This window comes from Streptomyces smyrnaeus (genome assembly GCF_017676345.1).
GTDB classification, from domain to species: Bacteria; Actinomycetota; Actinomycetes; order Streptomycetales; family Streptomycetaceae; genus Streptomyces; species Streptomyces smyrnaeus.
Genome location: NZ_JAFFZM010000014.1, coordinates 171,080 through 226,838, shown reverse-complemented (window position 1 = coordinate 226,838; position 55,759 = coordinate 171,080). Strand labels below are relative to the sequence as shown.

The window sequence follows — 55,759 nt, the reverse complement described above, 5'->3', positions numbered from 1 at the left end:
GGCGGCGACGTGCTCGGCGGCGGCGTGCTCGGCCCGTGCAGCCTCCTCCGCGCGCTCCACCCCGTGCTCGGCGCGCTCCGCATACCCGGCGGGCTCCCCGTGCTCGGCGCGCGGGGCGAGCGGGGCCGCCCGTTCGGCACGCTCGGCGCGGGCTCTACGGGCGATGACGCCGTCGTCCCAGGCGGGCTCGGGGCCGATCGCGTACGCGTGAACGTCCGGCGGCTCGGTGCCCCGGTGGGAGCGGTCCCCGTCGGTGTGGCTGCGGCTGTTCTCCGGGCGCTCCGCCGCCCCCGTGCCGCCGCTCCGCTCGGCCCGCTGCTCGGAGTCCTCCGGCTCGTCACAAGCGCGCCGCTCGCCCGTTCCGTCCGGCTGCTCTTCCGAACCGCTCGTCCCGTCCGGTTGCCACGGGACGCGTCCGGCCTCCGACGGGCCGGCTGCTGCGGCCTCCGACTGCTGGCGCGGCAGGTCGGCGGCGGCACGGTGGCCCAGCGATCCGTCGGGTCCGCTGTGCGAGGGGGCCTGCCGGGGCGGGGCCTCCTCGTCCAAGCTGAGCTCCAGCTGCCCCTCGACGGGCTCGCTGTGCGGGCTGACCCAGCCGTCGGGCCAGCAGCTGCGCCAGCGCTCGGACCGCTCAGACCGCACTGCCCGATCAGTTGGTTCGGGCCGATCAGTTGGTTCGGGCCGAACAGGTCGTCCGGACCGCTCGGGCGGCTCACCCGCTCCGGGGTTGGTGGCATCGGTGGACGTCACTGCTGTCACCTCTCCATGTGCGCGCTCTGCAGACCGCGCGTGCCGTCCGGGCCGAGCGGGCTACGCGTCGGCGGGAATTCACGGGCGGTCACGTCCGCCTTGCTCAGCTCCTGCGGCCGGTGGAGCTCGCGGAGCTGGTGCGGCTCGTGCAGCCCGTGCGTCCTGTTGAGCTTGTCCAGTACGGAGAACGCGGCGATCAGTTCCATCTGGGGTTCCGGCCCGGCGTTGAGCTCCTCCAGCGGGGCGAGTCTCAGGTCGCACTCGCCGTACAGCACGCGCTGCACACAGTCCTCCAGCAGCTGAGCGCACTGCTCGCGCAGCTCGAGGGCGTTTGCTTCGCCGAGCAGTTCCTCCAGGGCGTCGTCGGCGCCCGCTGCCCGGCGTCCGCCGAGGAGGGCGGCGGCCAGCAGCCCGGCGACGCGCTCGGTCTCCTCCTCGCCGCAGGCGGCGCGGCCTGCGGCGTGTGTCTCCTCCTCGGCCAGTTCCTCGACGCAGCGGCGCCATCGGCGCACCATCACGCCGATCCGGCCCACCGCCTCGTCACGCTCGCTCTGGCCGCCCGGGAGAAGCCGGGCGCACTCCTCCAGGCCCGGCACGCCACGGCGCAGTTCGGCGATGCGTTCGTCGGCGGCCGCGACCGCGCCGGACAGCAGCGCGGTCAGGCCGTCGGCGAAGGCGTCGAAGAGTTCGTCGCCGTCGCTGTCGGTGGGGAAGCAGCGCCAGTGCTCGGCCGCGTCCCCGGCCAGCAGTTCGCCGTCGGCGATACGGGTGCGCAGGCGCTTCCCGGCGTTCTCGTAGGTGGTTTCGATGAGCCGGGTGAGCCGATCGGCTGCCGCGTGCTGTGCGGCGGAGGCGCCGGCGAGGGCGGTGATACGGGGGCGCAGCGAGGCCAGCGTGCCGTCCGCTGTACGGCTGGCCGCCGCGTACCGGGCGTCGGCGTCCCTCGCGCGCTCTTCCAGCCAGTCGCGCAGCCCGCAGACGGCCGAGACGGGCAGCAGTCCGGAGCCGCCCGCCGATTCGGGCAGCTCTGGGATGGTGAAGCGGGGCACCTGTCCGAGGCCTTCGCGTTCCAGCAGCAGGCCGTACTGCGCGGTGACCTCGGCGGCCATCTGGTGCGGCACCCGGTCGAGGACGGTGGCGAGGGTGACGTCGTACTCCTTGGCCGTGCGCAGCAGATGCCAGGGGATGGCATCGCCGTAGCGCGCGGCAGTGGTGACGAGCACCCAGATGTCGGCGGCGCAGATCAGTTCGGCGGCCAGATCGCGGTTGTGTGCGACGAGGGAGTCGATGTCGGGCGCATCGAGCAGCGCGAGGCCGGGGGGCAGACCGCTGTCGGTCTCCAGGCGGAGGAGTCGCCGGGGCTCGTCCCGCTCGGCGTCCCACTCGGTCTCCCAGTCCGCCTCGGGCCCGGCGCCCCAGCCGCCGTCCCAGGCCGCCTCCCGCCCGGAATCGCGGACGGCGTCCCGTCCGGCACCCCGCCCCGGGTCCCAGTCCGCTGCCCAGCCGCTCTCCCAGTCGGTGGAGCGGTCGGCCGCCGTCCGGCCGCCGAAGCGGTCGGTGCCTCCGCCCGCGCCGTCCCGCCCGCCGTGCCCGCCGTTGGTGCCGTGCATGCCGTGACTGCCGTCGGGGCCGTGCGAGTCGTGAGCGCCGTGCGAGTCGTGAGGGCTGTGCGGGCCGGTACCGCCGGAGGCACCGCCGCCGGACATGCCGGGTACGCCGAGCATGCCTGGCGTACCGGCCGCCGCGTCCTGCCGGGGCATCCAGACCCGCTCCAGCCGGGGCAGCACACGCTGTCCTACGAACCACCCCCGGTCGTCCGGATGGCAGACCAGCACAGGCGTGCGCGTCGTGGGCCGCAGCACCCCGGCCTCGCTGACCTTGCGCCCCACGAGCGAGTTGACCAGCGTCGACTTGCCCGCGCCCGTGGAACCCCCGATCACCGCGAGCAGCGGCGCCTCGGGGGTGCGCACGCGCGGGACGAGGTAGTCGTCGAGCTGGGAGAGCAGCTCGTCCCTGGAGCGGCGGGCGCGTTCGGCGCCCGGCAAGGGGAGGGGGAAGCGCGCGGCAGCGACGCGCTCCCGCAGTGCGGTGAGCGCGTCGAGCAGTTCGAGCCGTACGTCCAAGATCGCCACATGGGCAGAATGCCCAATTTTGCGGCAGTTTTGAAGCTTATTCGCGGTTGCGGACGATGAAATTGAGTGGTTTCACCATCGAATGACCCCTTTCGTACCATTCACCCCGCATGACCCACCTGCCACCCCGCCGCCCCCATAACGACTGCGCAACACCCGCACCCCACGCCGCCAAAACCGCTGCATGAATCGCACCCGCCTGCGATTATCGGGACCGCTTCACGGAACCTCCACAAAGCGTCGCGGCCGTGAAGCGAACAGGACGAGCCGCACGGCCCCCTATCCTTGACCCCGCCGTGGTCACGGGGGACGGCGAGCCCGCCCACCCCGCGACGGAGGCCGGCCCCCGTAGCTCAGTGGATAGAGCAGGCGCCTTCTAAGCGCTTGGCCGCAGGTTCGAGTCCTGCCGGGGGCGCACAAAACACGGCCGGTCGGGGTCACATCGTCCGCCCGGGGGCCAGCGCCCGGGGGGTCGGCCGCGCCAGGTCAGAGGCCGTGGCGGCGGATACGGTCACCTGGAGGTGGATCTCGCGGCGGGGCCGGTGGTAGCGGACTTCCGGCGTCCGGCACGCCGTCCTGCGCCGGCCCGAAGCCGACGGGTGCCGCGCGGCGAGTTGGGCCCGGAGGTACTGGTGGGTGCTGGGCTGCCCAGTCCGCAGTACTACGGCGGGTGTCGTCCTTGTAGCAGACGTAGTAGAAGAGGCCCTTGCCGGGCTTGCCGAGCATCCGTCGGTCACGCAGCATTCGGTCACGCAGCATGCAGTACGCGTAGGAGCGCAGCAGTTGACTACGGAGTGTCTCGGGACGGCGGTTGGGCTCTGCCCCGCTGCGGGAGCCCCGGCGTGTCGCGGCGGTGGACCGGTGGGGCGGCGGTGTCCCACCACACCGAGAGCGGCTTGGGCTGACGGTGCGGGCCGTGAGAGCGGTGCATGGTGACGACTCCGGTCCGTTCAGGCAGACGCGTGGAGGGAGTGCTGCCCCGGCCTGCTGCTTTCGTCGTCGCATAACCTGCGGCCATGACTGAGACACTGACGCCGACTCCCGACGACGCCTTCGAGATGCTGCTGGCCGGCAACCAGCGGTTCGTCACCGGTTCGCCCGAGCACCCCAACCAGGACGCCGCGCGCCGTGCCGCGACCGCACCGGGGCAGAGCCCCTTTGCGGTGCTGTTCGGGTGCTCCGATTCCCGGCTGGCCGCCGAGATCATCTTCGACCGGGGACTGGGCGACCTGTTCGTGGTCCGCACAGCCGGGCACGTGGTCGGTGCGGAGGTGCTGGGCAGCATCGAGTACGGGGCGAGCGTGCTGGACTGCCCGCTGGTCGTGGTCCTGGGCCACGACTCGTGCGGCGCGATCGCGGCAGCCAAGGAGGCCGCCGACGGCGGCAGGGCGCCCGCCGGCTTCGTCCGTGACGTCGTCGAGCGGGTGACCCCGAGCGTGCTGGCGGCCCGCGCCGCCGGACGCGGCCAGGACGAGGAGATCCTTCACGAGCACATCCGGCACACCGTGGACCTGCTGCTGGACCGCTCCCGCGTCCTGGCCGAGAAGGTGGCGGCCGGCCGCCTGGCCGTGGTGGGTGTGTCCTACCGGCTGGCCGACGGCAGCGCGCAGCTGGTCGCCTCCCACGGCCTGAGCAAGCCTGCCGCCTCTCCACGGTAGGACCCGGCGGGCCCGCCCCGGTCCCACGGGCCTGTCCCGCGGGCGGACCGCGCGGTGTTGCCGGCCCCGGCTCATCGAATGCGCCAAGAGCATCCCGGCCCACCGGATGCGGCAAGCGGAACGGTGCAAGAATCGGGAGGGTGACCGCACGAACCAGTGACATCGACATCGGCAAGGCGGCCGATGTGCTGCGCGCCGGGGGCCTGGTGGCCCTCCCGACCGAAACCGTCTACGGGCTGGGCGCCAACGCCGAGGACCCCACCGCCCTCGCGCGCATCTTCCAGGTCAAGGGGCGCCCGCCCACCCATCCGCTGATCGTCCACATCAGCGGCGCGGACCACCTCGACGACTGGGCCGAGGACGTGCCCGCGGCGGCCCGCCTGCTGGCCGAGCACTTTTGGCCGGGCCCCCTCACACTGGTCCTGCGACGCGGGCACCGGGTGCCTCTCGAAGCAACCGGCGGCCTGCGGACGGTGGCCGTGCGCGTGCCCGGCCATCCCGTCGCGCTCACCCTGCTCAAGACCTTCGGCGGCGGTGTGGCGGCACCCTCTGCCAACCGCTTCGGCTCGGTCAGCCCCACCACGGCCGACCACGTTCGCGCCGAGCTCGGGGACGGGGTCGACTTCGTGCTGGACGGCGGCCCCTGCGGGGTCGGCGTCGAGTCGACCATCGTCGACGTCACGGGCGATGTCCCGAGCATCCTGCGGCCGGGCGGAGCCACGCGCGAGGACCTCGAAGCGGTCCTGGGGCACCCGCTCGCGGTCCCCTCCACCAGCCGCGTCCGCGTGCCGGGCCAGCATCCCTCCCACTACGCGCCGCGCGCCCGGGTCGTCCTCGTCGAACCCGAGAACCTCGTCGCCGAAGCGGAGCGCGAACAGGAGCTCGGGCACCAGGTGGGCGTCTTCCTGCCTCCCTCCCTCGCCGACTCCCCGGTCAAGGCACACGCCCAGGTGACGATCCCCACCTCGATGGGCGCCTACGCGCACGGGCTGTACGGGTTCTTGCGCGAGCTCGACCAGCAAGGGTGCGACCTCATCGTCGCGCCGCTGCCGGCGGAGGAGGGGCTGGGACTCGCGATCGCCAACCGGCTCCGCCGCGCCGCAGGACCCCGGCCCTCCGAGACCAGGAGCAGGTGAACGCACGCCGGATCGGCGACGATCCGACTGCGTTGATCACCGTTGGCGGAGTCGAAGGACCTGCCGCATCACCGAACGCACCGCCCAGCGCGCCGTCGGCGATCTCGAACAGGCCGGACACTTCAGCCGTATGAGCGAGACGGACGCCGCACGCGCTGTACCCGTCCGCTTAAACGGAAAGCTGCGTCATCCGGCAAAGGCCCAGCTACCCGTCCTGGCTCTGCCGGATTCTGTGCACTGGCCGTGAGGTCTTCTCCACGCGTCCCACGGGCCCACAAGGTCACGTAGAGGGAGAGCCGATGTCGTCATACGGGCTGGATATCGTTTCCGCCATGACAGACGAGGACCCGATCGCCGACCACGTCGCCGCCTGCCCCGTCACACCCCTCCTGGTGCAGCAGATCGTCGGCCTGGCGGAACTGCCGTGGGACGACCGGGCGGTCTTCGAAGCAGCAGTGGGGCGTCTGGGCTGGCGGGAAAGCGACGACTTGCCCCTGGAGGACACTCTCATCACCGCCGAAGGCCATCTCGCCTACGTCGGGGATCACTTGTCCCTGTCGTTCGCCCACTTCTACTGGGTTGGTGGCGAGGAATGGGCTGAGGACTTCTGGGGCACGTTGCCCGGCTGGTCCAGCCACGAGAACGCCGGACGGGAGGTGTTCGACGCGCAGATCGACGACGCCATCACCGGTTTCACCCAACGCCTCGGCCCCCCAGAGCGCGATCTCACCACCGAAGGCGGCACCCTGGCCATGGGGCCCGGCGACTGGCGGCACGCCGCTTGGCGCCGCGGGAGCAACCTTCTCGTCATCGGCCCGCGCCACGAAGGGCTCTCCTACTTCCAGTTCGAGGAAGCCGTGGTCCACATAGCACCAATCGGAACGACCGCGGCACTGCCCGCCCTCCACGACTTCATCTCCTGACCCACCCGGCGCCACCACCACGCCGACCTGCCGGCCACGCCAAGGCTCGGCTCGCGTGACCCAGTCTCAGGCGGACTCGTCCATCCCCGCAGTCCCCGAGAGCCTTTCAAGACCGTGTCGCCCATGGCCGTTGTCTCAGGCAGCAGGGAGGGCTCCGGCACGGGCGGCCAGACCTCGGCGGCCGGGCACAACTCGTTGGCCGCTCATGACGAGTATGAAGACTTCCCTGAGCCAGTCACGATTCCGACCTCGCACGCCAGGAAGACCTGCTTCTCGGCTGCCCTCGACGTCGCCCTCGATACGGTGACCGCCCTGCCGGCCGCCCACGCTCCCTCTGCCGCAACCGCCCTCGCAGTCCCGGTGGGGACCTGGGCTGACCGCTCCCCTGGGCAAGACGAACGAGACCAACGAGACCAACGAGGCCGACAGGACCGACAGGACCGACACGCACCTCCGCCACCCGCCCGCTGACTCTCAGGGTTCCCCTCGGCAGATAGTAGCCATGGCTATAGTAGCCATGTAATGTATTCGCCATGAGCAAGGGTTCACCGGGTCCCACGCCCGGCTTCCTGGTATGGCGACTCGCCAACAAATGGCGCGTCGCGGTCGATCGCGCTGTGGCTCCGCTGGGTCTCACCCACGCGAAGTACTCGCTGGTCGCGTCGCTGCACGGCATGCAGCGCACCGGCGAGCGGCCCAGTCAGCGCCGACTCGCCGACCACACCGGCCTGGAGGCGCTGTACGTCTCGAAGCTGGCGCGCGCACTGGAGTCGTCCGGTCTGATCGAGCGCACCCGCGACCCCCGCGACCCCCGCGCCGTACAGCTCGCGCTCACCGAGCAGGGCCGGGCCGTCACACGGCAGGCCATCACAGTGGTCCAGGAGCTGCTTGATCAGTTGCTGGAGCCGCTCGGCGGTCTCGACGCCCCGCGGACGCACGCGTTCACCGACGAGCTGACGACCCTGCTCGACGCGCCTCTCATCCCATCCGTACCGAACGACGAGATCACTCAGGGGGCAACACCATGACCACCAGCGCATCCACCACCGGCGCATCCACCACCGCACCCGTCGCCAACGCCCGCAACCTCGCCCTGGCCCACTACGCCGCCCGCGGCGTCCTGGAGCACGTCCTGGCCCGGCACGGCAGCACGTTCCAGCAGCAGGTCGCCCTGCGTGCCGCCATCACCGCCGACGCCCCGCTGACACCGGACGATCTCGTCACCCGTGTCCAGGACTCCCTCAAGGCCGACCCGGCCGACATCCGCGCCACTGTCGACGCGCTGCTGGCCAAGCAGTTGCTCGTCACGGACGGCGAGCACCTTCGCCCCACGGATGCGGGGCGCGAGCTGTTGGCCGCCGTCGGCGACGAGACCGCCCCCGTCAGCGCCCGCATCTGGGGCGGGATACCCGACGAGGACCTGGCCGCCACCGGCCGCGTCCTCGCCCTTGTCACCGAGCGCGCCAACGCGGAGCTCGCAGCGCTGTCCGCCTGACCGCCCAGCCGACCGACCGCTCAGCCGACCGACCAACGCAAGGTCAACCGACCCGACGGCACCCGGGCCCGGGCACGATCGTCGACTCCCACGGCGTCTGCCCGGGCACTGCCGGTGGCCCCACGATCCGCCCTCCCATCGGGAGGGCTTTTTCGCTGCTCGGAAGGCGAAATCCCAGGCCTGCAAGTGGCCGCATGGAACAGCTGTCGCTCCCGGCTGGCGCCGACGGGCTGTTACAGGGTGCGGACAAAATGCCGTGAACAAATCCGGGCCGGTCGCCATCGAAGTGCATGTACCGACAACTGAACCCGGCCGGGGCGCCCCGCGGAAGTGGGCAGCCGTGCCGCGTCCGACATTCGTGGGGGACCTCGTGATGACCGCTCGTACTCGCCGTACCGTCCGTTCCGCCGGCCTCGTCGCCGTCGCCGCCACCGCCGCGTTCTCGCTGACCGCCTGCCAGGACGGCGGCGGCAAGGAGGACGACGCCGGCTCCTCGTCCTCCTCGGCGGTGTCGAAGGACTCGCAGACGAAGGACTCGCCGTCGAAGGCTTCGCAGACGAACGGCTCCGGCTCCACGGGCAGCGGCAGCGGCAGCAGCGGCGCGAAGAGCGGCAACGGGGGCAGCAGCACCGCGGGCGGGACGACCCAGGCCGAGGCCGCGGGCGTGAAGCGGACCGCCTGCACCGTCGGCAAGGTCTCCGTCGGGCTCAAGGAGACCGGCGGCAGCGCGCCGGTCATCCTACTCAAGGCCACCAACAACGGCAGCACCCGCTGCGACCTGTACGGCTACCCGTTCGTGGGCTACCCGGACGCCCAGGCCCCGATCGCGGTCGGCGGCGGCAAGCCCCAGGCCGTGGTCTCCCTGGAGCCGGGCGAGTCGGCCTACGCCTCACTCGGCCTGGAGAAGGGCGACGGCGGCAACATGCACCGCGAGAAGCACCTCACCGTCCAGCTGGCCAACCGCGACCAGCACGGCACCGGCGCCACCGCCACCCTCACCGCTCCCGGAGCGGGTCTCGCGATCAGCGACAACTCCACCGTCTCCTACTGGAACACCACCCCCGAGTCGGCGATGCAGTAAGGCGGCACCGTCTCCGCGCGGAAACGGCCGGCTTGTCCCGGCGAGGCACGGGTACCGCTTCGGCGCTGCGGTGAAAGCCGTTCAGCGAGCGGTCAGACGTCGTCGGCACCTCGGTCAGGCATCGTCGACATCCAGGGATTCGAGGAACAATGCACATCTCCTTCTTGATCTTCAGCGCGTACGGGATGGGCGGAACGGTCCGCACCACCTTCAATCTGGCGCAGGCGCTCGCCGAACAGCACGACGTGGAGGTCGTCTCGGCCTTCCGGTTCCGGGACCGGCCGTTCTTCGAGCCGGGCGACGGCGTACGGCTGACCTCGCTGGTCGACATGCGACGGCACAGACCGACGTATGACGGCGCCGACCCCGAACACGCCCGCCCCGCCCGGGTCTTCCCCGCTGCCGACGGCCAGTACGCCCAGCACAGCGCGTTGACGGACCGCCGGATCGGGGAGTACCTGAGCAGCACCGAGGCGGACGTCGTGATAGGCACACGGCCCGGACTCAACGTGCACGTGGCACGGCAGACACGCCGCGGACCCGTCCGTGTGGGGCAGGAGCACCTCACGCTTGCCACGCATTCCGCGAGACTCAAGCGCCTGCTGCGCCGTACCTATCCCCGGCTGGACGCGGTGACCACGGTGACCGAAGCCGATGCCCGCGACTACCGCAGCTCCCTGCGGCTGCCCGGTGTGCACGTCGAATCGCTGCCCAACAGCGTGCCCGCCCCGGAGGTCACGCCCGCGGACGGCAGCGGCAAGTGGGTGGTGGCCGCGGGCCGGCTCGCCCCCGCCAAGCGCTACGACGTGCTCGTACGCGCCTTCGCGGAGGTCGTCCGCGAGCGTCCCGACTGGGGCCTGCGGATCTACGGGCACGGCCGCGAGGAGAACAAGCTGAGGAAGCTCATCGACGAACTCGGCCTCTACAACCACGTACTACTGATGGGCTCGGCGAATCCCATCGAGACCGAATGGGTGAAGGGATCGATCTGCGCGGTCACTTCGAGCCTCGAATCCTTCGGTATGACCATTGTCGAGGCCATGCGGTGCGGCCTCCCCGTCGTGGCCACCGACTGCCCGCACGGGCCGGGGGAGATCATCCGCGACGGCGAGGACGGGCTGCTGGTTCCCACAGGCGATGTGAACGCGATCTCCGGCGCGCTGCTCCGCCTCATCAACGACGAGGGGCTGCGGACGCGGATGGGGCAAGCCGCGCTCAGCGCATCGGCGCGGTTCGATCCGGCGCGGGTGGCCGCCCGGTACGAGGACCTGCTGACCTCGCTGGTGAACCGCCGGGCCGGCACCCTCCACCGGGCGCGCGGCACCCTGCTCGGCGGAGCGTACGCGGCCAGGGAGACGGTCCGGCTCGGAGTGAAGCACGCCTTGGAAGGAGCACGGACATGACGCGGCACTCCTGCGCCACGCCACCGGACGACGCCGTGGTCGCGGCCCCGCCGGATGCCGGTTCCCCAGCCGTTCGCAGGGTCCACCGCCCGCGCGCCGACTGCACGACCGACAGCGCCGGGGGGCTCACCTTCCGGGTGCGGCTCTGCGAGGGGGCGGACGAGGAAGCCGGGGCCCCCGAGGTGCCCGAGTCCGCGGCCGTGCTGCTGCGCCTGCGCCATCAACACGGCCCGGACGCCTCCCTCAGACTGCCGCTCGCCCGCGCAGCGGCAGACGGCAGGCTGCAGGCCTCGCTGCCCAGCACGACGCGGCTTCGCGAGGGGCGCTGGGACGCCTACCTCACCCTCGGCGACGAAGAGCCGCAGCGACTGCTGCCCGGGGTGCACGATCTGCGTTCCCTTGTCGGCAGTGCGTCTGTCGACACACAGGCTTGGCTCGGCGTCCGGATCCCCTACACGACCAAGTACGGCAATCTCGCCGTCCGTACGTGGCTACGTCGACCGCACGCGGAGGCAGGGGCGCTGCGCGTGGCCGACGACGCCATCACCCTGCAGGGCAGGCTCTACGGTGCGCGCCTCTCGGCAACCGCGTGCCTGGAGGCGCACCCCCGCGACGCTGCCGCGTCGTCCGTGCGCGTACCGGTGCGCCCGGACAGCGAGGAGCGCTCCGAACCGCAGGCCGCCGCACCCGAGCACGGCACCGACACAGGCCACTCGGTACGCGACTTCGCTGCCGAACTGCCCCTCGGCTCCCTGCTGCCCGGCCACCGGGTGTGGGACCTGTGGCTGCGCCCGGCCGAGGACGAGGAGCCTGTCCGCCTCGGACGGATACTCGATGACATCCCGGACAAGAAGCGCGTCTTCAAGTACCCGTCGCAGCGAGTGACCAGCCGGGACGGTGCCGCCCACTCGGCGAGGCCGTACTACACGATCAACAACAACCTCTCGGTGCAGGTGAGTGTCGAAACCCTGGCGGAGGCGGAGGCGGAGTGAGGGGCCCGACAGCTCGTTTCAGACCCGCCCATGCGCCAGCAGGGCCGCATGAGGCAGCACCAACGCGCCGCCCGAGCGGACGAACTCGGCACACAACGCGACGAAGTGGCCCCTGATCTCCTCGACGACCCCGGGTGGCCGGCTCTTCAGTATCTGCCCGATCGTCGCCACTCCGGCGGCCGGGCCGCTCCACCACTCCTGTGGAGTCGTCCAGTGATCCCATTCGAGGATGTCGCAAACGACATGACGCAAACCCGCGTCACCGAGCAACGTGGCGAAGCCCTGTTCAGTACGAGGAAAGTCCTCCTCAGGAGCAAGAGCAGGCAGGTGAGCCGGTCGACCGACCCCCGCCTCCTGGACGGCTCGTCCGAGCAGAGCCTGTCCAGGGGCCGGGGGGACTGCCCAGATGGTGACAGCCACCCTCCCACCCGGCCGAGTCACTCTGCGAAGCTCCGCCAGGGCCGCCCGAGGGCGTCCGACATGGTTGAGGACGAAGTTGCCGACCACGGCGTCGAACGCACCGTCGTCGAAAGGAAGGTCCGGCAGGGCGGCGAGGCGTACCTCGGCCGCCGGCGCTTCCTGAGCCGCAGTGGCGATCATGGCGGGTTCGGCGTCGACCGCCACCACCTTCGCGCCCCGCTCGCACGCGGTCGCGGCGGCGGTGCCCGTGCCCGTCCCCACGTCGAGGACGTGCGTTCCTGCCTCGACCCCGGCTGCGTCGAGCAACCCGGGCACCGGATACGCGCAGAGCTTGGCGAAGCTGCCCGCATAGGCATCGGCCTTGCCCGCCCATGCCCGACGCTCGGACTCGTCGAACGCCGTCACGGTCATACGTCCTCTCTCCCCCCGAGCCGCAACCGAGGAGCTCGGCTGCGGCGATGCTGATACACCGGTCACAGCGCCCACGGAGCCGCCCGCTACGGCGTGGAGGTCATCGGTTGATCGGGTGGGCGGCGCAGGTCGTTGTAGACGGTGGCTCGGGAGACGCCCAACAGGCCTGTGAGGGTCTGTACGGCGCCTTTGAGTTCGAGGAAGCCCTGGTCCTTGAGGGTGTGGACCAGGGTGGCGCGGTCCGTGGTGGCCAGGGCGCGGGGTGTGGTGCCGCGGGCGGCGGCGAACGACTCGGTGACGGTGCGCAGTTCCTCCACCGTGCGGGCGCGCAGGGTCTCGTGGACCGGCGGCTGGTGCTCTTCCGTGCGCAGCAGCTCGTTGAGGCCGCGGGTGAGGGTGGACAGTACGGAGACGTCCAGGTTGAGGCAGACGGCGGCGATGTAGACGCCCTCGCTGTTCTTGATGCCGATCGAGGTGCTCTTGGCGGGCCGGCCGTCGGGGAAGCGGTTGGGGTAGTTCTGGAGGACCTCGGGGTGGGTGGGGTCCGCGATGCGGGCCAGGCCCAGTTCGGTCGCCGGATCGCCGATCCGGCGGCCCGAGAGGTTGTTCTCCACCGTGCGCACCGCGTGCTCGGGGCTGCGCAGGTCGTGCAGTACGGCCTCGCACAGGCCGGGGAACATCCGGCCGACCGCGGTGACGATCTTCTCCGCCTCCCGCAGCAACACCTCGTCCTCCCGGCTGCTCACGGCGCCCCCTCCACCAGGGTGGCCATCGCGGTCGGCGCTTTGAGGGCCGAGCCGGTGAGGATCACCACCGTGGTCCCGCCCGGCCGCAGTTGGCCCCGGGCAGCGAAGACCTCGACGGCCGCCGCCGCGGTGGCGCTGGTGGGCTCCGCGTACAGCCCGGTGGCCGCGAGCCGGCGGACGGCCGAGGCGATGTCCGCCTCCGGGATCGCGGCCGTGCTGCCGCCCGAGCGGCGTACGGCGGCCAGCACTTCGGGGAGGCGGATCGGCTCCTTGATGGCCGTGCCCTCGGCCAGCGTCGGCTGCCACCCGCCGGGGACGGGGGTGTCCCGCCCGGCGTGGAACGCGGCGTGCAGCGGGGCGCAGTTGGCGGGCTGGGCGACCAGGAGGCGGGGCCGGGCCGCGATCTGCCCGGCGTCGAGGAGTTCGCCGAAGCCCAGGTCGCAGCCGAGCACCGTGCTGCCCGCCCCGGCGACCGTGACCACCGCGTCCGGGGCCCGGAATCCGAGGTCCTCCCAGATCTCGTACGCCAGTGTCTTGGTGCCCTCCAGGAAGTACGGGTGCCAGTTGTGGCTCGCGTACACCGTGTGCTCCGCCCGGCGCAGTGCCGCCGCGGCCGTGGCGTCCCGGTCGCCGGGTATCGGGGTGACCCGTGCTCCGTAGGCCGTGGCCTGCAACGTCTTCGCCGGTGAGGTGTGTTCGGGGACGAGGATGGTGGCGTCCACACCGGCGGCGGCGCAGTACGCGGCGACGGAGGAGCCGCCGTTGCCGGAGCTGTCCTCCAGGACCTCGCCGACGCCCTGTGCGGCCAGCGCGGAGATCATCACGCTGCTGCCGCGGTCCTTGAAGCTTCCGCTCGGGTTGAACCACTCCAGCTTGAAGCCGACCTCCACCCCGCCCCACGTCCACCGCAGCAGCGGGGTGCACCCCTCCCCCAGGCTGACGGGCCGCACCGCCGGCTGTGCCGCCCGCGCCGGCGGTCCCGACGTTCCCGGGCCGGTCTGCGCGGTGTGCAGGGCGGGCAGGGCGGCGCGGTAGCGCCACAGCGAGCGGTCCGCCGTCTCGATGTCGGCGGGCGCCAGACCGCGCGCCGGTGAGACCAGCAGCGGCGTCCCGTCGTCGCCCCGCCAGCGCAGCGGGTCCAGTGGATAGCGCCGCCCCGAGCGCGGGTCGCTCAGATGGCGCGGGTCGCGCTGCTGGGGCGCTTCCATGGCGGGGGTGACCACGGCTGGTTCTCCGTTCACGGTCGGCCGACTTTACAGAGGGTCCAAATATAGACGCTACGTAAAGCCACCAGTCGGGCCGGGCCCCAAGCCGGGCCGGGACGGGTACCGGCTGCCGACCGAGGCCGAGTGGGAGTACGCCTGCCGCGCCGGTACGGCAGGTCCGCGCTACGGGCCGCCGGACGAGATCGCCTGGTACCGCGGCAACTCGCACGAGCGCCTCCACGAGGTGGGCGGCAAGCGCCCCAACGCGTGGGGATTCCACGACATGCTCGGCAACGTCTGGGACTGGTGCTGGGACCTTTACGACCCCGAGGTGTACGGCGGCTACCGGGTGCTGCGCGGCGGCGGCTGGTTCGACGAGCACTGGAGCTGCCGGGCTTCCGCGCGGCGCCGCAGCCACCCCGCCTTCACGGTGGACGACGTCGGTTTCCGCGTCGCCCGCGGACGGGCACGCGAACAGGCGCCGTAGGTCGGCGCCGTCGGTCGGGCGGACGACGCCTCCCGGATGCCACCGCCCCGGCCGCCGTCGAGCGGCCGTCAGCCCACGTACTGGCGTGCCGTCGAGCGGCGTTGCTCCCTCTCCAAAGCAGCCAGCCGCGCCTCGACCCGGGCGGGGACCGGGCGGCGGTTGGCCAGCACCCACGGGAGGGCCGCGGCGGCCCGGGCGAAGGCGCGGGCGCTGGCCGCGTCGCGGGGCACCGTGCGGGCCAGGTACCAGGTGCGGCGCAGCGCTGCGGGGAGGGGGCGGCGCAGCCAGGTGTACCAGAGGGTGTTGCGCAGCCCGTCGACGCGCCTGCCCGTGGCGTCCCGTACCCGGGAGGGCGCGTGGTGGATGGTGAGGTCCTCGGCGAAGGCCAGCCACCAGCCGTGCACGGCCAGGTCGGTGGCGAGCAGTTCCTCCTCGCCACCGAGCCACAGCCGGGGCTCGAAGCCGCCCGCCGCGCGGAACGCGGACACCCGCAGGCAGGTCGCGGCGGCCAGGAAGGAGCCCAGCGCAGGGCCGGGCAGCCAGTCGGGGCCGGGCACCGGGGAGTGGCGCAGTTCGGCCACCACCGGGTCCTCCGTGCCCTCGGGCTCCACGACGATCCGCGCGACCACGCCCGCCAGCCCCGGGTGCGCGTCCAACCGGTCGGCGGCGCCCCGCAGCGAGCCGGGGGCCCACCAGGAGTCGTCGTCGCAGAAGGCCACATACGGGGTGGTGACCTGGCGCACGGCGAGGTTGCGGCCCACCGCGCCGGTGTTGCGGCCCGGCGACAGCAGTGTCGTGTGCGGATGCGCGGCCCGTACGGCGGCGGCGGTGCCGTCGGTCGAGGCGTTGTCGACGACGATGACCGGGGGCTGCTCGGGCAGCTGGGCCAGCAGGTCGAGAGTGCGCAGCAGTTCGTCCTTGCGGTCGCGGGTGATCACGACGACCGTCACGCGGTGGTCCGGTCCGCCGGCGCGGGGCGCCTCGGTCGGCGCTTCTGTCCGAGCGGCGGCGGGGCGCCCGTCGGTGTCCGTCACGCCGCTGCCCCCTCCACCAGGCGGGCTGCCTCCTCGACCGCGTCCGGGAGGGGGCGGCGGAGACGGAGGGCTGCCGGGAGGCGGGGCAGCAGGCCGCGGGCGGCCCGGCGGGCCTGGTCGTCCCGTACGGAGGCCGCGCACAGGGCCGCCGTACGCGAGAGCGCGACCGGCAGCGGACGGCGCAGCCAGTCGATCAGCAGTTCGTTGCGGCGGATCAGTGCTTGCCGCCCGGGCCGGGGGGCGTCCGCCGGGAGGCCGGTCTGGGTGTCGGCCGGGCTGTGCCGGGCGACCACCTCCGGGCAGTGCAGGACCTCCCAGCCGGCCGCTGTCAGGTCGTAGGCGAGAAGTTTCTCCTCCGCGCCGAAGAACAGCAGCGGATGGTAGCCGCCCACGTCCAGATAGGCCTGCCTGCGCGCCACGGCGGCGCATCCGAGGAAGCCGAGGACCTTGCGGCTGCGCGGAACGGCGCCCTCGCCCAGCGGGGAGGCCGCCAGCACGCTGTTGAGCGGGTCCGGGCGCCCTTCCGGGCCCACGGTGATGCCCGCGGCCAGCAGCCCGGTGGTTGGGCGGGCCGCCAGGATGTCCACCGCCTTGCGCAGGGCGCCCGGCTCCCACCAGGAGTCGTCGTCGCTGAAGGCGATGTAGGGCGTGTGCAGGGCACGGACTCCGTCGTTGCGGGCCAGGGCGCCGCGGTTGACGGGCAGCCGCAGCAACTGCACCTCGGGGAAGGAGCGGGGCATCATCTCCGGCGTCCCATCCGTCGAGGCGTTGTCGACCACCAGGATGCGCGGTCGCTCGGGGAGGGCAAGCAGCCTCTCCAGCGTGCGGGTGAGGGTGTGGCGCCGGTCCCGCGTGGCGATCACCACGCCGAGCCGGTCGTAGAGGCTGCGGCCGTCCTGGGACCGGTCCCGGTCCTCCGTGACGGCCTCTGCCCGGCTCCGCCGGCCCCCGGACGGGCTCGGGTGTGCGCTGCCGCCGGGGGTACCCGGGTCCATGGCGCCTCCTGTCAGCGGAGCGCACGGCCCGGTGTGGCGGCCGGGCCGGCGAGGGGTCGGTGGATCAGCCGCGGAACATCTCCTTCTCGACCTGGTCGGGACCTTCGATGCGGTCGCTCTTGAGGTGGGCGATCTTGTCCACGACCTTCTCGCTCGCGTGGTTCTTCTTGGCGAGGTCGGTGAGGGTCTTCCGGTCGGTCGGGTAAGAGGCTCCCTTGAGGGCCTGCTGGACCTCGATGGGGTTGGTGTCGCTCATCGTGTCCTCCGTTGTCCGCGTCGTTCCCTGCCGTGTTTGTGCCGTGTTCCCTGTTTTTCGGCTTTCTCACTCATGGTGTGAGGCACCCGCATGGCCCGCAACACGGGCCCGGCCGCGCAGCAGCCGGGGCCCGTACCCGCCGGTGCGGCGGGTACGGGCCCCGGAAGGCGCGGGACGGAGCGCGCAGCCTCAGACAGTCGCCGGTTCCGGCTCCGGCACGGGGGCCGCGGCCCTCGTGCGCGGCGCGGGCACCGCGACCGACACGGCGGAGGCCGCCACCGGATCCGGTACGGGCGCGGGGGCAGGTGCCGCTGCCGGGGCGGCACCGCCGGCGGCGGCAGGCCGCAGCCGCGGCTTCGGCAGCCGGACGGGGCGCTGCTGCAGCAGCTGCGCGGCACCGGTGACGGCGACGATGGCCAGCCCGCCGACGATCAGCCCGCCCCGGGCACCGGCGAACTCCATGAGCACGCCCAGCAGCGGCGGCCCGACCAGGCCCCAGCCGGTGCTGGCGCTGCGCCAGACGCCGAGCACACGGCCCCGCAGATGGCTGGGCGGCTCGGTCTGGAGCACGGTGGTGCCCGCGGTGTCGGAGACCGACTCCACGACGGCCATGGGCGCCACCAGCAGGATCAGGAAGACCAGCGACGGCGAGAGACCGGCGACGGCCTGCAGCAGCGCACCGGCGGCGGCCAGCAGCGCGACGTGCCGCACCGACGGCTTGCGCAGGCAGCCCGCGAGCACGGCGCCCGCCATACCGCCGACCGCGAGCACGGTGGAGACGGTGCTGAACGCGCCGGCGCCGGCCGCGAGCGGGCCCGTGACCAGGACGGCCAGCGTCAGCTGGTAGTTGCGGCCGAAGATCGCGGAGATGCCGGTGATCGCGGCGAGGGAGACCAGGCGGGGGTTGCGCAGGAAGTAGACCAGCCCCTCACGGGCGCCACCGGTCAGGGCGCCGCGCTTGCCGCGCCGGTCCTCTACGGCTGCCGGAGCGGTGCGTTCGTGGACCGTCTGCGGTTCCCGCTCCTCCTTCGGCACCAGCTTCAGGAAGGGGATGACGGCGGCGACGGCCAGGAACGACAGCCCGTTGACCAGATAGGCGGACGCCATGCCGAACCAGGCGACGGTGGCACCGGCGGCGGCGGTGCCCAGCAGCCGTCCGGCGCTGTGCACCACCGAGCCCAGCGCGATGGCCGACGGCACGTCCTTGCGCTTGACCAGGTCGTTGCCGAGCAGCGAGCAGGCGGGGTTGTCGACCGTGGCGATGGAGCCGGTGACGGCGGCCAGCACCATCAGCAGCGGGACGGTGAGCATGTCGAAGGCGACGAACGTGGCGGTGCTGAAAGCGACCACACCGAGCAGCGCCTGACTGACCGAGGCGGTCATCTTGCGCGGCCAGGAGTCGACGAGGCTGCCGCCGACCAGGCTGAGCAGCAGGCCCGGAGCCGCCTGTACGGCCAGCGAGAGGCCGGTGGTTGCGGCGGAGCCGGTGAGCTGGAGCACCAGCAGGTTCTGCACCGTCAGCTGCATCCAGGTGCCGACGTTGGAGACGAGGTTGGCCGCTGACCACCAGCGCATGCTGGGGTAGCGCAGGGAGCGCCAGGGGCTGCGCTCGGAGCGCTCGGAGCCGGCGGATCCCGCCGGGGCGGCGGGGCGGCGTCGGAAGCGCTCGGCGCAGCGGGCGGCAATCGGGTGAAGAAAAGGCATGGGGAATTCACGCGGGAGGGCAGGCGACAGGAGGGCGGGAGAAGAAGGAGAAGTCGGAGGTGGAGAAACAGGCGGAAATGGCTCGCGCCTGTTGCCCTCAGCCATGTTCACAGACGGTTCACGTCGGTCGGTCCCCGAATGCCGCCGAGAACCGCCCAGCAGTCCGCCTTTCCTCGGGCTGACCTGCGAGGAAATGGCTCGGCGTTGTCTTGCTCACAGCCCGCAGCGCGCTTGGACGCCAGTTACACAGCGTCCACAATTGACCCCCCTATACAGCGCTCAATGACAGCCGGTGACGGCGTTGTGTTTGGAGTCGACCGGTCGGGTACTCGACCACGGTGAGCAGCGCTCGACAGCTTCTCGGTTGCGACCCGACTTACCGAGCCGCACGCTGAGAGAGCGAACAGACCGGCCCTCCATCGCTTCGGAATTCCGCGCTCCAGGGCCCGGGAGAACGAGGAAAGACAGCACATCGCTCCCCTCTCAAGAGGGCCCTCCACCTCAGGAATCGGCTGTGCCCGAAGGCACGGTGACCGTGACCGTAGGAGTGTTCATGGACGTCCCCACCGATGCCATATCCCGTTTCCGGCACGCCGTCGTCACGGGCGGGGCGGGCTTTCTCGGCTCGCATCTGTGCACCGCGCTGCTGGAAAGCGGATGCGACGTCACCTGCGTGGACGACTTCTGCACCGGCCGCCCGGAAAATGTGGCGCATCTGACCGGGCGGCCGGGATTCACCTTGCTGGAAGCCGACATCTGCCGCCCGTTCGAGGTGGCGGACAGTTCCGGCTCCTCGGCTCCGCCCGACCTCGTACTGAATTTCGCCTCCCCGGCCTCGCCCGCCGATTATCTTCGAATGCCGCTGCACACCCTGGAGACGGGGAGCGCGGGCACCCGCAACGCCTTGGCGCTGGCCCGGCGGCACGGGGCGCGGTTCGTGCAGGCCTCCACCTCGGAGGCGTACGGCGACCCGCAGGAGCACCCGCAGAGCGAGCGGTACTGGGGGCATGTGAACCCGGTCGGGCCGCGCAGCGTGTACGACGAGGCCAAGCGGTTCGGCGAGGCGCTGACGGCGGCGGAGGCGCGCGTCCACGGCAGCAATGTGGGCATCGTCCGGCTCTTCAACACCTACGGGCCGCGGATGCGCGGCTACGACGGGCGGGCCGTCCCCACCTTCGTGCGGCAGGCGCTGGCCGGCGAGGAGCTCACCGTGACCGGTGACGGGCGGCAGACCCGCTCGCTCGCGTATGTCGAGGACACGGTGCGCGGCGTCCTGGCCATGGCCGGCTCCGAGCTGCTGGGTCCGGTCAACGTCGGCAACCCGGACGAGATCACCATGCAGGAACTGGCCGAGCTGGTCATCGAGCTGACCGGCTCCCGCTCCGGCCTGCGCTTCGTGGAGCGGCCCAGCGACGATCCGGCGGTGCGCTGCCCCGACATCACCCTGGCCCGCGGAAAGCTCCAGTGGGAGCCCCGCGTCACGGCCCGCGACGGACTGGAGCGGACGATCGGCTGGTTCCGCGCCCACACGCACCCCGGCGGCTGACCCCACCCCCTCCCGCCCTCTCCCGGCGAAAGGCAGACCATGCGCGTTCTCGGTATCAACGCCCTCTTCCACGACCCGGCAGCCGCGCTCGTCATCGACGGACACACGGTCGCCGCCGCGGAGGAGGAGCGGTTCTCCCGCCGCAAGCACGGCAAGCGGCCGGTGCCGTTCGCCGCCTGGGAGCTGCCCTGCAAGTCCGCGGCGTGGTGCCTGGCCGAAGCGGGGCTGCGCCCGCAGGACATCGACGCGGTGGCCTACTCCTTCGACCCGGACCTGGCCAAGCCCGCCGCCGACATGGAACTCGACGACCCGTGGGACCCGCTGCGGCTGACGTACGCGCGGGAGGCGCCGTCCTTCCTGTGCGACGCGCTGCCCGGCCTCGACCGCGAGAAGGTGCACTTCGTCCCGCACCACATGGCGCACGCGGCCTCCAGCGCGTTCGCCGCGCCGCACGCGGAGCGGTCCTCGGTGCTGGTGGTGGACGGGCGCGGCGAGTCGACGTCCCATCTGGCGGCGCGGCGCCGCGGCGCGGCCGTCGAGCCGCTGCACAGTCAGCAGCTGCCGCACTCGCTCGGCCTCGTCTACGAGGAACTGACCGAGCACCTGGGCTTCCTGCGTTCCAGCGACGAGTACAAGGTGATGGCGCTGGCCTCCTACGGCAGGCCGCGGATGGCCGCCGAGCTGGCCAGGTACGTGCACTCCACCGGGGACGGCGGGTTCGTCGCCAAGGACGTGCCCTGGGAGAGCTTCGCGCCCCGGGCCCGCCCGGGGCAGGACTGGACGCAGGAGCAGGCGGATCTGGCGGCCGGCGCCCAGCGGGTACTGGAGGACACGCTGCTGGACATGGTGCGCTGGCTGCACGGCCGCACCCACGACGAACTGCTCACCATGGCGGGCGGTGTGGCGCTCAACTGCGTGGCCAACTCGCGGCTGGCCGCAGAGGGTCCCTTCTCGCGGGTGTGGGTGCAGCCGGCGGCCGGGGACGCCGGTACGGCGCTGGGCGGTGCGCTGGCGCTGGCCTCCAGGGGCGGGGACGCGACCGAGCCGATGGGCGGGGCCGACCTGGGGCGGCAGTGGGACGAGGCGCAGCTGCGCGAGTGGCTCACCACCGCCGGGGTGCCGTTCGAGCGGCCCGACGACGTGGCCGAGACGGTGGCGCAGGCCCTCGCCGAGGACGCGATCGTCGCCTGGTTCCAGGGGCGCTCCGAGTACGGGCCGCGCGCGTTGGGCCACCGCTCGCTGCTGGCGCACCCCGGACGGGCCGAGAACCTGGAACGCCTCAACGATGTGAAGGGCCGCGAGCAGTTCCGTCCGGTGGCGCCGATGGTGCTGAAGGAGCGGGCACCGGAGATCTTCGAAGGCCCGCTGCCGAGCCCCTACATGCTGTTCGTCCACGACGTTCGGCCCGCCTGGCTGGACCGCATCCCCGCCGTGGTGCACACCGACGGCACCGCGCGCATCCAGACCGTCGACCGCGAGCAGGAACCCTTGGTCGCCCGGATGCTGGCGGCGTTCGAGCGGCGCACCGGGCTGCCGGTGGTGGTCAACACCAGCCTGAACACGGCGGGGCGGCCCATGGTGGACGACCCGCGTGACGCGCTGGAGTGCTTCGGCTCGTCACCCGTGGACCTGCTCGCCATCGGCCCGTACGTGGTGCGACGCGCGAGCTTCTTCCACCGGCCCGAGGAGACCGCGCAGCCCGCCGGGGCCCCGCGCCCCGAAGGGCTCGACGCCGTACGAGGGGAGCCCACGTGAGCACCGGACAGCCGGACGCCGAGCCCGAGTTCGCCGTCGTCATCCCCACTCTGGGCCGGCCCTCGCTGGCCGGGACGCTCAGAGCACTGGCCGACGCCGGTCCGCCGCGCCCGCGCCGGATCGTGCTGGTGGACGACCGGCCGGCCCGCGAGTGCGGTCCGCTGCCGGTCGAGGTGCCGGACGAACTGGCCCCGCTGGTCGAGGTGGTGCCGGGCACGGCCGCCGGGCCCGCCGCGGCGCGGAACGTGGGCTGGCAGGCGGTCGGCGAGGAGTGGATCGCCTTCCTGGACGACGACGTCCTCCCCGGCGAGCGGTGGACGCGGCGGCTCGCCGCCGACCTGGCCGCTGCCGGTCCCGACACGGCCGGCAGCCAGGGCCGCATCACCGTCCCGCTGCCCGCGCACCGGCGGCCCACCGACTGGGAGCGCAACACGGCCGGACTGGCCGACGCGCGCTGGATCACCGCCGACATGGCCTTCCGGCGGGTGGCGCTGGAAGCCGTCGGCGGCTTCGACGAACGCTTCCGCCGCGCCTTCCGCGAGGACGCCGACCTGGCGCTGCGGCTGATGGCCGCCGGGTGGCGGCTGACGGAGGGCGAACGGCACACGGTGCACCCGGTGCGGCCCGCCGACCGCTGGGTCTCGGTGCGCGCCCAACGCGGCAACGCCGACGACGCGTTGATGAACCGCATCCACGGCCCCGACTGGTGGCGGCGCGCCGGAGCCGCCCGCGGCCGGCTGCCGCGCCATGTGGCCGTCACGGCGGCGGCGGGTGCCGCACTCGGCGGGCTGGCCGCCGGACGCCGCCGCGCCGCGGCGGTGCTGGGCGGGCTGTGGCTGCTGGGCACCGGCGAGTTCCTGTACGCGCGCCTGCGCCCGGGACCGCGCACCCGCGACGAGAGCCTCACCATGCTGCTGAGCAGCCTGCTGATCCCGGCCGTCGCCACCTACCACTGGGCGAGCGGTCGGCTGCGGGCGCTGCCCGCGCGCGACAGCCGCGACAGCGGAGGGCAGCGCCCGGTCGTCCGTGCCGGGGGGCCGAGCGCCGGCGGCGGGGAGCGGCGCGTCCACGGCACCGAGGAGCGGGAGGTGCGGGCATGAACAGCCAGGCACCCGTGGAGTCGGCGCCCGTAGCCCGCAGCGCGCGCCCGGCGGCGGTGGTGCTGCGTACGGCGACCGCCACCTGGTACCAGGACGGCCCCGCAGAGCCGCTGGTACGTATCCCCCACACGAGTTCGGCGCCCTGCGCGGCGGTACCGGCGTGCGGGCGGCCCCGCGCCGTCCTCTTCGACCGGGACGGCACCCTCGTGGAGGACGTACCGCACAACACCGACCCGGGGCGGATCCGGCCGCGCCCCTCCGCGCGGGAGGCACTGGCGGCACTGCGTGCTGCCGGGGTGCCGGCGGGTGTGGTGAGCAACCAGCCCGACGTCGGACGCGGCCTGCTGCGGCTGACGCAACTGGACGCGCTGCACGCGCGGATGGAGGCACTGGTGGGACCGCTCGCGGTGACCGCCGTGTGTCCGCACCGGCCGCAGGACGGCTGCGGCTGCCGCAAGCCGGAGCCCGGCCTGGTGTTCGCCGCCTGCCGGGTACTGGGGGTGCGCCCCCCGGAGACCGCCGTCGTGGGGGACATCGCCGCCGACCTCGGGGCCGCGCACCGGGCCGGAGCCACCGGTGTGCTCGTACCCAACACCGCCACCCGCGCGGCCGAGACCCGCGCGGCTCCCCGCACCGCCGCACATCTGGCGGCGGCCGTCCGCGCGCTGGTCGGTGCCCCCGCCCGGCCTGGAGGCCCGACATGACCCACCCGCACACCGGCCCGCACACCGATCCGCGCACGGAATCCGGGGCCGCTGACCCCCACACCCTCGTGGTACGGCTCGACAGCGTCGGTGACGTACTGCTGGCCGGGCCCGCCGTGCGGATGGCGGCCGCCGGTTCACGGCGGGTGACGCTGCTGGCGGGCCCGCTCGGTGAGGGCGCGGCGCGGCTGCTGCCGGGAGTGGACGAGGTGCTCACGTTCGACGCGCCCTGGGTGGGCCGCCGGCCCGCCGCCGTGGACCGCGCCGAGACCGCCGCGCTGGTCGAAGCCCTCGCCCGGCGGCGCTTCGACCGTGCTCTGGTCCTCACCTCCTACCACCAGAGCCCGCTGCCCATCGCACTGCTGCTGAAGCTGGCCGGGGTGGAGTGGGTCGGCGCGGACAGCGAGGACTACCCCGGCTCGCTGCTCGAACTGCGGCACCGCAGGGCGGCCGGACGGCACGAGGCGGAGGCGGCCATGGACCTGGCGGCCGCCGCCGGGTTCGCGCTGCCGGAGGGCGACCACGGGGGTCTGACGATCCACCCCCCGCCGGACACCGGCCCGTTGACCGGGACCGACCCTTACGTCGTCGTCCACCCCGGCGCCTCGGCACCGGCCCGGGCCTGGAGCCGGGAGCGGGCGAGGCGCGCGGTGGCGGCGCTCGCCGACGCCGGGCACCGGGTGGTGGTCACCGGCGGCACCTCGGAGAAGGAGCTGACGGCCGCCGTCGCCGGGGAACACGCGCTCGACCTGGGCGGCCGCACCGGGCTGCACGAGCTGGCGGGCGTGCTGGCCGGTGCCCGCGCGGCAGTCGTCGGCAACACCGGCCCCTCCCATCTGGCGGCTGCCGTGGGCACCCCGGTGGTCTGTCTGTTCTCCCCCGTCGTACCGGCCGACCGCTGGGCGCCGTTCGGGGTGCCGCACGTGCTGCTGGGCGACCAGAGCGCGCCGTGTGCCGGCACCCGCGAGGTGACCTGCCCGGTGCCGGGCCACCCGTGTCTGGACGCGGTGGACGACGCCCAGGTGCTGGCGGCGCTCGACCGGCTGCCGCCCGCCTCGCCCACGCGGGCCCCGCACCCGGCCCGCAACACACACCCCACGGACCGGACGGCCGAGGAGGCCTGCGCATGAGGATTCTGCTGTGGCACGTGCACGGCTCCTGGACGACGGCGTTCGTCCAGGGACCGCACACCTATCTGGTGCCCGTGCTGCCCGACCGGGGCCCCGACGGGCTGGGCCGGGCCGAGACCTTCGCCTGGCCGGAGTCCGTGCGCGAGGTCGGCCCGCAGGAGCTGGCCGAACTGGACGTGAACGTCGTCGTGCTGCAGCGCCCGCACGAGGAGGAGCTGGCCGAGCGCTGGCTGGGCGGACGCCGTCCCGGCCGCGACGTCCCGGCCGTCTATCTGGAGCACAACGCACCCGACGGTGCGGTGCCCGACACCCGCCACCCGTACGCCGACCGGGACGACCTCACGCTGGTGCACGTCACCCACTTCAACCGGCTCTTCTGGGACAACGGCACGACGCGCACCACCGTCATCGAGCACGGCATCGTCGACCCCGGCCACCGGTGGACCGGTGAGCTGGGCCGCGCGGCAGTCGTCGTCAACGACCCCGTACGGCGCGGCCGGTACGTCGGCACCGATCTGCTGCCCGCGCTGAGCGAGGCGGCGCCGCTGGACGTCTTCGGCATGCGGACCGCCGGGCTCGACGCACACCTGGGGCTGCCGCCCGAGCGCTGCCGCGCCCAGGACCTCCCCCAGGAGCAGTTGCACTCCGCGATGGCGCGGCGGCGCTTCTATCTGCACCCGGTGCGGTGGACGTCGCTGGGCCTGTCACTGCTGGAGGCCATGCACCTGGGCATGCCCGTGGTCGCGCTGGCCACCACCGAGGCGGTCGAGGCGGTGCCGGAGGGCACCGGCACGCTCTCCACCCGCCCCGAGGTGCTGGCAGAGGCGGCACGCCGGTACCTCAACGAGCCGCAGGCCGCGGCCGAGGACGGCGAACGCGCCCGGCGCGCCGCGCTGAACCGGTACGGGCTCAAACAGTTCCTGCACCGCTGGGAGCAGCTTCTCGAGGAGGTGACCCGCTGATGACGGACCGGACAGCCCAGGCGGCCCGGACGGCCCGGAGGAAGGAGCCGCTGCGCATCGCGCTCGTCTCGGAGCACGCCAGTCCGCTGGCGGCACTGGGCGGCGCCGACGCGGGCGGCCAGAACGTCCATGTGGCGCGGCTCGCCGAGACCCTGGCCGAACAGGGGCACCGGGTGACCGTCTACACCCGCCGGGACTCCCCCGACCTGCCCGAGCGGCTGCCGATGCGGCACGGCGTGGACGTCCACCATGTGCCCGCGGGTCCGCCCCGCCCCGTACCGAAGGACGAACTGCTGCCCTACATGGGGCTGTTCGGCGCCTTCCTGTCGTCCCGTTGGGCCGCCGAGCGGCCCGACCTGGTGCACTCCCACTTCTGGATGTCGGGGCTCGCCACCCTGCAGGCCACCCAGGACGGACTGGTGGGCGGCCTGCCGTTCCTGCACACCTACCACGCGCTGGGCACCGTCAAGAAGCGGCACCAGGGCGACGCCGACACCAGCCCCGGCGAACGCATCCCCTGCGAGACGGCGGTCGGCACCTCCTGCGACCGGATCATCGCCACCTGCCGGGACGAGGTGGCGGAGCTGACCGCGATGCGGGTGGGCGCCGGCCACGTCTCCATCGTCCCCTGCGGTGTCGACCCGGACGTGTTCACCCCCACCGGCCCGCAGTGGCGACGCCCCACCCACCGCCCGCTGCTGGCGCACATCGGCCGGCTGGTGCCGCGCAAGGGCGCCGCGCTCTCCATCGCGGCGCTCAGCCGGATACCCGAGGCCGAACTGGTCGTCGCGGGCGGCCCGAAGGGCGCGGAGCTGGACCGCGACCCGGAGGCGGTGCGGCTGCGCGAGCTGGCCCGCGAGCTGGGCGTCGCCGACCGGGTGCATCTGACCGGCGGGCTGGACCGGGAGGAGGTGCCGAAGCTGATGCGCGCGGCGGACGCCGTGCTGTGCCCGGCCGACTACGAGCCGTTCGGCATCGTCCCGCTGGAGGCCATGAGTTGCGGGACGCCCGTGGTGGCCACCGCGGTCGGGGGCCAGTGCGACACCGTCGCGCACCGCGGCACCGGGCTGCTGGTGCCGCCCCGCGACCCGGAGGCGCTGGCGCACGCGGTGCGGACGCTGCTGGCGATGCCCGCCAGGGGCCGGGCGTACGGCGCCGCCGGGCGACGGCGGGTGCTGTCCCGGTACAGCTGGGCGCGGGTGGTGGCGCAGACGGAGGAGGTCTACCGGCGGGTGCTGGACGCACGCGCGACACGGGCCGCCGCGCAGCCGGCAGCCGTACCCATGACCCCGGCCGCCCACTGAGGCAGCTCGGCCCGCCCCGGACGGCCCCGGGCCGCCCGTTCTCGTCTTCCGTCTCTTCCCCGCCCGCTCCCCACAGCAGTGGCCCCCGTAGCACCGACCCGTAGCGCGAAGGAGGGAGGCCGCCGGCCGGTCCCGGCCGTCAGGCCGCCGACATGCTTCCTGCCGACCCCGCACACGCACACTGCCAGGCACTCGAACAGGCCGTGGCCGCCTTCCGTCGACAGCACACGGCCCAGGTGACCGCCTGGGGGGAGCGGCTGGCCGAGGCGCTGCGCGCCGGTGGCCGGCTGCTGGCCGCGGGCAACGGCGGCAGCGCGGCACAGGCCCAGCATCTGACCGCCGAGCTCGTCGGCCGCTACCAGGGCGAGCGCCGGCCGTACTCCGCCATCGCCCTGCACGCCGACACCTCCGCCGTGACGGCCATCGGCAACGACTACGGCTTCGCCGACCTGTACGCCCGTCAGGTCGCGGCACACGGCCGCCGCGGAGACGTCCTGCTGCTGCTGTCCACCTCGGGGCGCAGCGAGAACCTGGTCAACGCCGCGCTGGCGGGCCGCGAGGCAGGAGTGCGGGTGTGGGCGCTGACCGGGCCCGCGCCCAACCCGCTGGCGGCGGCGGCCGACGCGGCACTGTGCGTGGCGGCGGACACCACCGCGACCGTCCAGGAGGTGCACCTGGTGGCCGTGCACCTGCTGTGCGAGGCGTTCGACGCGGCGCAGGAACCGGCCGAGGACCTGCTGTCGGCCACCGCGCCGCTGCCCGCGGTCGAAGCGCCGCTGGGGGCGGCGGAAGGCGGTGGGCCGCCCCGACTGTGAACCGTGCCCCAAGCCCCTTCCCGTAGGACGAAGGAAGCCGTCATGCCACGCAACCGCCCGCTCGTCGTCGTCGGCGACACGCTGCTGGACACCGACGTCGAGGGCCAGGCCCACCGGCTGGCACCGGACGCTCCCGCGCCGGTGCTGGACGTGGCCGAGGAACACAACCGGCCCGGCGGGGCCGGGCTCGCCGCGACGCTGGCCGGGGCCTTCCCGCCGGACGCGGCGGCCGGGGGATCGGAGGCGGGCCCGGAGATCGTGCTCGTCACGGCGCTCGGCCAGAGCCGGTCCGACCAGACGGTACGCGATCTGCTCACCCCCCGGGTGCGGCTGCTGGAGCTGCCGCTGCGCGGCAGTGTGCCCGTCAAGACCCGGCTGTGCGCCGACGGGCGACCGCTGCTGCGGGTGGACCGCGGCGGCGGCACCGTGGGGCCGGTGACCGACGAGGTGCGGGCGGCGCTCGCGGGGGCGCACACGGTGCTGGTCTCCGACTACGGGCGCGGGGTCGCCGCCCGGCTGCGCGCCGAACTCGCCGTACTGGCCGGACACACCCAGGTGGTGTGGGACCCCCACCCGCGCGGTGAGCCGCCCGTGCCGGGTGCCCGGCTGGTGACGCCGAACGCGGGCGAGGCCATGGCGCTGTGCTCCGGGGACCATCCGGACGCGAACGGCGACGGGCTGCACGGGCACGGGTGGCGCGGCGCGGTCCTCGCCTCGGAGTGGCGCAGCGCGGCCGTCGCGGTGACGCTGGGCAGGCGCGGCGCTGTGCTGGCCCGGCCCGGGGACGAGGCGCCGCTGTACTTCCCCCCGCTCCAGGAGGTCGACGGCGACCCCTGCGGCGCGGGTGACTGCTTCGCGGCGACGGCCGCCCGGGCGCTGGCCGACGGCGCCCTGCCGGAGGAGGCCACCCATGAGGCGGTGCGCCAGTCCGGCGCGTTCGTGGCCGCGGGCGGGGTGCGCAATCCGGCGCTGTGGGGCGGTGTGCCCGCCGCCCCGTCGGCCCCTCCGGTGACCAAGACGGACGACGCGCGCGCCCTGGCCGCCTCCGTACGGGCCCGCGGCGGCACCGTGGTGGCCACCGGCGGCTGCTTCGACCTGCTGCACGCCGGGCACGTGGGGATGCTGCAGAACGCGCGCCGCACCGGCGACTGCCTCATCGTCTGCCTCAACTCCGATGTGTCCGTGCGCAGGCTCAAGGGCGAGGGCCGGCCGATCACCCCGGAGGCCGACCGGATCTCGGTGCTGGCCGGGCTCGACTGTGTCGACGCCATCGCCGTCTTCGACGAGAACACCCCCGAACGCCTGCTGCGGGAACTGCGCCCCCATGTGTGGGTCAAGGGCGGCGACTACGGCACGGAACGGCTGCCGGAGGCCTCCACGCTGGAGGAGTGGGGCGGTCGCGTACTGCTCCTCCCCTACCTGGACGGCCGCTCGACCACCGCACTGGCCCGCCGCGCCGCCGGGCACCACGGCGCGGCCCGGCCCTCCGGCCTGGAGCAGTCGTCGTGACGCGGCCCACGGCGCCGGTCGGCACCGCGCACACCCAGCCGGAGCGGCCGGCACCGCTCGCCCTCCGGGAGGGTGCGGGCCTGAATCCGGACCGGCCGCGCATCCTGGTGCTGCGCGCGCTGGGGCTCGGGGACCTGCTGACCACCGTGCCCGCGCTGCGTGCGCTGCGCCGTGCGCTCCCGGACCACGAGTTGGTGCTGGCGGCCCCCGGATGGCTGGCCGACGCGGTACGGGCGGTCGATGCCGTCGACGTCCTGGTGCCCGCCGGTGCGGCCGACCGCGAGGTTCCGGCGCGGGTGCCGTGGCCGTGGGCCCCGCCCCGGCTCGCCGTCGACCTGCACGGCAACGGCCCGGCCAGCCGCGCGGTGCTCGCCCGGCCGGCTCCCGGGCGGCTGCTGGCGTACGCGGACGGCTCGGCGCCCCGCTGGCGGCCCGACGAGCACGAACGCGCGCGCTGGTGCCGCCTGCTGACCTGGTACGGCATCCGGGCCGAGGCGGACGATCTGCTGCTGCGGCGTCCTGCCACCGCCTCCCCGGCCCCCGGGGCCGTGGTGCTGCATCCGGGCGCCGACGCCGGGGCGCGGCGGTGGCCGCCCGAGCGGTTCGCCGCCGTCGCACGCCGGTTGCGGGCGGACGGGCAGCAGGTGGTGGTCACCTGTGGGCCCGGCGAACAGGAGCTGGCGTACGGCATCGCCGAGCGCGCCGGGCTGTCCGCCGCCGCTGTGGCGGGCGCGCCGGCGGGGCTGCCGTTCGACACGTTGGCCGCGCTGGTGGCCCAGGCGCGTGCGGTGGTCGTCGGCGACACGGGAGTGGCCCACCTCGCCTCGGCCCTCGCCACCCCGTCGGTCGTCCTGTTCGGCCCCGTCTCCCCCGCCCTGTGGGGGCCGCCCGCGCTCCCCCGGCACCGCCCGCTGTGGCGGCCGCTGCCCGGCGACGGGGTACGGCCCGGGGACCCGCACGGCGTGGAGCCGGACCCCCGGCTGCTGCGTCTGGCCCCGGGGGAGGTCCTGGACGCCTGCGCGGCCCTGCCCGTGTGCGGTGCGCCGGATGGAGCCCGCCCGGCGGCCCCGCTGGCGGCCGGCGCCTCGGGGGCGGGTCCGTGAGGTATCGGAGGGCCTTGCTGACGGGGTGGTTCAGTTTTGTCGAGGGGGAGGCCACGGCGGGGGACGTGCTGGCGCTGCGGCGGGCCGAGGAGGTCGTACGGGAGGCGGGGGTGGGGTACGACGTGGCGTGGAGCCCCGGGTTCCGGCCCGGGGAGCTGTCGTTGGAGACGGTGCGGCCCGACGAGTACGACCTGCTGCTGTTCGTCTGCGGACCGTGCAGCGGCCCGCAGACCGCCGCGCTGCACGAGCGTTTCGCGCACTGTCACCGCGTCGCCGTGGGCGTCTCCGTCGTCGACCCCGCGGAACCGGCGGTGACGGGATTCCACGAGGTGATCGCCCGGGACGGGCATTCCCGCGAGCCCGCGCCGGACCTGTCGGTGGGCACCCGCCCGGTGGCCGACGGGCTGCCGCCCGTGGTCGCGACGCTGCTCACCACGGGGCAGCACGAGTACGCGGGACAGCGGCGGCACGAGGAGACGGTGCGCCGCGTCACCTCCTGGCTGGGGGCGCGGGACTGTGCGCTGCTGGAGCTGGAGACGCGGCTGGACACCCGCGACTGGCGGCTGTGCGGCACCCCGGAGCAGTTGGACGCCGTGCTGGCCCGCGTCGATCTGGTGGTCACCAACCGGCTGCACGGTCTGGTGCTGGCGCTGCGGGCGGGGGTGCCGGCCATCGCCGTCGATCCGGTGGCGGGCGGCGCGAAGGTGAGCGCGCAGGCGCGGGCGCTGGACTGGCCGGCGGTGGTCCCCGCCGAGCGGCTGGACGACCAGGTGCTGGCGTACTGGTGGGAGTGGGCGCGCCGGGAGGGCCGCAGCCGTGCGGCCGCACACGCCGCCGCGCCGCCGCCCGAACCCCTCGCCCGTGCGCTGCGCGCCTGTCTCGGGGACGCCTCTCGGCGCGCGGGGCGCTGACGGCCCGGCCGACGACCTCCGTACCATTTGACACGATTTGTAGGAGTGGGACCCTGTTCGGAGGAGGTGTGGTCGGGCCGTGCCAGGCCTCGCCCGCCATGCGCCGAGCGCGGAGGCCCGGCCGAAGGGAGCCGCATCATGACCGACGAACTGCACGGCAAAACGGTGGCTCTACTGGCCACCGACGGCGTGGAACGCGTCGAACTGGAGCAGCCGCGCGGCGCGTTGCACGGGGCGGGGGCGCGGACGGAGGTGATCTCGCTGCACACCGGGGAGATCAACGCCCGCCAGATGGACATCGATCCGGCAGGCACGTTCACCGTGGACAGGACGGTCGCCGACGCGTCCGCCGACGACTACGACGCGCTGATGCTGCCGGGCGGCGTCATGAACCCCGACCAGTTGCGGACCGATCCCGACGCGATCGCCTTCGCCCGGGAGTTCATGCGCGCGCGCAAACCCGTCGCGGCGATCTGCCACGGCCCCTGGACCCTGGTGGAGGCGGACGTGCTGCGCGGCCGGCGTCTCACCTCGTGGCCCAGTATCCGCAGCGACCTGCGCAACGCGGGCGCGGAGGTCGTCGAGGAGGAGGTCGTCATCGACGGGAACCTCATCACCAGCCGCGGCCCCGACGACCTTCCGGCCTTCTGTGCCACCCTCGTGCGGCAGGTGGCCGGGATGCCGGCCCCCCAACCCGTCTGACCGGCGCCCGGCCGCTCAGGCGGGCGCCTGGCCCGGCCCCTTGGGAAGCCCCATCCCCTCGGGGAGGAAGTCCGCCGTGCTCGCGTGGCGGAGCCGGGTGCGCATGAGCGCCGGGAAGCGGGGAGCCGGGACGGTGAGGACCGGGCACCGGGCACGCGCCAGGACCCGGCGCGTGGTACCGCCGTGCCCGAAAAGTCCCCGGCGGGTGGCGCGCACCCCGATCACCAGGCGGTCGTCGGGGCGGTCCGCCGTCGCGACGAGGGCCCGCCAGGTCCGGTCGCGGACCAGCCGCCGCTCGACCTCGGCGACTCCGGGCGGGTCACCGCCGAACGCCTCGTCGAAGGCGCGGTCCAGCCGCGCACGGGCCTCCCGGCGCCAGTTCTCGGCCCATACCCGGTCGGGCCGCAGCATGTATCCGGCCTCGCCGTCCGGCGGCTGCCAGGCCAGCACCGCCAGCAGCGGCCGGCCGCAGTTGCGCGCCTCGCGCGCCGCGGTCTGCAGGGCCGCCAGACTGGCGAGCGACCCGCTCACGCCGACGACCAGCCGGCCGGGCCGCGCCCCGTGTTCGCCCTCCCCGCCCGGCGTCGTCCGCCTCCGCCCCTCGGCACCGTCCGTTCCTTCCACCGCTCGCCCCTCCTGCCTGCCCGTCGATCCCGTCCATTGGCCTGTTCACCGGCGGCGCGGCCCACCCGAGGAGCCGCTGCGCAAGAGAGTCTGGCGCCGATTGGACTGGCACGACAGAGCCAATGAAAAGGAATTGGCTCGAACTGGCTTGCCAGGACCGGTCGGTGCGGAGCCATGACACGGACACGGCGCCGAGAAGACAGGCCACCGGACGGTGCCGGGGACCGGGCCAGGGCACTGAGCAGACCACCGCGCGGACGGCAGGTGCCGTCCGCGCGGTGGTCGGGGAAGACGGGATCAGGCCGCCGACACCTGCCGTACGGGATCCCCGGCCGCCGGTCCACCGGACCGCTCCAGCAGGGAGTCGTCCTCCGGGCGGGCACCCGGCAGACGGTGCCGAGCGGCGACGAGAGCGGTGTCGATGTCGCGGGTACCGGTGGACACGCACAGCGTGTAGGCGAGGTCGTTCATCCGCTGCCGCACCTGGGGCGACCCGTTCTCGGCGTGCAGAACGGCGAGTGCCTCGTACTCACCGACCAGGTTCCGGAGGACAGCGGGGTGTGCGAGCAGCATGCTTGTGCTCCTTTCGAGAAGCGCGAACGCGATCGAGCCTGCAGCCGGACCGGGCCGTGCCTCGGCAGCACGTGGTGCCCGGACAGCGCGGGCTCAGGCAGCGGTGGCGTGGGAGCGCACCGGGCGCCGACGGCCCCGTTCGGCTGCGCGGTCCCGTTCGACGTGGTGGCTGCGCTCGGCGCGGCGGACGCGCTGGGTACGGCGGTCGTGTTCGACCTGTTGACGGACCCGCTCACAGCTCTTGGACAGCAGCCGGGAGACGTGCATCTGGGAGATGCCCAGTTCCTGGCCGATCCGCGACTGGGTCATGTCCCGGAAGTAGCGCATGTACAGCACGCGGCGCTGCCGCTCGGGCAGCTCGCGCAGGCACGGCTTGACCGCCTCCCGCGCGACCACCGTCTCGTACTCCGGCTCCGACTCGCCGAAAGTGTCGGCCAGTGAGAATCCGTCGTCGGCGTTGGGGCCCGTGGCGTCGAGGGACAGCGAACGGAAGCTGTCCATGGCCTCCAGCCCGGCGGCCACGTCCTCCTCGGACATGCCGGCGTGCTCGGCGATCCGCTCCACGGACGGAAGGCCGTCGTCCAGACCGGTACTCAGTTCCCGGACGGCGGTCCGCACCCGGTTGCGGAGCTCCTGGATGCGGCGCGGTACGTGCACGTCCCAGGTGCGGTCGCGGAAGTGGCGGCGGATCTCACCGGTGATGGTGGGTATCGCAAACGGCACGAAGGGCGTTCCCTGTGCCGGGTCGTAGCGGTTGACGGCCTTGACGAGGCCGAGCGCCGCGACCTGCTCCAGGTCTTCGAGGGATTCCCCGCGGTTGCGGTACTTGGCGGCCAGCCGGTGGGCCATCGGCAGCCATGCCTCCACGAGGCGGCTGCTCAGCTCCTCCCGCTCGGGTCCTTCCGGCAGCGCGGCCAGTCGTTCGAAGTCCTCGGCGGTGTCGGGGGCGTCGTCGTGGCTGTGGCGGGCGTTCTGCGGGCGGTAGCGGACTGCGCACATGTCGGGCTACTCCTCCCGTCTCGCTGATGTGGTCACAGTCGCGGGAAGAGGGCGGCTCAGGAGACACACCTCGGGGGCCCTGAGCGCTCGTCTCCCGCGATGTGCCTGTTCTCCCAAGCACTTGGAGGTTCGTCTAACCGGCAGCCGCGGGGTCAAACCCGTTGATCGGATTTTTTCCGTGTCCCCACCCGCCGGAGACCTTCGCGGCGCGGCCTTCCGGCCCCGTCGGCGGGCCGGGGCTCAGGACGGAAGAACACGCCCTGAGCCTTTGCCTCCTGCACGCTTCACGCCGGCGTTTTCGTATGTGCTCAGGCGTCGGCGCCGCGCGTCTCACCGGCGCCCCGGCGCAGCCGCCCGGTGTGGCAGGCGAGCGTGTCGACGCGCTCGGCGAGCTCCGGATGGCTGCCGGACAGATGCTGCTGTGCTCCTATCAGCGGGGCGACGAGCCGGGCGGCGTCGTCGTCGGCGAGCGCACCGGCGAGCACGGCCCGGGGCTCGGCGGGAAGGTCGGGCAGCGCGGTGATCTGACCGGCGAGCTGGCGCAGGTCGGAGGCGTTGCGCCGGGCCCAGGCCGCCACGGTCCGGTCGGCCGCGCGGCGGTCGCGGGTGGCCCGCACCCGCTGCTCGCCCGTGGCACCAGGGGTGCCGGGCCGGCCGCGCAGATAGCGGCGTTCGGCCGCCTGCCGGGAGGCGACGCCGAGCGGGGCGGCCAGGTCCGCCCAGCTGGCGCCTGCCGTGCGGGCGGTCTCGATCAAGGACGTTTCCCAGCCGGCGAGTTGGTCGCGCACCTGGCGCAGCGCCAGCAGCGCGGTCAGCGCCTGGTCGCAGCTGGGGGCCGAGGCGTCCGGTGGCGAGGTGTCACCGGGCGGGGCCTGCGCGCTGCGGACCGCCTCCTGGATCCGGTGCAGTGCCGCCGCGGCGGCGAGGAAGGAGGCGGGAGCCGGATGGCTCCGGGCGGGCGGCAGCGGCTGTTCTTCAGGTGTGGGCACGGGGATCCTCCCCTCGCAATGTCGTCCATAGGGCGACAACCACGCTTGTCATCGTTCGGATGACATGGTACAAGGAATGACAGGTGCAGCGCATTGGCAGACACAGATACTGCCCAAGCTCATCGGAGGTGTTTCGTAATGTTGATGCGCACCGACCCCTTCCGCGAGCTCGACCGCATCGCCCAGCAGTTCCTGGGCACGGGCGGCACCTGGTCCCGGCCGTCCGCCATGCCGATGGACGCCTACCGGGACGGCGACGACTACGTGCTCGCCCTCGACCTGCCGGGTGTCTCCCCGGACGCCATCGACATCGACGTCGAACGCAACATGCTCACCGTCAAGGCGGAGCGCCGCCCCGTCGCCGGGAGCGACGAGGTGCACATGGAGCTCGCCGAGCGGCCGCTGGGCGTCTTCTCCCGCCAGGTCGTGCTGGCCGACACGCTGGACACCGACAACATCAGGGCCGACTACGAGGCGGGCGTACTGACCGTCCGCATTCCCGTCAGCGAACGCGCCAAGGCCCGCAAGATCACCGTCGGCAACGGGGCCGACCGCAAGCAGATCAGCAGCTGAGCCCGCGCGGCGGCACACCCGCGGCAGCACGGCGCAGGGCGGCACAGGAGGGGCGGAGGACGGGAGCCGCCCGGTCCCGCCCTCCGTCACGCACGCCTCCGCCGTACGGGAGAAAGCCCACGGGGCGGGCGCCCCCAGGACCGCAGCGGTCCTCGCAAGGAGCGCCCGTCCCTCGACCACAACCGGAGATCGAAACGTGTCACTGACGCATATGAAGCCCCAGGCCGGCCCCGTCACGGAAGGCATGACGTACGACCAACTGGTCGAACGCGTGCGGTACGACGGCGCCTACCCCACCCGTGAACGAGCCGAGGCCGTCATACACGCCGTCCTCTCCGCCCTCGGACGGCGCCTGACCGGCGAGGAACGCGTCGACCTCGCCGCCGTCCTCCCGACGGAGGCAGCGCGCGTCCTGACCGCACAGATCCCCGAGTCCGCTCAGCTGACCGGCTGGGAGTTCGTGAAGGACCTCGCCTCCCGGACCGGCGGTACCGCTGCCACCACCCGCTGGGACACCGGCACCGTCCTCGCGCTGGTCGCCAGGCTCGCGGGTGAGGATCTGATCAGCCGCATCATCGACCGACTCCCGCCCGGGTACGCGCTGTTGTTCGGGCGCGCCGAGCTCACCCGGCCCACCGTCTCCCCCACCGCCCGGACGCCGCAGCCCGCACAGGCCGCCTGAAGACCGCGGCCCGCACGCCCGGCCCCGGCCCCGGCCCCGGCCGAAGGGTGCCGGACCGGGCGGCGCCGGGGCCCGGTCACTCCCGCGCCGTCAGCGCGCGGGCGGCCAGCACCAGCGCCGCCTCCTCCGCCGGTGGGAAGCCCAGCCGGTTGAAGGTCATATGGAGGTGGTGCAGCAGCAGTTCGGCGCGGGGGACGGGGACGTGCGAGGCCGCACAGCGGTCCAGGGCCCCCGCCACCACCGCGACATGTGCCGCCAGCCTGCCGCGTACCGGCTCGCGCGGCCACGGCGCCTGCCGTACCTCCCACGCCAGGGTGCGCAGCCGGTCCCGTGCCTCGTCGGCCGGGAGGACCATCCGCAGCCGGGCCAGCCAGCGGCGCCGGTGCGCCGTCCAGAAGGCGTCCCGCTCGCCCGGTGCCAGGCAGGAGTCCACCAGCATGCCGGTGAGATCGACGGCGGCCGCGGCACGTTCGTAGCCGGCGGGGAGGGCCACCAGTTCCGTCTCGGCCAGCATCGCGCAGCAGTCGGTGAAGACCTCCTCGGCCGACCGGATGCCCGCCGCGCCGCCGTATTTGGCCTGTTCGGGCGCGTAGGGGGCCGGGCTCACCCCGGTGGGCTGGTGCCGGGGGGCCATGGTGGGCTCGGCGGGCAGCAGGCCGCCGCCGTCCGGCTCCGGGGACTGCTCGGGCAGGGCGGCCATCAGCGCCCGCAGCTCCGGCGTACGGGCGTGCAGCGTGTCGGCCTGCTCGGGTGTGCAGCGGATGCGCAGCCGCAGATGGTGGCCGGTCGCGTCCCAGTAGCGCAGGAAGTGCCAGGCGGGAGCCGCCAGTTCGGCCGCGCGCGCGGCCAGCCACGGCAGCGCCGCGACCACGGCCGCGTCCATCCGGGCGGGGCCGCCCGGATAGGCCCGTACGTACCACCAGTCCCACGGCTCCTCGGTGTCCTGCTGACGAGCCGCTGCGCTGCGGGCAGGCGTCGCGGTCACCGCTCCCCCTCTCGGTCCGTGCCGGACGGGCCGGCCTCGGTACCGGCCCAGTGCAGCAGTACGGCGTGCTCGGTGGCGCGCCGTTCGCCGTCGCGGTCGCGCTGCGGGTGCTGATCGTGCGCGGGCAGCGCCTCGACGAGGCGTACATGGCCGGTGCTCGGGGTGATCCAGTGGGCCAGGACGTCCAGCGAGACGGCCGAGTCCAGCCGGATCCACAGCGGCTTGCGGTCGTGGTCCGGGCTCATCCCGCCCCCGGCCGCGGGCAGCAGATAGGCGAACACCTCACGCGGCATGCCGTGTGCACGGCGGAACGCGTCGGCTGCCGCCACGGCCTCCGCATCGCTGCCGGACCCGGCCACGGGAAGCGGGAGCCGGTGCACGGGCACGATCCATGAGGCCCGCCGGGTCACCACCCGGCCCTCGCCGCCCAGCGTCCGCCTGCCCAGCGCGACCACCCGCTCGGGCTCGCGGGGCAGTTGGAAGGGCATGCGGTAGTCCGACAGCGGCGAACCGTTGACCCACGGGTCGGCCAGCACCGCGAGGAACCGGGCGAACTTGGGGAACAGATGCGTGGGCACCAGCCCGGTGTAGGCGGCGGCCAGCGGCTGCCCGTCCGGGGCCAGCAGGGTGAGGGTGTCCTGGCGCGGGTCGTGGACCAGCCGGGTGGCGCTCAGCGGGAGGGCGCCGGGTGCGTCGAGCTCCCCGGGGACGGTCAGCGGGGGCAGCAGCCCGGAGGACTGGGCCTGCGCGGTGCTGCACTCGGTCCACAGCACCATTTCGTGGTGGTGCACGGCGTGCGGCCAGCAGCGGCGCACATGGGTACGGAGCGCGTCCGCGAAACCGCCGCCCAGCAGCCCCTTGAAGCGGGTGAGCAGACCGCCGGTGCCGGGGTTGAACTGGTTGACGACCATCCGGGGGCCGCCCTCCCCCCGCTCGTCCCGGCCGCCTTCGATCCGCTGGAAGAGCACCGCCGCCGCCGGAGGCGCACTGCTCGGGCCCACCGGGAGCCAGGCCCGCTCCCCTGGGTCCTCCCGTGCGGCGAGGTCGAGCTGCGCGGCGCGCTCCAGTTCCGGGTCGCGGTCGGTCTCGGCCCCGCAGCGCATGGCGAACCCGAGCACGTCCGTGCAGCTGCCGCCCTTGCCGTAGGTGGCAACGAACCGGCGCACCAGTTCGTCGTACAGGTGCGAACGGAACAGCCGGGGGCGGATCTCGGCCCCCAGGCGGCGCAGGTCGGCCGCGGTGTCCTCGTCCTCCAGCACGGGCGGCAGCCGCAGATCGGTGACCGCGTCCTCGTACCAGACCTCGGTCGGCTCGAACCGGTCCCAGCCGGCCTCCCGCGCCCAGTCCCGCGCCAGCTCGCGCACGCGCGTGACGGCTTCGGCCCGCCGCCGCGGCCCGTCGTCCCCGGCCCGCGCGGGCCGGGCCATGCGCGCCTGTTCGGCGGCCAGTTCGCGCAGCTGCCCCACGACGGCCGGGCCGTCGCTCCCCGCGCCGGCCGTCAGCCCCAGCAGGACCGACACCGGGTCCTCGCCGCGCCGCCAGGGAGCCACCGGGGCCAGTACACCGCTGTCGAGCATCCGCAGGAAGCGGCGGAAGGGGTCCGTGCCGCCGAGCGCGCGCAGCGCCGCCTCGTGACGGAGCGTGCCGTCGTCCTCGTCGCAGCAGTCGGCCAGCCGACGGGCCCAGTGCGCCGCCAGTCCCGCCTCCCCCACGTGGTCGATGCGCCAGGTGACGCCGCCGGTGGCGACGTACTCGGGGTGGAGCATCAGCTCGCGCACGTCCTCTTCCGCCGCCTCCTCGCCGGATCCGGCCGGGCGGACGGCTGCCGGGCGGACGGCTGCCGGGCGGACGGCTGCCGGGCGGTAGCGGAGCAGGGGCGCCGTGTACGGGGAGCGTGCCAGGGCGTGGAGGGCGGTGAAGGCGACGGTGGCCGACACCTGCTGCACCGCCTCCCCGCAGTGGTCCCGGCCCGGTGCGCCGACCGTCGTCAACCGGGCGAAGGGGCTGGTCTTGGCGGCGGCGCGGACGGTGTAGGAGTACAGCGTCCGCATCGCGCGCTGCCGCTTGCGGGTCCTGCGGGCGCTGCCGTAGCGCACCCAGTCGGGGGTGGCCAGCGCCAGGGAGTGGGCGAAGCCGGGGTCTTCCAGCGCGGCGGTCAGGGTCTCCTCGGCAGCCGCGCGGTCCCGTGCGACCTCCTTGTCCAACTCAGCGGCCACTGCCTGCGCGGCGGCGGTCAGCTCCTGCCAGCGGCGCAGGGTGGCGCGCGCCTCCTGGTCGGCGTACTCCCCCACCCGCGCCCCGGTCTGCTCGTCCCAGCCCGGCGGGGCGGCGCGGTGTGCGGCGCGGCGCGCGGCCAGGACGGCGCGGCGCAGCTCGCGCGCGTCGTCCAGCAGCGGCACCAAGGCGTAGAGAACGTCCTCCACCTGGGGCCGAAGCTCCTCAAGGGCACCGCTCAGCTCGGCGTGCCGGTCCAGGAGTTCGGCGGTACGGGCACCGGGAAGCGGGCAGCAAGCGGCGGGCAGCCCGGCGACACGGGTCAGCTCGGGGACGCCCGACCGCGCCCGGAGGCGATCGGCGGAAGGGGTGGTCACCGGCCCCACATCCCCTGGACGCTGCCGTAGGAGAAGACCGTGCCCACCACCGCCACATACGCCAGCACCAGCACATACAGCGTGCACAGTGCTCCGTAGGCCAGGTGCAGTCTGCGCGCGGCGGGTGTCAGGGCCGCCAGGTGGGAGGGCAGCGGGCGGCGCAGCAGTGTGTGTTTGAGCAGGCCGAAGGCGCGGCCGCGGGCGTCGACGGTGCCCATGCCGGCCTCCAGCGCGGCGTAACCGTCGCTGGGCAGCAGCGGGTTGAGGTTGGTGATGACGCTCAGGAGCTGGAAGACCAGCATCGTCGCGGCCACGGTCGCCACGGTGCCGTCCACCGTGGTGGCGACCAGCGCGGTGAGTCCGGCTATCCAGCCGTCGTTGACCGGCCCGGCCAGCGCCAGGACGACTCTGCTGGCCCGGGAGCGCAGTCGGTAGGCGTCGGTGCGGTCGACGTAGGCCAGCGGCATGAAGTAGAAGAGCAGTGCGAACCCGAAGCCCCGCACGGGCACCTTCAGGAACTGGGCGACCATCGCGTGCGCCGCCTCGTGCAGCACGATCTGGCCGAGGAAGAGCACCAGCGCCAGCAGCGTCGTCCAGTGTGCGAGCTTCGGGTCGGCGGAGGGCCCGGCCAGCAGCGCCCATACGGCGAGGACGGTACCCGCCACGCCGCCCGCGATATGGCCGCCCGCCAGCGCGCCGCCGGGCATCTTGCGCAGCACTGCCGCGAGCGGTTCCAGCAGCCGGGGCAGCAGTGTGCGGCTGACGACGAAGCGCGGCATCATCTGGTTGCGTTTGCCGCGCCGCCCCGCGTCCCGGGCCCGTTGCGGGGTGGGCGAGCCGTCCAGCAGGCCGCTGTCGTACAGGTTCTTCACGAAGCGGTCCAGCTCGGTGCGGGCCGCCTCGGGGGTCTTGGTGCCGCGCGCCGCCATCAGTCCGGCGATGTCGTCGAGCGACCGGGAGCCGTCGAGCCGCTGGACGAGGCCGGCGGCCGACCGGCTGAGCCGGTGGTAGATACCGGAGGACGCGTCGTACAGCAGCGGGTGGTCGTCCATCCCGCGGATGACTTCCAGGCCCTCGCGGAGCTTCGGTCGGGTGAGGGTCTCCATGCACAACTCCCTGGTGCACCTGGTGGCGGTTCGGCGCGCGGGCCGCGTCGTAGCCTGAGCGTGCTCGCGGGTCGCGTCCGCGAGCACCCGGTTCCGGGGCGCTTCGCCCGCTCCGGAACCGGGGTCTCACCTCACGGCGCGGTCCGGTGTTCGCGTGTCACCAGGCCGCTGTCGAGCTGTGTGGAACGGTGCGTTCCGTCGCTCAGTTGCCGTTGGAGGAGAAGCAGCCCGCCGTGCCCAGGCAGGCGGCGGGGCAGCTGCCGCAGCCCGCGGTGGCGGCGCAGCCGAAGGTGGTGAAGGGGCTGTCCGACTCGGGCAGTGCCTCCATCTCCAGGTCCTCGGCCCACAGTTCGAGGTCGACGCTGTTGGTGTCCATGCGTGTCACCTCCCTCCTTGTTCATCGGTAGGGGTGGATGTCCTCGCGCCGGTCAGCCGAAGCTGGAGGCGGACGACGAGGACGAGGCCGTGCTCCACGGGCAGGAGGCGGAACCGGCCGTGGTGGCGCTGCCCCAGGTGCTCAGCGCGGTGCCCTCGCTCAGCTCCTCGACCGCCAGGTCGTCGTCGAACGCTTCGACGAACAGATCGAGGTCGTCGCTGTTGTGCATGTCTCATCTCCCTTCTGCGAGTCGGGGCCGAAGTGGTGGCCGTGCCGGGTGCCGGCTGTCAGCCGATGCAGGAGGCGCTGCCGACGGTCGCCGCCGACGAGCCGGGGCAGGACGCCGTGGAGGCCGAACCCGCGCAGGCGAAGCAGCCGCCCGGTGCGTTGCCGTCCGGCAGCTCCTCCACGGCGAGGTCCTGATCCTCGATGTAGAGGTCGAGTTCCAGGTGGTCCATGGGCTCCATGGAGGTACCTCTTCCTGTCAGTTTTCCTGTCGGTTCCTGTGCTGGGCGCCGCTCAGCCGTAGCTGGAGACGCTGGAGGCGCTGGACGCGCTGGTCGCCGGGCAGGAGGCGGTGCTGGCGCTGGTGGAGGTGGAGAAGCTCGCCAGGGCGTTGCCCTCGGGCAGCTCCTCCAGTGCCAGCTCGTCCTCGGCCACGGCGTACAGGTCGATGACGTCTTCCACGGGATCACTTCCTTTCGTCGCTCGATATGGATGGGGCGCATCCGACGGCGCGCGCCGGGGGTCGTGGCCGGCCCGGGGCGCGCCGTCGGACGATCAGGGGGCGGCGGGTCCGCCGCCCGGCGGGGCCGCGGGCGGGTGGCCGAGTGCGAGGGCGAACACCTGCTGCCTGCTGGTGCCGTCGGAGCGCAGCGGCGTACGGACGGAGGCGGGGATGAACCCGGCGAAGGCCGAACCGGTCAGCCCGTGGGAGACCCCGGCCAGCCACATGGTGTGGACGGCCGCGCCGGCACGGGTCAGCAGCGTCCGGTAGCCGTGGCCCCCGTCGCGTGCCTCGGCCGTCCGCAGGTCCACGGCGACGGAGACGATCACCGGCGCGTCCGCGAACTCGGCCTGCAGGGTGAGGGTGTGGCGCCGCTCGGGCGGCGGCAGCTCCATCACCGGGCGCGCGGTGCGGGCGAGCCGGTCGAAGCGGTGCACGGCGGGCGCCAGGCCGGCCACCCGGAAGGCGACGACGGTGATCTCCAGCGGGGTGTACGGCTGTTCGTCCGGCCACTCCTCCGCGTCCGCCTCGACTCCCTCGGCGATGATGTCGGCGAGCAGCGGCGCTGCCAGCGGTTCGGGCGACCAGACGCGGTTGGCGCGGCGGGCCCGCAGGGTGGCGAGCAGGTCCAGCCGGCCGGCGCCGGTGTCCTGGTCCCGGCCGGTGCCCACCGGTGTTTCGGGGCCCAGCGGTGCGGGCGGGGCCGCGCGCAACGGCGCGGCCTCGGTGCGCGGCTGCGCGGGCGCGTCCGCGAAGGAGTCGACGAGCTGGAGGGCGAGGTCGTCCGGGGCGATCACAGCGGCCTCCCGAGGTCGATGACGGCGGTGACGGGCTCGACGCGCGGGTCGACACCGAGCGCCCCGGTGACCGCCCGCTCGTCCCAGCGCCGCACCGGGGTTCTGGGCAGACCGAGGGTGCGGCAGACGCGGCGCAAGGTGGCCTGCGCGCAGCCGGCGTCCAGCAGCGTCACCCGCAGGGCGAAGGAGTGGTACTTCTTGGCGACCTTGCCGAGGTTGCCGGTCAGCACCAGCGTGGCCGGGCCGCTCCCGGGCACTCCGGCGAGCGCGGCGGTGCCGGGCGCCAGCAGGGCCAGCCGGTGCTCGCCGGGTACGTAGCCGTACAGGCCGGGCTCCAGCCCCGCCGCGTCGCGCACGGCCAGATGCGCGAGGACGGAGCCGATGTTGCCGCCGCTGGGTGTCCAGCGGCGCAGGAAGTCGGGGTCGCCCACGCGGATGCCCGCGGTGGTGGCCAGGACCAGCGAGAGGGTCTGCGCGTCGACGTGGGCGTCGACGGCCGCCTCCGGGCCGGCTTCCTCGTGTCCGTACGGCCGGCCGGCCAGGCGTGCGGTGTCCGGGTCCGGCAGCTCGACCCGGGGGCAGACCGGCCAGGTCTTCTCCTGGCGCTGGAGGGCCAGGTTGGAGGGCTTGTAGTGCTGCTGGTGGCCCTTGGGGTCCATGTACTCGTGCGGCGGGAAGCCGATGAACGCCTCGTAGCGCGCGGCCAGCGGGGCGGGCCGGGGGTCTTCGGTGACCGCGGTCGCCTCCGGCGCCGGGCCCGCGGGCCGGGCAGCGGAACAGCTGGGGCAGCCGGGGCGGGTGGCGCCGCTGTGCCGCCGCTGTTTGAGATCGTCCAGCGCGACGGTGCGCCACTGGTTGGGGTACGGCGAGGGGACGGAGCGCGAGAGGAAACCGAACAGATCGTGCGCGGCCAGGGCCGCGGTGAGCGCGGCGGCCTCCTCGTCGGCCTCCGGCGTTCCGGGGGCCTCCTCGGTGTCCGCCTCCTCGGCCAGCAGGCAGTCCAGGCACGGGGTGCAGTCCGGGTGGACGAACGGCCCCAGCCGGGCCCGGCCGGCGAAGACGGCCACCCGCACCAGGGGAAGGTTCCGTTCCCGGCAGGCGGCGGCGACGGCGGACAGCTCGGCCGCCGGCAGCGCGGCGGCAACGGCCAGCGTGGTGCCCTCGGGCGGTACGCCGTCGGTACCGGTCACCCGGACCACCGGCGCGGACGGCCCCAGCTCCTCGGCCAGCGCGGTGGCCGTCGGCCCGGTGCCGAAGAGGGCCACCCGCGCCGTGGTGAGCCGCAGCGCGCCCTGCTCCCAGCAGCTGTTGGCCCCGGTGGAGTCGCCCATCCGGGAGAGGTGGTCGGCGAGTTCGGCGGCGAGCGCGTCCCCGGCGGCGGACTGCTCGCTCCCGGGCGACGGGGTGTCCTCGATGACGCCGCACATCCACAGCAGTGAGAGGGCTTTGAAGACGGCGCGCGGCGCGATGCCCAGCTCCTCGGCGAGCGCCGCGCAGTCCTTGGTGCCGTCCAGCAGCGGCAGCAGCCGGGGCAGCAGCGCGGTGGCGGCCTTGCCGCGGAAGACCTGCGGCGCGGGCAGCCCTTCGACGACCAGGCCCTCGCTGACCGGCTGGACCGCCAGGCCGCGGCGCAGCCGGGGCAGCGCCGGTACGGACAACTGGGGGTCGCGCAGCGCGGCCGCTCCGGTCTGCTCGGCAGTCAGTACGTCCCCGTTCGGCATATGTTTCAGCTCCCCACCGGTGCGGCGGCCGTCAGCCGCTCGAAGGTCCGCCACGAGGTGTCCTCGCCGCCACGTGCGGGACGGCAGCGGGGGCACTGGTCGACGGCGACGACGTGGTTGCGGGCCGTCCTGCCGTCGGCGAGATTGACCGAACGCACCCGTGCGGGGCGCTCCGCCTCGTCGCGCTCCTGCTCCCGGTCGCGCTGCCCGTCGAAGAGGTCGTGCACGGCGGCGCGGGCCAGCGCGACGGCCATGCCGACGTGGTGCGGTGCGTAGCCGGTGACCCGCTTCGGGTCGGTGCCGGCCGCGCGCGGGACGGGCGAGCGGTCGTGCTGGGCGCGGCGCCGGGTGAAGCAGCGGTGGCAGGCGCCGTCGCCGGGCCGTACCGCCGGGCCGCAGCGCAGCTCGGTGGGCTCCAGCTCGATCGGGAACCAGGGCACGCCCCAGGCGTAGGCCGAGGACTCCACCGCCTCGGCCAGCGTCTGCCTGGGGTGGTCGGTGACCAGCACCAGCAGGTCGCCGACCGGCCAGAAGCTGGGGTGGCTGCCCTCGTCGACGCCCATGACGACGGCGCCGGCGTACGCCTTGGCCAGTCGCTCGGTGACGGCGTGCCCGAAGGACCCCGCCGCGAGAAACAGCGGTCTGCGGGGACCGGTCGTTCCGGTGTGCATCGCTTCTCCTGCCCGGTGGTGTGGTGGCGGTGCGCCGGTGGCGCGTACGGCGCGTGCGCGCCGGTGAGGGGGACGGCGGGGTCAGGCGAACGGCTGCGGGAGCTGGGTGATCTCGTCCTCGTCCAGCACCGGGTGGCCCATGGCGCGCGGTGCTTCGTACAGCCGCGGGTGGCCCAGATAGCGGGCCCGGTGCACGAAGGAGAGGGGCATCAGCTGAGGCACCGCCACCCGGACGACGGTGGCGCCCACCTGGCGGGCCTCGTCGGTGGTCAGGTCGACCGCGACGACCTCGCAGCCCCGGGCGTGCAGTCGCTCCAGCAGCCAGTCCAGGACGGTGCGCGGGTCGGTGGCGGCGGGGCGGGGCAGCGCGGACAGCGGCCGTTCCTCCCGCTCGCCCTCCAGCAGGAACGAGAAGCGGTCGCGGGCCGCCAGGGGCCCGGCCTGCGCCGCACCGCCGACGACATCGACCAGCTGCTCCCCGCCCTCGCCCGGCGCGGCGGCCGACCGCTCCCGGCCTGCCGAGTTGGTGATGTGGTGCCGCAGTGCGATCCGCAGGGACGCGGCTTCGCGGTGGAGCTTGGCGATCGCGTCGCCGGGGTCGGGCTCGCAGGTGGCGGCGACGACCTGGGCCAGCTGGGGATCGTGGTCCGCGAGCTGCACACCGTAGATCACCGGGATGCCCAGATCGGTGGTGGCGTCGTAGAAGCGGGTGCGTACATACGGGTTGGCGGCACGTTCCACGAACCGGCGCTGGGTGGGCGTCAGCGCGTCGATCTCGACGGTCAGCCGGGGCAGCCGTAGCCGCTGCAGCCAGGTCAGGGCGATGGAGTCGCGTTCGACGACCTCCAGCAGGCCGTTGACGACCGCGGAGGTCACATCGGTGTGGACGGCGCAGCCGGTGGAGACGGGGTGGCTGATCCGCTCGCCCACCGCCTCGGGCGGGTTCTTCAGCCACACATGGACCGCGGGCACCCACACCGGCCGCCGCCGGGTGAACGACCAGCCGCGCACCCACCGCATGGGCGCTTCCGGGTCGGGGCCCACCAGCCCGTGTCCGCCCGCCGCGAGTTCGGCGGCCGACAGTTTGGGCCAGGCGTCCAGCGGCACCGCCTCGTCGCCCAGTTCGGCGGCCGTCGCCCAGCGGGTGCGGCCCGCGTCCCGGGCGCAGGAGGAGTAGCGCTCCAGCGATTCGGCGACCGCCAGCAGCGCGGCCCGCTCGGGGGACAGATCGCCGCCGGCGCCGTCGAAGTTGCCGTGCTCGGCCCCCAGGTCCCAGTCCTCGTGCCCGGTCAGCACATGTCCCGGATCGCCGAGCGAGGCGGTGAAGATGGGGAAGTCGGGGTCGCCGGGGCTGCCGGGAAGCCGCGCGGCGCCACTGACGAGGCCGTACGGCGAGACGAGGTCGCCCATCCGGCGCAACGAGGCGGGCGGCGTCGCGTCGGATACCGCCGCGTCGGATGCGGCAGTGGCGGCGGCGCCGGCCGCTTCCCGGGGCCCGGGAAGCGTGGTGGTCACATTCGGATTCATCAGCTCTTCTTCTCCGTGTCCCAGCGGAAGGCGCGGACGGCCACGACGGTCAACAGCGCGGCGGTGGCGGCGATCAGCAGCCAGTCGAGCCACTGCGCGTGCCGGGTGACGCCACCGGTGACGTCGTGCCTGAGCGCGTCACCCAGCAGCGCGACGGGGTTCCAGGACAGGACGTCCGCGAGCCCGTCCGGCATCAGCTCCAGCGGGAAGAGCACTCCGGAGCCCATCAGCAGCAGGGGGGTGAGCAGTCCGGAGATGGCGTTGGTCAGCTCGGGCGAGCGCAGGGTGCCGCCGAGCAGGAAGCCCACGGACATCAGCAGCCACATTCCGAGCACCGTCGTCAGCAGCATGGTCAGCCCGGACAGCGGCGTCAGCAGCCCCAGCACCGTGGCGATCGCCCCGGCGACGGCCAGCAGCGCCAGACCGAGCGCGCCACGCGCGGGCAGCAGCGAGGTGAGGATGGCCTGCGGCCTGGCCGGTGTGGTGCGCAGCAGCCGCAGGGTGCCGTTGGCGCGCAGCGACACCAGGGTGCCCGCGGTGGCGCTCAGGGCGAGCGACATCAGGGCGAAGACGAGCACACCGGGCAGTACGAACGGCATCGGTTCGAACGGTGGACTGCCGTCGGTGCCCACGGCGTCGAGATTCCGGCCCTCCCAGCCGGTCTGCGGCAGCGCGTCGCGCACCGCGGAGACGACCGAGGGGCTCTCGGGGTCGGTGACCACCCGCAGGCTGTCGCCGTCGGCGGACGGCGCGATCACCGCGTCCACACCCTCCCTGGCGTCGCGCGGGGAGTCGACGGCGGCGACCTTCGAGCCGTCACCGAGCGCGTCGCGCAACTGGGCGGCCTGGGTTCCGCTGCCCACCACCGCGATCTTGTACGGGCCGCCGGCCCAGGTGAGCTGCATGATGGCGACGAAGAGCCCGGCGAGCAGCACCGGGAAGACGACGCTGAAGAACAGCGCCATCGGATCGCGCACCAGCTCCTTGGTCATGCCCTTGGCCAGCGCCTTGAACTGCCCCGGCGGCGGCGCGGCGGCGGGCAGGGCCGGGGAGGCGGGGACGGGGGTGCGGGCGGTGGTGTCGGGGCGGCTGCGGCTCGTCGGGACGGTGCTCACTGCTCGCTCCCCTCGTCCGGGCCGGTCGCCCCGGTGCCGGTCGCGGCCAGGAACGCGTCCTCCAGCGTCGGGCGGTGAATCCGTACGTCGGCTGCGGGCGCGCGTTCCTCGAACCAGGCGACGGCGCGCTCGGGCTGCTCGGTCGCCACGGAGAACCGCGGAACGCCGCCGCCGGTGCCCGGCCGGGTGGTGCCCCGGGTCTGCGCCGTCACCGCGTCGGCGCCGAACTCCTCGCGGGCGGCGGCGAGCAGGTCCTCCTGGGCCGAGCGGACGGTGACCGTGCTGCCGTGGGTGAGGCTCCGCACGATCTGTGCCGGTGTCCCCGAGGTGCGCAGCCGGCCGTTGTGGAGGATGGCCAGCCGGTCGCACATCTCCTCGGCCTCCTCCATGGCGTGGGTGCTCAGCAGGAAGGTGGTGCCGCCCGCGCGGGCCCGGTTGATGACGGCCCAGGCGTCGCGGCGGGCGTGCGGGTCGAGCCCCGTGGTCGGCTCGTCGAGGACGACGAGCGGGGTGTTGCCGACCAACGCGGTGGCGAGCAGAAGCCGTTGCTGCTGGCCGCCGGAGAGCTTGGCGGCCCTGGTGCGGGCCTTGTCGGCCAGGCCCAGCTCCTCGATGAGCTCGGGCACCGGGCGGGGATCCGGGTAGAGCGACGCCCACATGTGGAGCGTCTCGTCGACCTGGAGACGGGGGAAGAGACTGGTCTTCTGCGGCTGCAGGGCCAGCGCGCCGCCCAGCCGTGCGGCGCTGTGGCGGCCGGGCTCGACCGGCCTGCCGAGGACGTCGATCCGGCCGGCGGCGGGCCGCAGCAATCCGGTGACCGCCGCGATGGTGCTCGTCTTGCCCGCGCCGTTGCGGCCCAGCAGACCGTAGATCTCGCCGCGCCCGACGGTGAACTCCACATCGTTCACTGCGGTGAAGTCCCCATAGCGGACGGTGAGTTCCCGGACCGCGAGGGCAGGCGGGGCGCCATCTTCGGCGGCCTCGTGATCGGGCTCGGAATCCGGTTGTTCGCGGCGTTCTTGAATCGTGAACATTTGACGCTGCATCCCCACGTCCCGCGCATTACGTCGTGGCGTTGTGCGCTATGCGGCAGGTCGACTGGTCGGCGGTGATCGCGAGCAATGCTGGCCGCTGGGCGGAACGCACGGCAAGGGGTGTTCGGAGAGACCGAATACGGGAACCCGGCGACATACGGGGGGAGTTCGACGGTAGCGGGAACCGGCTACCCGTCAGTGCGCTTGTGTCTCCTGGGACTTACGGGGAATAGTAAGCCGTCCGACCAGGCGGATACCGCGGGATGACCTCCCGCGCCCGGACACCACCACAGGTGGACGCCCTTGTGTCCGCTACACACCGAGTTTGCATGATTTGCTACACGGGGAGACTCAGTGAACGATCGGATGCTTCGCGCGTTCGTGACCTGCGCGCGGACGGGCAGTGTGACCAGGACCGCCACCGAATTGGGCTACTCGGCCGCCAGCATCAGCGACCAGATCCGCCAGCTCGAAGTCCACACCCGCCAGCCTCTGTTCCGGCGCACACCCGGGGGCATGAACCTGACCGAGGCGGGTAGGCGCATGGTTCCGGTGGCGCACGACATTCTCTCGCGGATGGATCTGCTCTGCCACTGCGAAGCAATACCCTCACGTCCCAGGCGACGACGGGATAACCGGTCGGCGCCGCTGCGCGAAGTACATACGGTGCGCCGCACCGCGTAATTCACCGTGCATTGACGGGGATATTCGCGCAAGAAAACGCAAAAGACGCGCGAGCAATACGAAGGCGGGGAGCGATGGGCGAAGCATCGCTCCCCGCCTTCCGTTCTTCTACCCCCCGTGCCCGGCAGCGGCACCTGACAGCGGCTCAGCCCTCCGGGCCCGTCGGCCGGTCGAGGACCTCCGCCGGCGGGTCGACCGCCAGTCCCCGGGCGATCGCCTGCAGACCGGCGCAGTGCTCCTGGAAGACCTCACGGCCCTTCGGGGTGGCCTTCAGCCAGGTGCGGGGCCGCTTGCCGAGATAGCCCTTCTCGACCTCGACCAGTCCCGCCTCCTCCAGTGCCGCCGACTGCTTGGAGAGGGCCGAGTCGTTGATCTCGACCGCGTCCCGGACGAACCGGAACTCCAGCCGCTCGGCCGAAGCCAGCGCCGCCATCACCGAGAACCGCACCGGGGACTGGAGCAGCGGCTCCAATCGGTGCCGGGGGTGCCGTGCGCCTTTCACCGCGCTCCCGCCCTGCGCACCAGCAACGCCGCGCCCAGGGTCCACCCGGCGAGCACGGCCAGCGAAGCCGGCCACCACAGCAGCGGCGCGCCCCCGCTCCAGACCGAGCCGATGACGACGGCCGCCACGTACAGCCCCGTCCAGCCCAGGCTGAAGACGAGGTGGAAGCGGCGGAAGTCGCGGGTGACGACGGGGCGGGTGCCCGCGTATCCCATCGCCGCCACACCGACCACCGCGCCGGCGGCGTTGAGCGCGACGGCCACCGCGGGTTCGCTGCCGGCCACCGCGGCGGCGCCGAGCAGCAGCAGGGTGTAGCCGAGGAACCCCAGCAGATACCGCGCGTACCAGTCGGCGTGCGCCCGGCGTCCGGTCCGCTGCACCGCGTCCCGCCGCGCGAGCGCGGAGCGTGCCTCCGCAGCCTCCATGATCTGCCTCCCGTGCAGTCGGTCGCTCACGTGCTTTCACACTAGGCATCAACTTTCCAGATTTGCAAGTAGATGCCTGGCAACCATGTACCTCCCTTACGGCAAGCCGAAACATCCCGCCCGGCCATCACCGCCCCGCGTCGCCGTCCGTGTACTTGACAAGCTTTGCATAATGCAAAAGTAAGAAAGGAGCAGGAATGGTCGGTGCACGGACAGGTGGCAACAGGGGTACGAGGGCACGGATGCGCTCCGCGCCATGGGGACTGCTGCTGCTGGCCGTCCTCACCGGCGCGGGAGCCGGTGTCGGTTCGATCGTGTTCCGCTGGTGCATCCAGCAGTTCACCCGGCTCCTGTCCGGCCACGACGACTACGCCGCCGCCCCCGGCTCGGCCCATCCCCATCTGACCTGGCTGGGCCCCTTCTTCGTGGTACTGGCCCCGGTCGTGGGCGGGCTGCTGTACGGGCCGCTGGTGCAGCGCTTCGCCAGGGAGGCACGCGGGCACGGCGTACCGGAGGTGATGCTCGCGGTGGCACAGCGCGGCGGGCGCATCAGCCCGAAGGTCGCCGTCGTCAAGACGCTCGCCTCCGCGCTGACCATCGGCTCCGGCGGCTCGGTGGGCCGGGAGGGGCCGATCGTGCAGGTCGGCTCGGCCCTCGGCGCGACGCTGGGCCGGCTGGTGCGGGCCGGCGAGGGGCGGATGCGGCTGCTGGTGGCGTGCGGCGCGGCAGGCGGCATCGCGGCGACGTTCAACGCCCCGCTGGCCGGGGTGTTCTTCGCCATGGAGCTGATCTTGATGACGTTCAGCGCCGAGGCGTTCGGCGCCGCGGTGCTCTCCAGCGTCACCGCGAGCGTGATCGGCCGGGCCGCGTTCGGGGACGTGGCCTTCTTGGAACTGCCGCCCTTCCACGTCGACCATCTGGGCCAGTACGGACTCTTCGCCCTGCTCGGGGTGTTGGCCGGGGCCGTGGGAGTGGGATTCTCACGCATCCTGTACGCGATCGAGGACGCCTGCGACTGGGCCTGGCGCGGGCCCGAGTGGCTGCGGCCCGCGGCGGGCGGGCTGGTGCTGGGCCTGCTGCTGCTCGCCCTGCCGCAGATGTACGGGGTGGGCTACCCGGTGCTGGAGAACGCCACCGAGGGCGAGTACGCGGTCGGCTTCCTGCTGGTGCTGCTGGTGGGCAAGATCCTGGCGACCAGCGTGACCATCGGCATCGGCGGCTCCGGAGGTGTGTTCGCACCGAGCCTGTTCATGGGCGCGATGCTGGGCGCCGCCTACGGCGCGGTGCTGCACCAACTGCTGCCGGGCACGGCGGGCGCCGTCGGCGCCTACGCGCTGGTGGGCATGGGCGCCGTCTTCGCCGGAGCCTCCCGGGCGCCGATCACGGCCGTGGTCATCCTCTTCGAGCTGACCGGCGAGTACTCGATCATCCTGTCCATGATGCTGGCGATCGCGCTGGCCACCGCGACCGGGCGGCTGCTGTCCCGGGACACCATCTACACCCTCAAGCTGCGGCGTCGCGGTATCGATCTGGACGGCCCGGCACAGGGGGCGCCGCTGGGCGGCCAGTCGGTCGGCGCCGTGATGGAGCCGCTGCCCGAGCCGCTGACCACCACGACCCCGCTCACCGAGGCCGCCGACGTGCTGAGCCTGTCCGGGAACGGAGCGCTCCCGGTACTGGACCCCGCCGGCCGGTACGCGGGGGTCGTCACCACGCGGGCGGTGGCCGAGGCACTGACCGAACAGCCGGAGGGCGCCCCCGCCACGGTCGGCGACCTGGCCCGGCGGCCCCCCGCCGTCAGGCCCGACGAGCCACTGGCCACGGCGCTGCACACGCTGGCGGACTCGGTGGACAGCGGGATGCCGGTACTGGACGCGGACAAGGGCGCGCCGGTCGGCTGGCTGAGCCACCGCAGTGCGCTGCGGGCCCTGCACACCCGTACCGCCCCGGCCCAGGAGTCGGCACTGGTGTGACGGCGGTGCCGCCCGGTGGCACCCCCGACGGCGTCAGTGCGGTTCCGAGGGCGTGGGCGGGGAGGTCGGCGCCGGTGGGGTGGGCCCGGTGGACGGGGCCGGTTGCGCCAGGTCGGCCCAGCCGAGCGGATACGGGACGTCGATGTCCGTGGGCGGCACCGCCGGCTCGCCGCCCGCCTCGTTGAACGCCGTCAACGCCTCGACGAGGGCGGCGCGTTGGCCGGGGGCGAGCCGTTCCACGACGGCGGCCAGTTCCCGGCGGCGGCGCGAGGTGACGGTCCCGACGGTGCTGCGCCCCTCGTCGGTGAGGGTCAGCAGGGTCTCCCGGCGGTTGTGCGGGTTGGTCTGCCGGTCCACGAGCCCGGCCGTGATCAGCCTGTCCGCCATCCGCATGGCGGTCGAGGGCGCCACCCGCAGCAGGTCGGCCAGCGCGACGAGCTTGGTGGCACCGCGCGAGGAGAGGGCCACCAGCATCCGGAACTGCGGCAGCGTCACCCGATCCTCCACCTCGGCCAACGAGCTGGCCGACACCGCCACCAGCACCCGGGAAGCGGTCAGCACGGCGCGCGTGACCGCGTCCACGTCGTCCAAACCCTGCACCGGGTCTCCGCGCTCGGCCATGTCCCCTTTTTACCGCTTCCTGCTTCTTCCGCGTGCTTCGGCGTGCTTCGGCGTTCTTAGGCCCCGGGACCTCAGTCGCGTCCCGGGCCGCGCCCCGGGCGGTAGCGCACCAGGAGCATCGCGGCGTCGTCGTCCTGGACGCCTCCCGTGTAGCGGTCCACGTCCTGGCGCAGCGTGTCCAGCGCCGCCTGGGCGTCCCCGGAGCGCAGCAACCACCCCTTGTCCTTGAGCGGGTAGAAGTCCCCCGCGTCGTTCCGGGCCTCGGTCACCCCGTCGGTGTAGAGGAGGAGCTGGTCGCCCGGGGCGAACCCGGCGCTGAACAGCCCGGGCGGCTCCCCGCCGTGCGCGGCCAGACCGAGCGGCAGGGCGTAGGTGTCCGGCCGGGGGAACTCGACGGTGCCGTCGCGGCGTACGAGCATCGGCGGCGGGTGGCCGTGGTTGAGGAAGACGACGGTGCGTTCCTTGGGCCGCACCTCCGCGACGATGGCCGTCACGAATCTCTCGTCCTCCAGCTCACGCGCCACGCTGCGCTCCAGCCGGGCCCCCAGCGCGGCGAGATCCGGCTCCTCGTAGGCGGCCTCCCGGAAGGTGCCCAGAACCACGGAGGCGGTCTCCACCGCCGTCAGCCCCTTGCCCTGCACATCACCGACGATCAGCCGTATCCGGTCCGGCCCCGCGGCCACCTCGTACAGGTCGCCGCCGATGCGTGCCTCGGCCACGGCGGAGGTGTAGGAGACGGCCACCCGCAGCGGGCCCGCGCTGCGCGGCACCGGCCGCAGCAGGACCCGTTGGGCGACCTCCGCGATGGACCGGACGCTGGCCAGCTCCTCCTCGCGCCGCCCCCGCATGATGGCGGCCACCACGCCGGCGACGGTGACCCCGGCGACAGAGGCCAGAGCCGTGTAGCCGCGCCGCGTCATGAGGAGGTCGTCGTAGAGCCCCAGCCCACCGCAGAGCACCATGGCCAGCGCGCCGACCACGACGGTACGCCGCCAGGTGCCGACCAGTCCGGCGAAGGCGGGGCCGAGCGAGACCAGCGGCAGGAACCCCACCTCGGGCCCCGCCAGCACATCGACGCCAGCCACCAACGCCATCGCCAGGAAGGGCAGCAGTGCCAGCACGATGTAGGTACGCGGCTCGCGTCCCTCTGCCATGGCGCTCCCTTGCGACGTCACGTCCACGCAACCGCTTCCGTCGCGGTCCTACGCTCGGAGCTTCACCCTAAGCAACGGCCCCACGGGCAACGGACACCCCGGCCGTCTCGTTATCCGATCGCAGCGGCGTGCCCGCCGGCCGTATCACCGCGGCGCGGAGCGCGCGGAGGTGGCGCGGACGAGGGCCGACTCGACGGCGGCGACGCGGTCGGCCAGCAGACCGAGGGCGGCGACGGCGCGCGCCATCGGGTCCGCGTCGGTGTCGCCGAGCGCCTGGGTGCGCACATGGGCCCGTTTGATCTCCGCCCACCGGTCGGCCTGCTCGGCGGTGAGCGCCCCGCGCAGCTGTGCGAGTTTGAGCAGGTTGGCCTCGGCGTCGCCGGTCAGCGTCTGCGCCTCGGCGGAGTAGTGGTCGTCGACGACGGCGCCGACCTCGGCGTCGTTCATGACGGGCTCGATCCGCTGCACGATCTTGTTCATGGTGCGGTAGGAGCCCTGCAGCCGGAACGGCGGCTCGGTGCGGCTCGCGTCGGTCTGCCCGGCGGAGGCGATGTAGGCGCGATTGACCGCGAGCACCGTCCCACGCACCGTCAGCACATGGCGCAGCACGGCGAGGATGCGCTCCAGTTCGGCGGGCGGGCAGGGCCACGACAGCTGGTCGGCCCGTACGGCGGCGGTGGCGTCCTGCTGCGCCAGGGCGACCAACACCTCCAGGTCAGCGCGGGGCCGGTCCGCCAGCGGCGCCAGCACCGGATGGGAGGTCAGCGCGTTCTCCACGAAGCTGAGGGCGAAGGCGTCCTGCTTGCCGGACAGCACCTCGCCCAGGTTCCACACATCGGCCCGGTTGGCCAGCATGTCGGGCACGCTGAAGCGGCTGCCGGACTCCGTGTAGGGGTTGCCCGCCATACAGACGGCGAACCGCTTGCCGCGCAGGTCGTAGG

General features: G+C 73.7%; 55 protein-coding genes and 1 tRNA gene (1 of these 56 only partly in view). 26 read left to right on the top strand and 30 right to left on the bottom strand.

Going from position 1 to position 55,759, the window contains the following annotated elements; all coding sequences use genetic code 11:
- Nucleotides 1-755 precede the first annotated feature (755 nt).
- Complete coding sequence (locus JW613_RS23185) at nt 756-2,882, bottom strand: ATP-binding protein (RefSeq protein WP_307866005.1); 2,127 nt, start codon at nt 2,880-2,882, stop codon at nt 756-758.
- Nucleotides 2,883-3,224: 342 nt separating this feature from the next.
- On the opposite strand from JW613_RS23185, the gene JW613_RS23180 reads away from it, so the two are divergent.
- From JW613_RS23180 to JW613_RS23140, 9 genes are all read left to right on the top strand, one after another.
- A tRNA-Arg gene (locus JW613_RS23180) sits at nt 3,225-3,297 on the top strand.
- 601 nt (nt 3,298-3,898) lie between these two features.
- A complete protein-coding gene (locus JW613_RS23175; protein ID WP_209212872.1) occupies nt 3,899-4,540 on the top strand; it encodes a carbonic anhydrase in 642 nt (213 codons plus the stop codon).
- Between the two features lie 140 nt (nt 4,541-4,680).
- Nucleotides 4,681-5,676, top strand: a complete 996-nt coding sequence (locus tag JW613_RS23170) for an L-threonylcarbamoyladenylate synthase (RefSeq protein ID WP_209212870.1) — start codon at nt 4,681-4,683, stop codon at nt 5,674-5,676.
- A 332-nt stretch (nt 5,677-6,008) separates the two neighbouring features.
- Nucleotides 6,009-6,599 carry a hypothetical protein gene (locus JW613_RS23165; RefSeq protein WP_209212868.1) on the top strand — a complete coding sequence of 197 codons (591 nt, stop codon included), beginning with the start codon at nt 6,009-6,011 and terminating at the stop codon, nt 6,597-6,599.
- 533 nt (nt 6,600-7,132) lie between these two features.
- Nucleotides 7,133-7,627 carry a MarR family winged helix-turn-helix transcriptional regulator gene (locus tag JW613_RS23160; protein ID WP_209212866.1) on the top strand — a complete coding sequence of 165 codons (495 nt, stop codon included), beginning with the start codon at nt 7,133-7,135 and terminating at the stop codon, nt 7,625-7,627.
- A complete protein-coding gene (locus JW613_RS23155; RefSeq protein ID WP_209212863.1) occupies nt 7,624-8,094 on the top strand; it encodes a winged helix DNA-binding protein in 471 nt (156 codons plus the stop codon). The genes JW613_RS23160 and JW613_RS23155 overlap by 4 nt, the downstream gene beginning before the upstream one ends.
- Before the next feature lie 373 nt (nt 8,095-8,467).
- Nucleotides 8,468-9,175 (top strand): DUF4232 domain-containing protein, encoded by a 708-nt coding sequence (locus JW613_RS23150; RefSeq protein ID WP_209212861.1) that lies wholly within the window; start codon nt 8,468-8,470, stop codon nt 9,173-9,175.
- A gap of 149 nt (nt 9,176-9,324) precedes the next feature.
- Nucleotides 9,325-10,578, top strand: coding sequence for a glycosyltransferase family 4 protein (locus JW613_RS23145; RefSeq protein WP_209212859.1), 1,254 nt, complete (start codon nt 9,325-9,327; stop codon nt 10,576-10,578).
- Nucleotides 10,575-11,570 (top strand): hypothetical protein, encoded by a 996-nt coding sequence (locus JW613_RS23140; protein ID WP_245226129.1) that lies wholly within the window; start codon nt 10,575-10,577, stop codon nt 11,568-11,570. The genes JW613_RS23145 and JW613_RS23140 overlap by 4 nt, the downstream gene beginning before the upstream one ends.
- Nucleotides 11,571-11,588: 18 nt before the next feature.
- Here JW613_RS23140 and JW613_RS23135 read toward each other — a convergent pair whose 3' ends face one another.
- The 3 genes from JW613_RS23135 to JW613_RS23125 all read right to left on the bottom strand — a co-directional run bounded on the left by JW613_RS23135 (nt 11,589) and on the right by JW613_RS23125 (nt 14,355).
- Nucleotides 11,589-12,401, bottom strand: a complete 813-nt coding sequence (locus JW613_RS23135) for a class I SAM-dependent methyltransferase (RefSeq protein WP_209212857.1) — start codon at nt 12,399-12,401, stop codon at nt 11,589-11,591.
- Between the two features lie 86 nt (nt 12,402-12,487).
- Nucleotides 12,488-13,147 carry a helix-turn-helix transcriptional regulator gene (locus JW613_RS23130; RefSeq protein ID WP_209212855.1) on the bottom strand — a complete coding sequence of 220 codons (660 nt, stop codon included), beginning with the start codon at nt 13,145-13,147 and terminating at the stop codon, nt 12,488-12,490.
- A complete protein-coding gene (locus JW613_RS23125; RefSeq protein WP_209212908.1) occupies nt 13,144-14,355 on the bottom strand; it encodes a threonine synthase in 1,212 nt (403 codons plus the stop codon). The genes JW613_RS23130 and JW613_RS23125 overlap by 4 nt, the downstream gene beginning before the upstream one ends.
- Here JW613_RS23125 and JW613_RS23120 point away from each other — a divergent pair.
- Entirely contained in the window at nt 14,354-14,839 is a 486-nt protein-coding gene (locus JW613_RS23120; RefSeq protein ID WP_504739761.1) for a formylglycine-generating enzyme family protein, read from the top strand. The genes JW613_RS23125 and JW613_RS23120 overlap by 2 nt on opposite strands.
- Nucleotides 14,840-14,907: 68 nt before the next feature.
- On the opposite strand, the gene JW613_RS23115 is transcribed toward JW613_RS23120, so the two are convergent.
- From JW613_RS23115 to JW613_RS23100, 4 genes are all read right to left on the bottom strand, one after another.
- Entirely contained in the window at nt 14,908-15,789 is an 882-nt protein-coding gene (locus JW613_RS23115) for a glycosyltransferase family 2 protein (RefSeq protein ID WP_307866009.1), read from the bottom strand.
- A gap of 80 nt (nt 15,790-15,869) precedes the next feature.
- A complete protein-coding gene (locus tag JW613_RS23110; protein ID WP_209212852.1) occupies nt 15,870-16,868 on the bottom strand; it encodes a glycosyltransferase family 2 protein in 999 nt (332 codons plus the stop codon).
- A gap of 64 nt (nt 16,869-16,932) precedes the next feature.
- The gene (locus JW613_RS23105; RefSeq protein ID WP_209212850.1) at nt 16,933-17,124 is read right to left on the bottom strand and encodes a DUF2795 domain-containing protein; all 192 of its coding nucleotides are present in this window, start codon (nt 17,122-17,124) and stop codon (nt 16,933-16,935) included.
- Nucleotides 17,125-17,313: 189 nt separating this feature from the next.
- Nucleotides 17,314-18,828 carry an MFS transporter gene (locus tag JW613_RS23100; RefSeq protein ID WP_307866004.1) on the bottom strand — a complete coding sequence of 505 codons (1,515 nt, stop codon included), beginning with the start codon at nt 18,826-18,828 and terminating at the stop codon, nt 17,314-17,316.
- Between the two features lie 553 nt (nt 18,829-19,381).
- Here JW613_RS23100 and JW613_RS23095 point away from each other — a divergent pair.
- The 12 genes from JW613_RS23095 to JW613_RS23040 all read left to right on the top strand — a co-directional run bounded on the left by JW613_RS23095 (nt 19,382) and on the right by JW613_RS23040 (nt 32,369).
- Nucleotides 19,382-20,374 carry an NAD-dependent epimerase/dehydratase family protein gene (locus tag JW613_RS23095; protein WP_209212848.1) on the top strand — a complete coding sequence of 331 codons (993 nt, stop codon included), beginning with the start codon at nt 19,382-19,384 and terminating at the stop codon, nt 20,372-20,374.
- Nucleotides 20,375-20,413: 39 nt separating this feature from the next.
- Entirely contained in the window at nt 20,414-22,129 is a 1,716-nt protein-coding gene (locus JW613_RS23090; protein ID WP_209212847.1) for a carbamoyltransferase family protein, read from the top strand.
- Nucleotides 22,126-23,229 carry a glycosyltransferase family 2 protein gene (locus JW613_RS23085; RefSeq protein WP_209212845.1) on the top strand — a complete coding sequence of 368 codons (1,104 nt, stop codon included), beginning with the start codon at nt 22,126-22,128 and terminating at the stop codon, nt 23,227-23,229. Before JW613_RS23090 ends, JW613_RS23085 begins: the two co-directional genes overlap by 4 nt.
- A complete protein-coding gene (locus JW613_RS23080; RefSeq protein WP_209212843.1) occupies nt 23,226-23,933 on the top strand; it encodes an HAD-IIIA family hydrolase in 708 nt (235 codons plus the stop codon). Before JW613_RS23085 ends, JW613_RS23080 begins: the two co-directional genes overlap by 4 nt.
- Nucleotides 23,930-25,063: a glycosyltransferase family 9 protein gene (locus JW613_RS23075; protein ID WP_209212841.1), complete on the top strand. Its 1,134-nt coding sequence runs from the start codon at nt 23,930-23,932 to the stop codon at nt 25,061-25,063. The genes JW613_RS23080 and JW613_RS23075 overlap by 4 nt, the downstream gene beginning before the upstream one ends.
- Complete coding sequence (locus tag JW613_RS23070) at nt 25,060-26,025, top strand: glycosyltransferase (RefSeq protein ID WP_209212839.1); 966 nt, start codon at nt 25,060-25,062, stop codon at nt 26,023-26,025. The genes JW613_RS23075 and JW613_RS23070 overlap by 4 nt, the downstream gene beginning before the upstream one ends.
- On the top strand, nt 26,025-27,329 hold the full coding sequence (locus JW613_RS23065) for a glycosyltransferase (protein WP_209212837.1): 1,305 nt from the start codon (nt 26,025-26,027) through the stop codon (nt 27,327-27,329). Before JW613_RS23070 ends, JW613_RS23065 begins: the two co-directional genes overlap by 1 nt.
- Nucleotides 27,330-27,481: 152 nt before the next feature.
- Nucleotides 27,482-28,144: a D-sedoheptulose-7-phosphate isomerase gene (locus JW613_RS23060; protein ID WP_209212835.1), complete on the top strand. Its 663-nt coding sequence runs from the start codon at nt 27,482-27,484 to the stop codon at nt 28,142-28,144.
- Between the two features lie 42 nt (nt 28,145-28,186).
- Nucleotides 28,187-29,653 (top strand): D-glycero-beta-D-manno-heptose 1-phosphate adenylyltransferase, encoded by a 1,467-nt coding sequence (gene rfaE2 / locus JW613_RS23055; RefSeq protein WP_209212834.1) that lies wholly within the window; start codon nt 28,187-28,189, stop codon nt 29,651-29,653.
- Nucleotides 29,650-30,756: a glycosyltransferase family 9 protein gene (locus tag JW613_RS23050; RefSeq protein WP_372447984.1), complete on the top strand. Its 1,107-nt coding sequence runs from the start codon at nt 29,650-29,652 to the stop codon at nt 30,754-30,756. The genes rfaE2 and JW613_RS23050 overlap by 4 nt, the downstream gene beginning before the upstream one ends.
- A 17-nt stretch (nt 30,757-30,773) precedes the next feature.
- Nucleotides 30,774-31,667, top strand: coding sequence for a polysaccharide pyruvyl transferase family protein (locus JW613_RS23045; RefSeq protein ID WP_245226161.1), 894 nt, complete (start codon nt 30,774-30,776; stop codon nt 31,665-31,667).
- A 138-nt stretch (nt 31,668-31,805) separates the two neighbouring features.
- On the top strand, nt 31,806-32,369 hold the full coding sequence (locus JW613_RS23040) for a type 1 glutamine amidotransferase domain-containing protein (protein ID WP_209212830.1): 564 nt from the start codon (nt 31,806-31,808) through the stop codon (nt 32,367-32,369).
- A 15-nt stretch (nt 32,370-32,384) separates the two neighbouring features.
- On the opposite strand, the gene JW613_RS23035 is transcribed toward JW613_RS23040, so the two are convergent.
- From JW613_RS23035 to JW613_RS23020, 4 genes are all read right to left on the bottom strand, one after another.
- Nucleotides 32,385-32,993, bottom strand: a complete 609-nt coding sequence (locus JW613_RS23035) for a universal stress protein (RefSeq protein ID WP_209212828.1) — start codon at nt 32,991-32,993, stop codon at nt 32,385-32,387.
- A 297-nt stretch (nt 32,994-33,290) separates the two neighbouring features.
- Nucleotides 33,291-33,566, bottom strand: a complete 276-nt coding sequence (locus tag JW613_RS23030; protein WP_209212826.1) for a DUF5133 domain-containing protein — start codon at nt 33,564-33,566, stop codon at nt 33,291-33,293.
- A 93-nt stretch (nt 33,567-33,659) separates the two neighbouring features.
- Nucleotides 33,660-34,565 (bottom strand): SigB/SigF/SigG family RNA polymerase sigma factor, encoded by a 906-nt coding sequence (locus JW613_RS23025; RefSeq protein ID WP_209212825.1) that lies wholly within the window; start codon nt 34,563-34,565, stop codon nt 33,660-33,662.
- Nucleotides 34,566-34,873: 308 nt separating this feature from the next.
- The gene (locus JW613_RS23020) at nt 34,874-35,554 is read right to left on the bottom strand and encodes a type III effector protein (RefSeq protein WP_209212823.1); all 681 of its coding nucleotides are present in this window, start codon (nt 35,552-35,554) and stop codon (nt 34,874-34,876) included.
- A 138-nt stretch (nt 35,555-35,692) separates the two neighbouring features.
- Between JW613_RS23020 and JW613_RS23015 the strand changes: the two genes are divergently transcribed.
- Both JW613_RS23015 and JW613_RS23010 read left to right on the top strand, forming a co-directional pair.
- Entirely contained in the window at nt 35,693-36,127 is a 435-nt protein-coding gene (locus tag JW613_RS23015) for an Hsp20/alpha crystallin family protein (protein ID WP_209212821.1), read from the top strand.
- Between the two features lie 211 nt (nt 36,128-36,338).
- Nucleotides 36,339-36,809, top strand: coding sequence for a DUF2267 domain-containing protein (locus tag JW613_RS23010; RefSeq protein ID WP_209212906.1), 471 nt, complete (start codon nt 36,339-36,341; stop codon nt 36,807-36,809).
- 76 nt (nt 36,810-36,885) lie between these two features.
- Here JW613_RS23010 and JW613_RS23005 read toward each other — a convergent pair whose 3' ends face one another.
- The 13 genes from JW613_RS23005 to JW613_RS22945 form a co-directional block, all read right to left on the bottom strand.
- On the bottom strand, nt 36,886-37,794 hold the full coding sequence (locus tag JW613_RS23005; RefSeq protein ID WP_209212819.1) for a lantibiotic dehydratase C-terminal domain-containing protein: 909 nt from the start codon (nt 37,792-37,794) through the stop codon (nt 36,886-36,888).
- Entirely contained in the window at nt 37,791-40,385 is a 2,595-nt protein-coding gene (locus JW613_RS23000; protein ID WP_209212817.1) for a hypothetical protein, read from the bottom strand. Before JW613_RS23000 ends, JW613_RS23005 begins: the two co-directional genes overlap by 4 nt.
- Entirely contained in the window at nt 40,382-41,491 is a 1,110-nt protein-coding gene (locus tag JW613_RS22995) for a PqqD family peptide modification chaperone (protein WP_209212815.1), read from the bottom strand. Before JW613_RS22995 ends, JW613_RS23000 begins: the two co-directional genes overlap by 4 nt.
- A gap of 202 nt (nt 41,492-41,693) precedes the next feature.
- The gene (locus tag JW613_RS22990) at nt 41,694-41,867 is read right to left on the bottom strand and encodes a thiocillin family RiPP (RefSeq protein ID WP_107488698.1); all 174 of its coding nucleotides are present in this window, start codon (nt 41,865-41,867) and stop codon (nt 41,694-41,696) included.
- 52 nt (nt 41,868-41,919) lie between these two features.
- On the bottom strand, nt 41,920-42,096 hold the full coding sequence (locus tag JW613_RS22985) for a thiocillin family RiPP (protein ID WP_107488699.1): 177 nt from the start codon (nt 42,094-42,096) through the stop codon (nt 41,920-41,922).
- A gap of 58 nt (nt 42,097-42,154) precedes the next feature.
- Entirely contained in the window at nt 42,155-42,334 is a 180-nt protein-coding gene (locus JW613_RS22980; RefSeq protein ID WP_099881052.1) for a thiocillin family RiPP, read from the bottom strand.
- Nucleotides 42,335-42,386: 52 nt separating this feature from the next.
- The gene (locus JW613_RS22975) at nt 42,387-42,554 is read right to left on the bottom strand and encodes a thiocillin family RiPP (protein WP_107488700.1); all 168 of its coding nucleotides are present in this window, start codon (nt 42,552-42,554) and stop codon (nt 42,387-42,389) included.
- A 93-nt stretch (nt 42,555-42,647) separates the two neighbouring features.
- Entirely contained in the window at nt 42,648-43,391 is a 744-nt protein-coding gene (locus tag JW613_RS22970) for a nitroreductase family protein (protein WP_209212813.1), read from the bottom strand.
- Nucleotides 43,388-45,112, bottom strand: a complete 1,725-nt coding sequence (locus tag JW613_RS22965) for a hypothetical protein (protein ID WP_209212811.1) — start codon at nt 45,110-45,112, stop codon at nt 43,388-43,390. Before JW613_RS22965 ends, JW613_RS22970 begins: the two co-directional genes overlap by 4 nt.
- Before the next feature lie 5 nt (nt 45,113-45,117).
- Nucleotides 45,118-45,783 (bottom strand): TOMM precursor leader peptide-binding protein, encoded by a 666-nt coding sequence (locus JW613_RS22960; protein WP_209212809.1) that lies wholly within the window; start codon nt 45,781-45,783, stop codon nt 45,118-45,120.
- An 81-nt stretch (nt 45,784-45,864) separates the two neighbouring features.
- On the bottom strand, nt 45,865-47,310 hold the full coding sequence (locus tag JW613_RS22955; protein ID WP_209212807.1) for a YcaO-like family protein: 1,446 nt from the start codon (nt 47,308-47,310) through the stop codon (nt 45,865-45,867).
- Complete coding sequence (locus JW613_RS22950; protein ID WP_209212805.1) at nt 47,310-48,425, bottom strand: ABC transporter permease; 1,116 nt, start codon at nt 48,423-48,425, stop codon at nt 47,310-47,312. Before JW613_RS22950 ends, JW613_RS22955 begins: the two co-directional genes overlap by 1 nt.
- Nucleotides 48,422-49,459: an ABC transporter ATP-binding protein gene (locus JW613_RS22945; protein ID WP_209212803.1), complete on the bottom strand. Its 1,038-nt coding sequence runs from the start codon at nt 49,457-49,459 to the stop codon at nt 48,422-48,424. Before JW613_RS22945 ends, JW613_RS22950 begins: the two co-directional genes overlap by 4 nt.
- 354 nt (nt 49,460-49,813) lie before the next feature.
- On the opposite strand from JW613_RS22945, the gene JW613_RS22940 reads away from it, so the two are divergent.
- Nucleotides 49,814-50,143 (top strand): LysR family transcriptional regulator, encoded by a 330-nt coding sequence (locus JW613_RS22940; protein ID WP_209212801.1) that lies wholly within the window; start codon nt 49,814-49,816, stop codon nt 50,141-50,143.
- A gap of 145 nt (nt 50,144-50,288) precedes the next feature.
- On the opposite strand, the gene JW613_RS22935 is transcribed toward JW613_RS22940, so the two are convergent.
- Both JW613_RS22935 and JW613_RS22930 read right to left on the bottom strand, forming a co-directional pair.
- The gene (locus JW613_RS22935) at nt 50,289-50,645 is read right to left on the bottom strand and encodes a winged helix-turn-helix domain-containing protein (protein WP_307866003.1); all 357 of its coding nucleotides are present in this window, start codon (nt 50,643-50,645) and stop codon (nt 50,289-50,291) included.
- A complete protein-coding gene (locus tag JW613_RS22930; RefSeq protein WP_209212799.1) occupies nt 50,642-51,100 on the bottom strand; it encodes a hypothetical protein in 459 nt (152 codons plus the stop codon). The genes JW613_RS22935 and JW613_RS22930 overlap by 4 nt, the downstream gene beginning before the upstream one ends.
- Nucleotides 51,101-51,336: 236 nt before the next feature.
- On the opposite strand from JW613_RS22930, the gene JW613_RS22925 reads away from it, so the two are divergent.
- Nucleotides 51,337-53,043 (top strand): chloride channel protein, encoded by a 1,707-nt coding sequence (locus JW613_RS22925; RefSeq protein WP_209212904.1) that lies wholly within the window; start codon nt 51,337-51,339, stop codon nt 53,041-53,043.
- A gap of 33 nt (nt 53,044-53,076) precedes the next feature.
- Here the strand turns inward: JW613_RS22925 and JW613_RS22920 are convergent, their stop codons facing one another.
- The 3 genes from JW613_RS22920 to JW613_RS22910 all read right to left on the bottom strand — a co-directional run.
- The gene (locus JW613_RS22920) at nt 53,077-53,664 is read right to left on the bottom strand and encodes a MarR family winged helix-turn-helix transcriptional regulator (RefSeq protein WP_209212797.1); all 588 of its coding nucleotides are present in this window, start codon (nt 53,662-53,664) and stop codon (nt 53,077-53,079) included.
- A gap of 71 nt (nt 53,665-53,735) precedes the next feature.
- A complete protein-coding gene (locus JW613_RS22915) occupies nt 53,736-54,818 on the bottom strand; it encodes a PP2C family protein-serine/threonine phosphatase (protein WP_209212795.1) in 1,083 nt (360 codons plus the stop codon).
- A gap of 144 nt (nt 54,819-54,962) precedes the next feature.
- Nucleotides 54,963-55,759: the final stretch of a DNA repair ATPase gene (locus JW613_RS22910; RefSeq protein ID WP_209212793.1), read on the bottom strand. 4,135 nt of this gene lie beyond the right edge of the window; only the last 797 of its 4,932 coding nucleotides appear in the window; its start codon lies beyond the right edge, outside the window — the gene reads right to left on this strand; it ends in the stop codon at nt 54,963-54,965.

What these genes read in the sequence shown, in the direction of transcription:
- JW613_RS23175 (WP_209212872.1), top strand. Translation starts at nt 3,899, where the DNA reads ATGACTGAGACACTGACGCCGACTCCCGACGACGCCTTCGAGATGCTG.
- JW613_RS23165 (WP_209212868.1), top strand. Translation starts at nt 6,009, where the DNA reads ATGACAGACGAGGACCCGATCGCCGACCACGTCGCCGCCTGCCCCGTC.
- JW613_RS23160 (WP_209212866.1), top strand. Translation starts at nt 7,133, where the DNA reads ATGAGCAAGGGTTCACCGGGTCCCACGCCCGGCTTCCTGGTATGGCGA.
- JW613_RS23155 (WP_209212863.1), top strand. Translation starts at nt 7,624, where the DNA reads ATGACCACCAGCGCATCCACCACCGGCGCATCCACCACCGCACCCGTC.
- JW613_RS23150 (WP_209212861.1), top strand. Translation starts at nt 8,468, where the DNA reads ATGACCGCTCGTACTCGCCGTACCGTCCGTTCCGCCGGCCTCGTCGCC.
- JW613_RS23145 (WP_209212859.1), top strand. Translation starts at nt 9,325, where the DNA reads ATGCACATCTCCTTCTTGATCTTCAGCGCGTACGGGATGGGCGGAACG.
- JW613_RS23140 (WP_245226129.1), top strand. Translation starts at nt 10,575, where the DNA reads ATGACGCGGCACTCCTGCGCCACGCCACCGGACGACGCCGTGGTCGCG.
- JW613_RS23135 (WP_209212857.1), bottom strand. Translation starts at nt 12,401, where the DNA reads ATGACCGTGACGGCGTTCGACGAGTCCGAGCGTCGGGCATGGGCGGGC.
- JW613_RS23120 (WP_504739761.1), top strand. Translation starts at nt 14,354, where the DNA reads ATGGCGGGGGTGACCACGGCTGGTTCTCCGTTCACGGTCGGCCGACTT.
- JW613_RS23125 (WP_209212908.1), bottom strand. Translation starts at nt 14,355, where the DNA reads ATGGAAGCGCCCCAGCAGCGCGACCCGCGCCATCTGAGCGACCCGCGC.
- JW613_RS23110 (WP_209212852.1), bottom strand. Translation starts at nt 16,868, where the DNA reads ATGGACCCGGGTACCCCCGGCGGCAGCGCACACCCGAGCCCGTCCGGG.
- JW613_RS23105 (WP_209212850.1), bottom strand. Translation starts at nt 17,124, where the DNA reads ATGAGCGACACCAACCCCATCGAGGTCCAGCAGGCCCTCAAGGGAGCC.
- JW613_RS23100 (WP_307866004.1), bottom strand. Translation starts at nt 18,828, where the DNA reads ATGCCTTTTCTTCACCCGATTGCCGCCCGCTGCGCCGAGCGCTTCCGA.
- JW613_RS23095 (WP_209212848.1), top strand. Translation starts at nt 19,382, where the DNA reads ATGGACGTCCCCACCGATGCCATATCCCGTTTCCGGCACGCCGTCGTC.
- JW613_RS23090 (WP_209212847.1), top strand. Translation starts at nt 20,414, where the DNA reads ATGCGCGTTCTCGGTATCAACGCCCTCTTCCACGACCCGGCAGCCGCG.
- JW613_RS23080 (WP_209212843.1), top strand. Translation starts at nt 23,226, where the DNA reads ATGAACAGCCAGGCACCCGTGGAGTCGGCGCCCGTAGCCCGCAGCGCG.
- JW613_RS23075 (WP_209212841.1), top strand. Translation starts at nt 23,930, where the DNA reads ATGACCCACCCGCACACCGGCCCGCACACCGATCCGCGCACGGAATCC.
- JW613_RS23070 (WP_209212839.1), top strand. Translation starts at nt 25,060, where the DNA reads ATGAGGATTCTGCTGTGGCACGTGCACGGCTCCTGGACGACGGCGTTC.
- JW613_RS23065 (WP_209212837.1), top strand. Translation starts at nt 26,025, where the DNA reads ATGACGGACCGGACAGCCCAGGCGGCCCGGACGGCCCGGAGGAAGGAG.
- JW613_RS23060 (WP_209212835.1), top strand. Translation starts at nt 27,482, where the DNA reads ATGCTTCCTGCCGACCCCGCACACGCACACTGCCAGGCACTCGAACAG.
- rfaE2 (WP_209212834.1), top strand. Translation starts at nt 28,187, where the DNA reads ATGCCACGCAACCGCCCGCTCGTCGTCGTCGGCGACACGCTGCTGGAC.
- JW613_RS23040 (WP_209212830.1), top strand. Translation starts at nt 31,806, where the DNA reads ATGACCGACGAACTGCACGGCAAAACGGTGGCTCTACTGGCCACCGAC.
- JW613_RS23030 (WP_209212826.1), bottom strand. Translation starts at nt 33,566, where the DNA reads ATGCTGCTCGCACACCCCGCTGTCCTCCGGAACCTGGTCGGTGAGTAC.
- JW613_RS23025 (WP_209212825.1), bottom strand. Translation starts at nt 34,565, where the DNA reads ATGTGCGCAGTCCGCTACCGCCCGCAGAACGCCCGCCACAGCCACGAC.
- JW613_RS23015 (WP_209212821.1), top strand. Translation starts at nt 35,693, where the DNA reads ATGTTGATGCGCACCGACCCCTTCCGCGAGCTCGACCGCATCGCCCAG.
- JW613_RS23010 (WP_209212906.1), top strand. Translation starts at nt 36,339, where the DNA reads ATGAAGCCCCAGGCCGGCCCCGTCACGGAAGGCATGACGTACGACCAA.
- JW613_RS22995 (WP_209212815.1), bottom strand. Translation starts at nt 41,491, where the DNA reads ATGGAGACCCTCACCCGACCGAAGCTCCGCGAGGGCCTGGAAGTCATC.
- JW613_RS22990 (WP_107488698.1), bottom strand. Translation starts at nt 41,867, where the DNA reads ATGGACACCAACAGCGTCGACCTCGAACTGTGGGCCGAGGACCTGGAG.
- JW613_RS22985 (WP_107488699.1), bottom strand. Translation starts at nt 42,096, where the DNA reads ATGCACAACAGCGACGACCTCGATCTGTTCGTCGAAGCGTTCGACGAC.
- JW613_RS22980 (WP_099881052.1), bottom strand. Translation starts at nt 42,334, where the DNA reads ATGGAGCCCATGGACCACCTGGAACTCGACCTCTACATCGAGGATCAG.
- JW613_RS22965 (WP_209212811.1), bottom strand. Translation starts at nt 45,112, where the DNA reads ATGCCGAACGGGGACGTACTGACTGCCGAGCAGACCGGAGCGGCCGCG.
- JW613_RS22960 (WP_209212809.1), bottom strand. Translation starts at nt 45,783, where the DNA reads ATGCACACCGGAACGACCGGTCCCCGCAGACCGCTGTTTCTCGCGGCG.
- JW613_RS22955 (WP_209212807.1), bottom strand. Translation starts at nt 47,310, where the DNA reads ATGAATCCGAATGTGACCACCACGCTTCCCGGGCCCCGGGAAGCGGCC.
- JW613_RS22945 (WP_209212803.1), bottom strand. Translation starts at nt 49,459, where the DNA reads ATGTTCACGATTCAAGAACGCCGCGAACAACCGGATTCCGAGCCCGAT.
- JW613_RS22920 (WP_209212797.1), bottom strand. Translation starts at nt 53,664, where the DNA reads ATGGCCGAGCGCGGAGACCCGGTGCAGGGTTTGGACGACGTGGACGCG.
- JW613_RS22915 (WP_209212795.1), bottom strand. Translation starts at nt 54,818, where the DNA reads ATGGCAGAGGGACGCGAGCCGCGTACCTACATCGTGCTGGCACTGCTG.